The 54,275-nt window shown below is 72.9% G+C and carries 57 protein-coding genes (1 of these 57 running past the window's edge); 34 read left to right on the top strand and 23 right to left on the bottom strand.

Annotation, left to right across the window (positions count from 1 at the left end):
* Together ACFVFQ_RS02290 and ACFVFQ_RS02285 are read right to left on the bottom strand one after the other, a co-directional pair.
* Positions 1 to 1,002: the 5' portion of an anion permease gene (locus ACFVFQ_RS02290; RefSeq protein WP_383407193.1), read on the bottom strand. It extends 261 nt beyond the left edge of the window; 1,002 of the gene's 1,263 nt are visible here — the first part of the coding sequence; its start codon is at positions 1,000 to 1,002; its stop codon lies off the left edge, out of view.
* 138 nt (positions 1,003 to 1,140) lie between these two features.
* Positions 1,141 to 1,884: a GH25 family lysozyme gene (locus ACFVFQ_RS02285; RefSeq protein WP_383407190.1), complete on the bottom strand. Its 744-nt coding sequence runs from the start codon at positions 1,882 to 1,884 to the stop codon at positions 1,141 to 1,143.
* Between the two features lie 232 nt (positions 1,885 to 2,116).
* Between ACFVFQ_RS02285 and ACFVFQ_RS02280 the strand changes: the two genes are divergently transcribed.
* From ACFVFQ_RS02280 to ACFVFQ_RS02270, 3 genes are all read left to right on the top strand, one after another.
* Positions 2,117 to 2,785 (top strand): class II aldolase/adducin family protein, encoded by a 669-nt coding sequence (locus ACFVFQ_RS02280; protein ID WP_383407187.1) that lies wholly within the window; start codon positions 2,117 to 2,119, stop codon positions 2,783 to 2,785.
* Positions 2,786 to 2,894: 109 nt separating this feature from the next.
* A complete protein-coding gene (locus ACFVFQ_RS02275) occupies positions 2,895 to 4,022 on the top strand; it encodes an alpha/beta hydrolase (protein WP_383407182.1) in 1,128 nt (375 codons plus the stop codon).
* 237 nt (positions 4,023 to 4,259) lie between these two features.
* Entirely contained in the window at positions 4,260 to 5,711 is a 1,452-nt protein-coding gene (locus ACFVFQ_RS02270; protein ID WP_383407175.1) for a hypothetical protein, read from the top strand.
* Positions 5,712 to 5,743: 32 nt separating this feature from the next.
* Here the strand turns inward: ACFVFQ_RS02270 and ACFVFQ_RS02265 are convergent, their stop codons facing one another.
* Positions 5,744 to 6,148 (bottom strand): VOC family protein, encoded by a 405-nt coding sequence (locus ACFVFQ_RS02265; RefSeq protein WP_383407172.1) that lies wholly within the window; start codon positions 6,146 to 6,148, stop codon positions 5,744 to 5,746.
* Positions 6,149 to 6,370: 222 nt separating this feature from the next.
* Here ACFVFQ_RS02265 and ACFVFQ_RS02260 point away from each other — a divergent pair, with 222 nt between their 5' ends.
* The 3 genes from ACFVFQ_RS02260 (at position 6,371) to ACFVFQ_RS02250 (ending at position 9,424) form a co-directional block, all read left to right on the top strand.
* Entirely contained in the window at positions 6,371 to 7,969 is a 1,599-nt protein-coding gene (locus tag ACFVFQ_RS02260; protein WP_383407169.1) for an ABC-F family ATP-binding cassette domain-containing protein, read from the top strand.
* Positions 7,970 to 8,319: 350 nt separating this feature from the next.
* Positions 8,320 to 8,541 carry a helix-turn-helix domain-containing protein gene (locus ACFVFQ_RS02255; protein ID WP_383407166.1) on the top strand — a complete coding sequence of 74 codons (222 nt, stop codon included), beginning with the start codon at positions 8,320 to 8,322 and terminating at the stop codon, positions 8,539 to 8,541.
* 103 nt (positions 8,542 to 8,644) lie between these two features.
* Positions 8,645 to 9,424 (top strand): enoyl-CoA hydratase/isomerase family protein, encoded by a 780-nt coding sequence (locus tag ACFVFQ_RS02250; RefSeq protein WP_383407163.1) that lies wholly within the window; start codon positions 8,645 to 8,647, stop codon positions 9,422 to 9,424.
* Between the two features lie 9 nt (positions 9,425 to 9,433).
* Here ACFVFQ_RS02250 and ACFVFQ_RS02245 read toward each other — a convergent pair whose 3' ends face one another.
* Positions 9,434 to 10,189: a hypothetical protein gene (locus tag ACFVFQ_RS02245; RefSeq protein ID WP_383407160.1), complete on the bottom strand. Its 756-nt coding sequence runs from the start codon at positions 10,187 to 10,189 to the stop codon at positions 9,434 to 9,436.
* Between the two features lie 253 nt (positions 10,190 to 10,442).
* On the opposite strand from ACFVFQ_RS02245, the gene ACFVFQ_RS02240 reads away from it, so the two are divergent.
* Genes ACFVFQ_RS02240 through amaP form a run of 5 tightly spaced genes read left to right on the top strand, consistent with a single transcriptional unit; the run spans position 10,443 to position 12,795 of the window.
* Positions 10,443 to 10,904: an Asp23/Gls24 family envelope stress response protein gene (locus tag ACFVFQ_RS02240; RefSeq protein ID WP_383407157.1), complete on the top strand. Its 462-nt coding sequence runs from the start codon at positions 10,443 to 10,445 to the stop codon at positions 10,902 to 10,904.
* Positions 10,905 to 10,940: 36 nt separating this feature from the next.
* Positions 10,941 to 11,138 (top strand): hypothetical protein, encoded by a 198-nt coding sequence (locus ACFVFQ_RS02235; RefSeq protein WP_383407154.1) that lies wholly within the window; start codon positions 10,941 to 10,943, stop codon positions 11,136 to 11,138.
* 7 nt (positions 11,139 to 11,145) lie between these two features.
* Positions 11,146 to 11,538: a hypothetical protein gene (locus ACFVFQ_RS02230; RefSeq protein WP_383407152.1), complete on the top strand. Its 393-nt coding sequence runs from the start codon at positions 11,146 to 11,148 to the stop codon at positions 11,536 to 11,538.
* The gene (locus ACFVFQ_RS02225; protein WP_383407149.1) at positions 11,535 to 12,182 is read left to right on the top strand and encodes a DUF6286 domain-containing protein; all 648 of its coding nucleotides are present in this window, start codon (positions 11,535 to 11,537) and stop codon (positions 12,180 to 12,182) included. The genes ACFVFQ_RS02230 and ACFVFQ_RS02225 overlap by 4 nt, the downstream gene beginning before the upstream one ends.
* Positions 12,183 to 12,189: 7 nt before the next feature.
* Positions 12,190 to 12,795: an alkaline shock response membrane anchor protein AmaP gene (gene amaP / locus ACFVFQ_RS02220; protein ID WP_383407146.1), complete on the top strand. Its 606-nt coding sequence runs from the start codon at positions 12,190 to 12,192 to the stop codon at positions 12,793 to 12,795.
* A gap of 291 nt (positions 12,796 to 13,086) precedes the next feature.
* Here the strand turns inward: amaP and ACFVFQ_RS02215 are convergent, their stop codons facing one another.
* From ACFVFQ_RS02215 to ACFVFQ_RS02195, 5 genes are all read right to left on the bottom strand, one after another.
* Positions 13,087 to 13,842: an SDR family oxidoreductase gene (locus tag ACFVFQ_RS02215; protein WP_383407143.1), complete on the bottom strand. Its 756-nt coding sequence runs from the start codon at positions 13,840 to 13,842 to the stop codon at positions 13,087 to 13,089.
* 4 nt (positions 13,843 to 13,846) lie between these two features.
* On the bottom strand, positions 13,847 to 15,631 hold the full coding sequence (locus tag ACFVFQ_RS02210; RefSeq protein WP_383407140.1) for a glycoside hydrolase family 15 protein: 1,785 nt from the start codon (positions 15,629 to 15,631) through the stop codon (positions 13,847 to 13,849).
* A 29-nt stretch (positions 15,632 to 15,660) separates the two neighbouring features.
* Positions 15,661 to 16,539 carry an SURF1 family protein gene (locus tag ACFVFQ_RS02205; RefSeq protein ID WP_383407137.1) on the bottom strand — a complete coding sequence of 293 codons (879 nt, stop codon included), beginning with the start codon at positions 16,537 to 16,539 and terminating at the stop codon, positions 15,661 to 15,663.
* Between the two features lie 108 nt (positions 16,540 to 16,647).
* A complete protein-coding gene (locus ACFVFQ_RS02200; RefSeq protein ID WP_274916394.1) occupies positions 16,648 to 16,881 on the bottom strand; it encodes a hypothetical protein in 234 nt (77 codons plus the stop codon).
* 64 nt (positions 16,882 to 16,945) lie between these two features.
* Positions 16,946 to 17,974, bottom strand: coding sequence for a DEDDh family exonuclease (locus ACFVFQ_RS02195; protein WP_383407134.1), 1,029 nt, complete (start codon positions 17,972 to 17,974; stop codon positions 16,946 to 16,948).
* Positions 17,975 to 18,280: 306 nt separating this feature from the next.
* On the opposite strand from ACFVFQ_RS02195, the gene ACFVFQ_RS02190 reads away from it, so the two are divergent.
* From ACFVFQ_RS02190 to ACFVFQ_RS02175, 4 genes are all read left to right on the top strand, one after another.
* Positions 18,281 to 18,472, top strand: coding sequence for a hypothetical protein (locus ACFVFQ_RS02190; protein WP_383407131.1), 192 nt, complete (start codon positions 18,281 to 18,283; stop codon positions 18,470 to 18,472).
* Complete coding sequence (locus ACFVFQ_RS02185) at positions 18,472 to 19,182, top strand: SDR family NAD(P)-dependent oxidoreductase (RefSeq protein ID WP_383407128.1); 711 nt, start codon at positions 18,472 to 18,474, stop codon at positions 19,180 to 19,182. Before ACFVFQ_RS02190 ends, ACFVFQ_RS02185 begins: the two co-directional genes overlap by 1 nt.
* 129 nt (positions 19,183 to 19,311) lie before the next feature.
* On the top strand, positions 19,312 to 20,226 hold the full coding sequence (locus ACFVFQ_RS02180) for a sterol desaturase family protein (protein ID WP_383407125.1): 915 nt from the start codon (positions 19,312 to 19,314) through the stop codon (positions 20,224 to 20,226).
* Entirely contained in the window at positions 20,223 to 21,029 is an 807-nt protein-coding gene (locus tag ACFVFQ_RS02175; RefSeq protein ID WP_383407123.1) for a lysoplasmalogenase family protein, read from the top strand. The genes ACFVFQ_RS02180 and ACFVFQ_RS02175 overlap by 4 nt, the downstream gene beginning before the upstream one ends.
* A gap of 120 nt (positions 21,030 to 21,149) precedes the next feature.
* On the opposite strand, the gene ACFVFQ_RS02170 is transcribed toward ACFVFQ_RS02175, so the two are convergent.
* Positions 21,150 to 22,643: a S8 family serine peptidase gene (locus tag ACFVFQ_RS02170; protein ID WP_383407120.1), complete on the bottom strand. Its 1,494-nt coding sequence runs from the start codon at positions 22,641 to 22,643 to the stop codon at positions 21,150 to 21,152.
* Between the two features lie 137 nt (positions 22,644 to 22,780).
* Positions 22,781 to 23,026 (bottom strand): hypothetical protein, encoded by a 246-nt coding sequence (locus ACFVFQ_RS02165; RefSeq protein ID WP_383407117.1) that lies wholly within the window; start codon positions 23,024 to 23,026, stop codon positions 22,781 to 22,783.
* 223 nt (positions 23,027 to 23,249) lie between these two features.
* Here ACFVFQ_RS02165 and ACFVFQ_RS02160 point away from each other — a divergent pair, with 223 nt between their 5' ends.
* The 3 genes from ACFVFQ_RS02160 (at position 23,250) to moaA (ending at position 26,470) form a co-directional block, all read left to right on the top strand.
* Positions 23,250 to 23,681: a DUF485 domain-containing protein gene (locus tag ACFVFQ_RS02160; RefSeq protein ID WP_383407114.1), complete on the top strand. Its 432-nt coding sequence runs from the start codon at positions 23,250 to 23,252 to the stop codon at positions 23,679 to 23,681.
* Positions 23,678 to 25,300, top strand: a complete 1,623-nt coding sequence (locus tag ACFVFQ_RS02155; RefSeq protein ID WP_383407112.1) for a cation acetate symporter — start codon at positions 23,678 to 23,680, stop codon at positions 25,298 to 25,300. Before ACFVFQ_RS02160 ends, ACFVFQ_RS02155 begins: the two co-directional genes overlap by 4 nt.
* Positions 25,301 to 25,480: 180 nt before the next feature.
* Positions 25,481 to 26,470, top strand: a complete 990-nt coding sequence (gene moaA, locus ACFVFQ_RS02150) for a GTP 3',8-cyclase MoaA (protein WP_383407110.1) — start codon at positions 25,481 to 25,483, stop codon at positions 26,468 to 26,470.
* Here moaA and ACFVFQ_RS02145 read toward each other — a convergent pair.
* From ACFVFQ_RS02145 to ACFVFQ_RS02125, 5 genes are all read right to left on the bottom strand, one after another.
* Entirely contained in the window at positions 26,453 to 26,695 is a 243-nt protein-coding gene (locus tag ACFVFQ_RS02145) for a hypothetical protein (protein ID WP_383407107.1), read from the bottom strand. The genes moaA and ACFVFQ_RS02145 overlap by 18 nt on opposite strands.
* 231 nt (positions 26,696 to 26,926) lie before the next feature.
* Positions 26,927 to 27,289 (bottom strand): DUF3099 domain-containing protein, encoded by a 363-nt coding sequence (locus ACFVFQ_RS02140; protein WP_383407104.1) that lies wholly within the window; start codon positions 27,287 to 27,289, stop codon positions 26,927 to 26,929.
* A gap of 172 nt (positions 27,290 to 27,461) precedes the next feature.
* Complete coding sequence (gene tyrS, locus ACFVFQ_RS02135; protein ID WP_383407101.1) at positions 27,462 to 28,865, bottom strand: tyrosine--tRNA ligase; 1,404 nt, start codon at positions 28,863 to 28,865, stop codon at positions 27,462 to 27,464.
* 147 nt (positions 28,866 to 29,012) lie between these two features.
* Positions 29,013 to 30,446 (bottom strand): metallopeptidase TldD-related protein, encoded by a 1,434-nt coding sequence (locus ACFVFQ_RS02130; RefSeq protein ID WP_383407098.1) that lies wholly within the window; start codon positions 30,444 to 30,446, stop codon positions 29,013 to 29,015.
* On the bottom strand, positions 30,443 to 31,948 hold the full coding sequence (locus ACFVFQ_RS02125; RefSeq protein ID WP_383407096.1) for a TldD/PmbA family protein: 1,506 nt from the start codon (positions 31,946 to 31,948) through the stop codon (positions 30,443 to 30,445). The genes ACFVFQ_RS02130 and ACFVFQ_RS02125 overlap by 4 nt, the downstream gene beginning before the upstream one ends.
* A gap of 162 nt (positions 31,949 to 32,110) precedes the next feature.
* Here ACFVFQ_RS02125 and fabG point away from each other — a divergent pair, with 162 nt between their 5' ends.
* Together fabG and fabI are read left to right on the top strand one after the other, a co-directional pair.
* Positions 32,111 to 32,815 (top strand): 3-oxoacyl-[acyl-carrier-protein] reductase, encoded by a 705-nt coding sequence (fabG, locus tag ACFVFQ_RS02120; protein ID WP_383407093.1) that lies wholly within the window; start codon positions 32,111 to 32,113, stop codon positions 32,813 to 32,815.
* A gap of 5 nt (positions 32,816 to 32,820) precedes the next feature.
* A complete protein-coding gene (gene fabI, locus ACFVFQ_RS02115; protein ID WP_383407090.1) occupies positions 32,821 to 33,600 on the top strand; it encodes an enoyl-ACP reductase FabI in 780 nt (259 codons plus the stop codon).
* 307 nt (positions 33,601 to 33,907) lie between these two features.
* Here the strand turns inward: fabI and ACFVFQ_RS02110 are convergent, their stop codons facing one another.
* Complete coding sequence (locus ACFVFQ_RS02110) at positions 33,908 to 34,609, bottom strand: FadR/GntR family transcriptional regulator (protein ID WP_383407087.1); 702 nt, start codon at positions 34,607 to 34,609, stop codon at positions 33,908 to 33,910.
* Positions 34,610 to 34,763: 154 nt separating this feature from the next.
* Between ACFVFQ_RS02110 and ACFVFQ_RS02105 the strand changes: the two genes are divergently transcribed.
* The 4 genes from ACFVFQ_RS02105 (at position 34,764) to ACFVFQ_RS02090 (ending at position 37,427) form a co-directional block, all read left to right on the top strand.
* Positions 34,764 to 36,089 carry a CynX/NimT family MFS transporter gene (locus ACFVFQ_RS02105; protein WP_383407084.1) on the top strand — a complete coding sequence of 442 codons (1,326 nt, stop codon included), beginning with the start codon at positions 34,764 to 34,766 and terminating at the stop codon, positions 36,087 to 36,089.
* A gap of 180 nt (positions 36,090 to 36,269) precedes the next feature.
* Positions 36,270 to 36,386, top strand: a complete 117-nt coding sequence (locus ACFVFQ_RS02100) for an SGM_5486 family transporter-associated protein (protein WP_274916418.1) — start codon at positions 36,270 to 36,272, stop codon at positions 36,384 to 36,386.
* A gap of 192 nt (positions 36,387 to 36,578) precedes the next feature.
* Positions 36,579 to 36,797 (top strand): hypothetical protein, encoded by a 219-nt coding sequence (locus ACFVFQ_RS02095; RefSeq protein WP_383407081.1) that lies wholly within the window; start codon positions 36,579 to 36,581, stop codon positions 36,795 to 36,797.
* 111 nt (positions 36,798 to 36,908) lie between these two features.
* A complete protein-coding gene (locus tag ACFVFQ_RS02090) occupies positions 36,909 to 37,427 on the top strand; it encodes a SixA phosphatase family protein (protein WP_383407078.1) in 519 nt (172 codons plus the stop codon).
* Positions 37,428 to 37,619: 192 nt separating this feature from the next.
* Here ACFVFQ_RS02090 and serB read toward each other — a convergent pair whose 3' ends face one another.
* The gene (gene serB, locus ACFVFQ_RS02085; protein ID WP_383407075.1) at positions 37,620 to 38,867 is read right to left on the bottom strand and encodes a phosphoserine phosphatase SerB; all 1,248 of its coding nucleotides are present in this window, start codon (positions 38,865 to 38,867) and stop codon (positions 37,620 to 37,622) included.
* Positions 38,868 to 39,322: 455 nt separating this feature from the next.
* Between serB and ACFVFQ_RS02080 the strand changes: the two genes are divergently transcribed.
* A complete protein-coding gene (locus ACFVFQ_RS02080; RefSeq protein ID WP_383407071.1) occupies positions 39,323 to 41,875 on the top strand; it encodes an FHA domain-containing protein in 2,553 nt (850 codons plus the stop codon).
* A gap of 98 nt (positions 41,876 to 41,973) precedes the next feature.
* Here the strand turns inward: ACFVFQ_RS02080 and ACFVFQ_RS02075 are convergent, their stop codons facing one another.
* Together ACFVFQ_RS02075 and ACFVFQ_RS02070 are read right to left on the bottom strand one after the other, a co-directional pair.
* A complete protein-coding gene (locus ACFVFQ_RS02075) occupies positions 41,974 to 42,687 on the bottom strand; it encodes a transglycosylase SLT domain-containing protein (RefSeq protein ID WP_383407066.1) in 714 nt (237 codons plus the stop codon).
* A gap of 338 nt (positions 42,688 to 43,025) precedes the next feature.
* Positions 43,026 to 43,757, bottom strand: a complete 732-nt coding sequence (locus ACFVFQ_RS02070; RefSeq protein WP_383407062.1) for a nitroreductase family protein — start codon at positions 43,755 to 43,757, stop codon at positions 43,026 to 43,028.
* 398 nt (positions 43,758 to 44,155) lie between these two features.
* Between ACFVFQ_RS02070 and ACFVFQ_RS02065 the strand changes: the two genes are divergently transcribed.
* The 4 genes from ACFVFQ_RS02065 to ACFVFQ_RS02050 all read left to right on the top strand — a co-directional run bounded on the left by ACFVFQ_RS02065 (position 44,156) and on the right by ACFVFQ_RS02050 (position 46,821).
* Positions 44,156 to 45,301 carry a GAF domain-containing sensor histidine kinase gene (locus ACFVFQ_RS02065; RefSeq protein ID WP_383407059.1) on the top strand — a complete coding sequence of 382 codons (1,146 nt, stop codon included), beginning with the start codon at positions 44,156 to 44,158 and terminating at the stop codon, positions 45,299 to 45,301.
* Positions 45,294 to 45,977 carry a response regulator gene (locus tag ACFVFQ_RS02060; protein WP_383407056.1) on the top strand — a complete coding sequence of 228 codons (684 nt, stop codon included), beginning with the start codon at positions 45,294 to 45,296 and terminating at the stop codon, positions 45,975 to 45,977. Before ACFVFQ_RS02065 ends, ACFVFQ_RS02060 begins: the two co-directional genes overlap by 8 nt.
* Positions 45,978 to 46,162: 185 nt before the next feature.
* Positions 46,163 to 46,408: a chaplin gene (locus ACFVFQ_RS02055; RefSeq protein WP_383407053.1), complete on the top strand. Its 246-nt coding sequence runs from the start codon at positions 46,163 to 46,165 to the stop codon at positions 46,406 to 46,408.
* 167 nt (positions 46,409 to 46,575) lie between these two features.
* Entirely contained in the window at positions 46,576 to 46,821 is a 246-nt protein-coding gene (locus tag ACFVFQ_RS02050; protein WP_383407050.1) for a chaplin, read from the top strand.
* A 106-nt stretch (positions 46,822 to 46,927) separates the two neighbouring features.
* Here ACFVFQ_RS02050 and ACFVFQ_RS02045 read toward each other — a convergent pair whose 3' ends face one another.
* Positions 46,928 to 47,743 carry a hypothetical protein gene (locus ACFVFQ_RS02045; RefSeq protein WP_383407047.1) on the bottom strand — a complete coding sequence of 272 codons (816 nt, stop codon included), beginning with the start codon at positions 47,741 to 47,743 and terminating at the stop codon, positions 46,928 to 46,930.
* 92 nt (positions 47,744 to 47,835) lie between these two features.
* On the opposite strand from ACFVFQ_RS02045, the gene ACFVFQ_RS02040 reads away from it, so the two are divergent.
* From ACFVFQ_RS02040 to ACFVFQ_RS02025, 4 genes are all read left to right on the top strand, one after another.
* Positions 47,836 to 48,648: an ABC transporter ATP-binding protein gene (locus ACFVFQ_RS02040; protein ID WP_383408025.1), complete on the top strand. Its 813-nt coding sequence runs from the start codon at positions 47,836 to 47,838 to the stop codon at positions 48,646 to 48,648.
* A gap of 124 nt (positions 48,649 to 48,772) precedes the next feature.
* Entirely contained in the window at positions 48,773 to 49,186 is a 414-nt protein-coding gene (locus ACFVFQ_RS02035) for an NfeD family protein (RefSeq protein ID WP_383408022.1), read from the top strand.
* 67 nt (positions 49,187 to 49,253) lie between these two features.
* A complete protein-coding gene (locus ACFVFQ_RS02030; protein WP_383407044.1) occupies positions 49,254 to 50,222 on the top strand; it encodes an SPFH domain-containing protein in 969 nt (322 codons plus the stop codon).
* A gap of 85 nt (positions 50,223 to 50,307) precedes the next feature.
* Positions 50,308 to 51,075: a sulfite exporter TauE/SafE family protein gene (locus ACFVFQ_RS02025; protein WP_383407041.1), complete on the top strand. Its 768-nt coding sequence runs from the start codon at positions 50,308 to 50,310 to the stop codon at positions 51,073 to 51,075.
* A gap of 52 nt (positions 51,076 to 51,127) precedes the next feature.
* Here ACFVFQ_RS02025 and ACFVFQ_RS02020 read toward each other — a convergent pair whose 3' ends face one another.
* Complete coding sequence (locus tag ACFVFQ_RS02020) at positions 51,128 to 51,634, bottom strand: HNH endonuclease (protein WP_383407038.1); 507 nt, start codon at positions 51,632 to 51,634, stop codon at positions 51,128 to 51,130.
* A 460-nt stretch (positions 51,635 to 52,094) separates the two neighbouring features.
* On the bottom strand, positions 52,095 to 52,634 hold the full coding sequence (locus ACFVFQ_RS02015; RefSeq protein ID WP_383407034.1) for a YbhB/YbcL family Raf kinase inhibitor-like protein: 540 nt from the start codon (positions 52,632 to 52,634) through the stop codon (positions 52,095 to 52,097).
* A 244-nt stretch (positions 52,635 to 52,878) separates the two neighbouring features.
* Here ACFVFQ_RS02015 and ACFVFQ_RS02010 point away from each other — a divergent pair, with 244 nt between their 5' ends.
* The gene (locus ACFVFQ_RS02010) at positions 52,879 to 53,529 is read left to right on the top strand and encodes a DNA-3-methyladenine glycosylase (RefSeq protein ID WP_383407031.1); all 651 of its coding nucleotides are present in this window, start codon (positions 52,879 to 52,881) and stop codon (positions 53,527 to 53,529) included.
* The last annotated feature ends 746 nt before the right edge of the window (positions 53,530 to 54,275 follow it).

The following is a 54,275-nucleotide window of genomic DNA, read 5'->3' as shown; positions in this document are numbered from 1 at the left end:
CCAGGTGCCCTGGTCGGCGAGGAACGCGGCGCCGGCGGAGACCAGGCCGGCGGCCGGCAGGGTCAGCCCCCAGGCCACGACCATCCGGCCGGCCGTGGACCAGCGCACCACGCCGCCCTTGCGGCCGAGCCCGGAGCCCATCACGGAGCCGGAGCAGACCTGGGTGGTGGAGAGCGCGAAGCCGAGGTGGGAGGAGGCCAGGATGGTGGCCGCGGCGCCGGTCTGGGCGGCGAAGCCCTGCGGCGGCTGGATGTCGGTGATGCCCTTGCCCATGGTGCGGATGATCCGCCAGCCGCCCAGGTAGGTGCCGAGCGCGATGGCCATGCCGGCGGAGGCGATCACCCACATCGGCGGGTCGGAGTGCGGGGCGATGGCTCCGCCGGTGATCAGCGCGAGGGTGATCACGCCCATCGTCTTCTGCGCGTCGTTGGTGCCGTGGGCCAGCGAGACCAGCGCCGCCGAGGCGATCTGCCCGGCGCGGTAGCCCTTGGCGGTGTCGGCCTCGTCGCGGCCGCGGGCCAGCCGGTAGGTGAGCCGGGTCGCCGCCATCGAGGCGAGCCCCGCGACGAACGGCGCGGCCACCGCCGGGATCAGGACCTTCATCACGACGGCCTCGCCGTGCACCCCGCCGGTGCCGACGGACACCAGGGTCGCGCCGATCAGACCACCGAAGAGGGCGTGCGAGGAGCTGGAGGGGAGGCCGGCGAGCCAGGTGACGAGGTTCCAGATGATGGCGCCGACCAGGCCGGCGAAGATCACTTCCGGTCTGATGCCGGCGCTCTCGTCGATGATGCCGCCGGAGATGGTCTTGGCGACCTCAACCGACAGGAACGCGCCGCCGAGGTTGAGTACCGCTGACATCGCCACCGCGGTCTTGGGTCGCAGGGCCCCGGTGGAGATGGTGGTGGCCATTGCGTTGGCCGTGTCGTGGAAGCCGTTCGTAAAGTCGAACACCAAGGCCGTGACGATCACGATCCCGATGAGAAGCGTGATGTGTTCCATTCACCCAGGCAATCCGTTCGATGGTCAGTGTCTTCGAGAACGTACGGACGGTGAGTGAACGGAAAGTGAACTCGGCCGGGCGCCGCGGTGACACCCCCGCAGTGTTCACGCGGAGGCGCCCCTGCCGCCACTTCCGTCTCATCTGTTCGCAAACCTCTTGAGCTGGGCCACGGTCCCGTTCCAGCGGTCCTGATCGCCCGGCAGCCGCCCGTGCGAGGCGTACTGCACGATGCTCGAGAACGACCAGCCGGCGGGCGTCCGCGCCCCGCCCGAATAGTCCGCCAGCCACAGCGGATGGTCACCGCCGAAGGCCCGGCTGCCGCCCGTGCAGCGGTTCCACCAGCGGGCGGTGGTGTAGATCACCGGCCGTCGCCCGGCGTCGCGCCGCACCTCGTCGCTGAACGCCCGTATCCAGCGCACCAACGCCGCACTGCTCAGCCCGAAGCACGGCTGCTTGCCGTCGTAGGGGTTGTGCTCGATGTCGAGGGCCGGCGGCAGCGTCCAGCCGTCCCGTTTCCCGCGGCCGCCGTGGCGCAGGAAGGAGTGGGCCTGCCGGGTGCCCGACGAGGCGCTGGGCACCGCGAAGTGGTAGGCGCCGTGCAGGAGTCCGGCCGCCCGGGAGCCGTTGTACTGCGCCGCGAACCGGGGGTTGCGGTAGCCGTCCGACTCGGTGGCCTTGACGTAGACGAACCGCGCGCCCTTCGCGCGGACCGCCCGCCAGTCGATGTGCTTCTGGTACGAGGAGACGTCGTGCCCCAGCGGCCGGCCGTCCGCGGCGGCCCGCGCGGGGTGTGCGGCGAGTGCGGTGCCGGCCAGTGACGCCACCGCCACGGCTATCGCGGTTGCCACCGTGGTCCGAGAAGTGGAGCGGTCACACGTCATGTGTCCCCCCTGGGTGAGGACATGTGAGGGCTGCAGTTCGCTCGACGCTAGAGGATGATCACCGCAACATGGTCGATCCCCGGCCAATTCCCCTCAGGAGAGCGGGTATCCCCATATGGGGGATACCAGGTGCCTGGCGCGGTGGCCTACCGTGCCCCGTCCTGCTCGTACGGTGTGATGCACTGCCCCCGCGCGTTTTCGCACGTCCCGCAGTGCCGCCCCGGAGGACACCATGAAGGACCGCCCGGACCACCTCGCCACCGCCTGGAGCGAGCTCGTCGCCACCGCCCGCCGGACCGCCGCCGACGGCCTCGTCGTCGGCACCTCCGGCAACGTCTCGGTCCGCGTCAAGGACCTGATCCTCGTCACGCCCAGCGGCGTCCCCTACGACCGGCTCGGGCCCAGCGACGTCACCGGGGTCGACCTCGAAGGCCGCCAGATCGTCGGCAGGCTCCGCCCGACCAGCGAACTCCCGCTCCACCTGGCCGTCTACCGCGACACCACCGCCACCGCCGTCGTGCACACCCACGCCCCGCACGCCACCGCCGTCTCCACCCTCGTCACCGAACTCCCGCCCATCCACTACATGACGGCCGCCCTCGGCGGACCCGTCCGGGTCGCCCCCTACGCCCTCTACGGCAGCGATGAACTCGCCGCCCACATGGCCGCCGCGCTCACCGACCGCAGCGCCGCCCTCCTGCAGAACCACGGCACCATCGCCCACGGCGCCACCCTCGCCGAGGCGCTGGACCGCACCGCCCAACTGGAGTGGATGTGCCGGGTCTGGCTCACCGCGGTCTCCGTGCCCGGGCACACCCCCAGCCTGCTGTCGGCCGACCAGCTCGACGCCGCGGGGGAGCGGTTGCGCGGCTACGGCCAGCCCGGCGACGCCCCCGCCTGACCCGCCGCGACCCCGCGCGCCGGGCCCCGACACGGCACAACGCCGCTGGTCCGGCCGCCGGTCCCGGTGCCCGGTGGCCGGCTCCGGCGGCGCTGCGCACACTGGAGTGATGCGACGGGGAACCATGGCGGCGGTGACCGCCACCACCGTGATCGGCGCCGGGGCGGCCGCCGTGGCCGCCGGGCGGTACGCCGGCGATGTTGCCCTGAAAGCGTCGCCCGGCCGCCCCCTCCCCGGCGACCCCCGGCTCACCGTCCACTCCGCCGCCGGCGACCGCCTCGTCCTCACCCGCAGCCTGGCCTCCCTCAGACCCGGCACCTACGGGCTGACCGGCGCCGGCTGCCACGCGGTGGTCGGCCCCGTCGTCCACGACACCCCGCACCCCGCCGACGCCGTCGTCCGCCGCCTGGAACGCGTCACCCACGGCACGTTGCGCCCCGGCGCCCGGATGCGGCTCACCCCGCAGGTGCACGCCGGCAACCCCTACGACGCCCTCGGCCTGGCCTACGAGGAGGTCGACGTCCCCGGCGAACTCGGGCCGCTGCCCGCGTGGTTGGTGCCCGGCGCCCGCGACACCTGGGTCCTCACCGCCCACGGCCTCGGCACCACCCGCGAACACCCCATGGTGGTACTGCCGTTCCTGCACCGCCACCACTTCCCCGTCCTCAACCTCGCCTACCGCAACGACCCGGGCGCCCCGCACACCACCGACGGGCTGCACCACCTCGGCGACACCGAATGGCGCGACCTGGACGCCGCGATCCGCTACGCCGTCCAACACGGCGCCCGCGCCGTCGTCCTGTACGGCTGGTCCGCCGGCGCCACCATGGCGCTGCGCGCCGCCGCCAACTCCGCACTGCGGGACCGGATCTCCGGCCTCGTCCTGGACTCCCCGATCCTCGACCGGCACGCCACCGTCCGCGCGCTGGCCGCCGCCCGGCGCATCCCGCGGATCCTGCTCCCGCTCGCCGTGCGCGCCGCCGAGGGCCACACCGGACTGCCCGTCGACCGCCCCGCCGACGCCGTGGACCCCGACGAACTCGGCATGCCCGCCCTGCTGTTCCACGGCCCCGAGGACACCCTCGCCCCCTGGGGTGCCTCCCGGAGCTTCGCCGCCCGCCGCCCGGAGCTGATCACCCTCGCGCCCGTGCCGCACGCCCCGCACGCCGCGATGTGGAACGCCGCCCCGGACCGCTACGAGGAGACCCTGCGCCGCTTCCTCACCCCGCTGATGTGACGACGGTGCCGAGGCGCCGAGGCGCCGAGGCGCCGCTGCCGGCGCACCGCCGGCCGACCCCGGGCCGCCGCGGCGCACGGCCCCCCATCGACCCCAGCCGAGGCCCCGCCGGGCCCGAAGGTGTACGGGCGGACAACTCCCGCTCTCGGGGAGGGGAAGCCGGGGTGGCGCCCGCCCGGAAGACCGCAAGTCGGGTTCCGATTGGGCTTTCGGGCCGTCAGAGGCAAGACTGCTCCTGTGACGTCCCGTACACCGCGCGACTCCCGGCTCCGACTCGTCCCCCGACAACCGATTGCGGCCGCCCGCCGGGCGGTGAGCACCCGGGTCACCCGCCCGGCGCCCAGGCCCCCCGAGGGCACCCCGTCGCCCGCGGAACTGGCCCGCCAGGCCCGCGCCGTGCTCGCCGGCGCGGCCCGCCTCGCGCACTGGGCCGACCGCGCGGGCAGCCTGCGCGCGGGCGGCGACGGAGCGCTCCCACAGACCGCCGTCGACGCCGCCGCCGAGGCGCTGGGGCTGACGCCCCACCAGGTCCGTGCCGACTGGGACCGGGCCCGGCTCGCCGGGCTGATCGAGCTCCACGACGGACTGGCCCGCCCCGGCTGGCGGCTGCGGGCCTGGGACCGCGACGACACCGCCGCCCTGCGCGGCTGGGTCGCGCTCTTCGACGCCTGGTCGCTGGCGCTGCCCGCGCCGGCCGGTGCGGGCCTCACGGCCGTCGCCGAGGTGGTGGAGGCCGTGCCGCAACTGCTGTCCCTGCTGCACCTGTCCGCCGGTCCGGTGCGGCTGCCGGTGCTGCTCGACATGCTCACCCAGCGCGTCGAGGAACTGCGCACCGAACGCTGCGAGGTCCCCTACGGGCCCGACCCGGCACCCGACGGCGCCGACGCCGGCGGAGCGACGAACGGCGCCGCGGGGGCGTCGCTCGTCGAGCTGCTGCGCTGGGCGCTGGACGCACTGCTCGCGGTCGGCGCGCTGGTGCCGCCGGCGGGCGCGCCCGAGGGCCCCGGGGAGCGCGCCGGCGAGGGCCGACACCACGGCCAGGAGGCGCAGTTGACGCCGCTGGGCAACTGGTCGGTGTGGGTCAAGCTGGAGCAGATCTGCGTCGCCGCGCAGAGCCCGGCCGGCCACATCGAGCAGTCCGCGGAGGCGATGCTGCGCGGCTGCGCCCGGCTGACCCCGGGCCCGGCCCGCGCCGAGTACCGCGCCTGGCTCGCCGCCCGCTCCGTCGGCGCCGCCGTCGAGGAGCTGCTGGCCGTCGCCCGCGGCGAGGACGCGCTGCTGCGCGGGCTGGCCTTCGAGGCGCTGCGCGCCGTCGGCGCCCCCGCCGAACCGGCCGTGCGCGCCGCCGCCGAGGAGCCGGCGCTGCGGCCCTACGCCCTGCTCTGGCTCGTCGAGCACGAGGGCGGCGACCCGGAGACCGCGCCGGACGTCCTCACCCGCGAGGAGTCGACCTGGCTGTGGGTGGACACCGCGGCGGCCGTCGCCGACCACGGCGAGACCCAACTCCTCGTCCGGCACCTGGACTCGGCGGTCCAGGGCTCGGTGCCGCGGCTGCTGGAGGAGGTCCGTGCGGTCGGCCATCCCCGGACCGTCCAGGTGCTGGTGGCGCTGGCCGCCGCCCACCCGGACCCGGCGCTCGCCAAGGCCGTGCGCCGAGCGGCTTTCCAGGTCCACACCGGCGGCGCCTAACCGGCCGGGCACCGCGGCCGGGCGCCGGCGGGTCATGACCCCGCCCCGCCCGGCCGGTAGGTGCCGAAGCTCCAGAGAGTGCCCTCGGCATCGCGCGCCAGATAGTCCCGGGAGCCGTACTCCTGGTCCGTCGGCGGCACCAGGATCTCCACCCCGGCCCGCCGGGCCCGCTCGCAGTGCGCGTCGGGATCGTCGACGACGACGTACACGCCGCTCGGCCCGGCGTCGCCCATCGCCTCGTCGAACGGGCCGCCGTGCCCCTTCGAACCGAGCATCACCACCCCGTCGCCATGGGCGAGTTCGGCGTGCAGCACGGCGCCGTCCTCGCCGTCGTACCGCGCGGCGACGGTGAAGCCGAAGCCTTCGGTCAACTGCCGGATCGCGCCCGGGGCGTCCCGGTAGAGCAGCGTGGGGAACATCCCCGCAGTGCCTGCCATGTCGATCACCGCACCTCTCGCGTCGCGGGACGGCCCCCTGCCACCCCAACTCCTGTGTCCTGTCTCACAGTCTGGCAGCGGGGTCTGACAACGCAGGAAATCGACTTGCACCGGCCCGTTAGACTGCCTGCATGGCAGTTCTCCTCTGGGTTCATTAGACGGCGTAGACCGCTCTCGGACCGTCCGTCCAACCCGCCGTCTTCCTGCCCTGGAGTTTTTCCCGTGATCACCGCTTCCGGCCTTGAGCTGCGCGCCGGCGCCCGAATCCTCATCGAGTCCGCCTCCTTCCGCATCGCCAAGGGCGACCGCATCGGCCTGGTCGGCCGCAACGGAGCCGGCAAGACCACCCTCACCAAGGTCCTGGCCGGCGAGGGCATGCCCACCAGCGGCTCGGTCACCCGCTCCGGCGAGGTCGGCTACCTCCCGCAGGACCCGCGCACCGGCGACCTCGACGTCCTCGCCCGCGACCGCATCCTCTCCGCCCGCGGCCTGGACACCGTGCTGCGCCGGATGCGGGAGAACGAGGACCGGATGGCGAACGGCAAGGGCGCCACCCGCGAGAAGGCCATGAAGAAGTACGAGCGGCTGGAGACCGAGTTCCTCACCAAGGGCGGTTACGCGGCCGAGTCCGAGGCCGCCACCATCGCCGCCAGCCTGGGCCTGCCCGACCGGATCCTCGCCCAGCCCCTGCACACCCTCTCCGGCGGCCAGCGGCGCCGCGTCGAGCTGGCCCGGATCCTCTTCTCGGACTCCGACATCCTGCTGCTCGACGAGCCCACCAACCACCTCGACGCCGACTCCATCGCGTGGTTGCGCGACTACCTCAAGACCTACCGCGGCGGCTTCATCGTCATCTCCCACGACGTCGACCTGGTCGAGACGGTCGTCAACAAGGTCTTCTACCTGGACGCCAACCGCTCGCAGATCGACGTCTACAACATGGGCTGGAAGCTCTACCAGCAGCAGCGCGAGGCCGACGAGAAGCGCCGCAAGCGCGAGCGGGCCAACGCCGAGAAGAAGGCCGCCGCGCTCAACTCCCAGGCCGACAAGATGCGGGCCAAGGCCACCAAGACCGTCGCCGCGCAGAACATGGCCCGGCGCGCCGACAAGCTGCTGGCCGGCCTGGAGGCGGTGCGGGTCTCCGACAAGGTCGCCAAGCTGCGCTTCCCGGACCCGGCGCCGTGCGGCAAGACCCCGCTGACCGCCGAGGGCCTCTCCAAGTCCTACGGCTCCCTGGAGATCTTCACCGACGTCGACCTCGCCATTGACAAGGGCTCCCGGGTCGTCATCCTCGGCCTCAACGGTGCCGGCAAGACCACCCTGCTGCGGCTGCTGGCCGGCGTCGAGACGCCCGACACTGGCGAGGTCCGCCCCGGCCACGGCCTCAAGCTCGGCTACTACGCCCAGGAGCACGAGACCCTGGACCCGGACCGCACGGTCCTGGAGAACATGCGCTCCGCCGCCCCCGACATGGACCTCGTCGAGGTCCGCAAGGTGCTGGGCTCCTTCCTGTTCTCCGGCGACGACGTCGACAAGCCCGCGGGCGTGCTCTCCGGCGGCGAGAAGACCCGTCTCGCCCTGGCCACCCTGGTCGTCTCGTCCGCCAACGTCCTCCTCCTCGACGAGCCCACCAACAACCTCGACCCGGCCAGCCGCGAGGAGATCCTCGGCGCGCTGCGCACCTTCACCGGCGCCGTGGTGCTGGTGACCCACGACGAGGGCGCGGTGGACGCGCTGGCCCCGGAGCGGATCATCCTGCTCCCGGACGGTGTCGAGGACCTGTGGGGCCAGGACTACGCGGACCTGGTCGCCCTGGCCTGATCTCCGAGGTGCCGGTGCCGCCGGTTGGATCACGCCCACTGGATCATTCGGCCCACGGGTGATCCATCATCTGAGTGAGAACGGCTCATACACCGGCGAGCCTGCACCATCCGGCCGGGCCCCACGGGCCCGGCCGGCATCTTTTCTACGGCACACCACCTGACCTGGCACTTTTCGGGCATCAAGGCGTGCACGCGGGTTCCGGGGTGCGCGGCGGCGGCAATGCGGACCGCGCCGGCCGTCCGCGGCACGGCAAAGGATGTCTCACATACCTTGCGGAATGGGTGGCCAGGAAGCCGGGGAGGGGTGATCATGAGAGTCCAGAGCGCACTTCCCACGAGGAGGCACGGGTGGCCGAGACTCTGAAGAAGGGCAGCCGGGTAACCGGCGCTGCGCGCGAAAAGCTCGCGGCAGACCTGAAGAAGAAATACGACGCCGGAGCGAGCATCCGGGCGCTGGCCGAGGAAACCGGCCGCTCCTATGGATTCGTGCACCGGATGCTCAGCGAATCCGGTGTGATCCTGCGCAGTCGCGGCGGAGCCACGAGGGGCAAGAAGGCCGCCTCGGTCTGAGGGCCGCGGCTCCGGGTACATGCGGTGCCCCCGCAGTCGGCCGGGAGGTTACCGTTCAGTCACTTACGCACGCAGGTGCGGTGGCTGACTCGGAGGCGCCCTCATGACTCTGCTCGACAAGCACGGTGTGCGGCTCACCGTGGACGACGCGATCGCCACGGTGACCCTCGCCAACGCGGCAAAGCGCAATGCACAGAGCCCCGCCATGTGGCGGGCACTGGCCGAGGCGGGCTCGCTGCTGCCGGGGAACGTCCGGATCGTGGTCCTGCGCGCAGAGGGCAAGTCCTTCTCCGCGGGGCTGGACCGGCAGGCGTTCACGCCCGAAGGGTTCGACGGCGAGCCGTCGTTCCTGGATCTGGCGCGCGGTACGGACGAGGCGCTGGACGCCACGATCGCCGAGTACCAGGAGGCGTTCACCTGGTGGCGGCGGACCGACCTGGTGTCCATCGCCGCCGTCCAGGGGCACGCCATCGGCGCGGGCTTCCAACTCGCCCTCGCCTGCGACCTGCGGGTCGCCGCCCAGGACGCGCAGTTCGCCATGCGGGAGACCAGCCTGGGCCTGGTTCCGGACCTGACCGGCACCCATCCTCTGGTGGGGCTGGTCGGCTACGCCCGGGCGCTGGAGATCTGCGCCACCGGGCGCTTCGTGCACGCCGACGAGGCCGGGCGGATCGGCCTGGCCAACGTCGTGGTGCCCGGCGATGAACTCGACGGCGCGGTGGCCGACTTGGCCGCTGCGCTGCTCGCCGCGCCCCGGGACGCCGTCATCGAGACCAAGGCCCTGTTGGCCGGCGTCGCGGGTCGCGGCTACGAGGAGCAGTGCCGCGCCGAGCGGGCCGCCCAGGCGCGTCGGCTGCGGGACCTGGCCGGCGCGGGCGACTGACCGCCGACGTCAGCGGTATGAGACCGCGGTGACCAGTACGGCCGCGGTCTCCGGTGCCGGTGGTGGGCCGGTCACCGCCCGGCGGACGGCGCGGGCGACGTCCAGGGGGCGGTGACCGGCGGCGGTCGCCAGTTGGATCAGTACGTGCGTTCCGTCGTCGGAGCGCGCCACCGGGCGGGAGCGGCCGGCCAGGGCGGGGGCGAGCCGGGCCACCCCGGGGACCGCGAGGACCCGGTCGGCGAGGTCGTCCGGGGCTTCCGGGCCGGGGGATGCGCCGCGGTCCGGGGCCCCGGTTTCCGCTTCGGTTTCCGGAACTGCCGCCTCCGGGGCGCCCGTTGGGGCCTCGTCCGGTGGGGTGCGCGCGGCCGGCTCGTCCAGCAGGTCGGCGATCCGGAGGTCCACGGCGGTCAGGCGGAGCCCCAGGTCGTGCTCCGCCACGGTCAGCAGCGCCGTCCGCAGGCGGGCGGCGAGCAGGGGGAGGGGGCGGTCCGGCGGTGCGGTGACGTCCGCCGTGAGGCGCAGCGGGCCCGGCGGCAGGGCGCTGGGCGGTGGTGGGACGGTCGGCGCGGGGGCGTCGTCCGGGGCGTCCAGGGTGAGCCGTAGCGCGCTCAGGCGGACGCCGGGCGGGGTGCCCAGGGAACGCAACAGAGCGGTGCGGGCGGCGCGTTCGGCGATCCAGGCGCCGTCCGCCGGGCCGCCGAGCGGCAGGACCCGGCCGAGGCCGAGCTGTGCCCGCACGGCGTGTGCCAAGTCGTGCGTGGCCACCGCGTCACCCCCTTTTCCCGGGCCCGTTTCGGGCCACCTTTCCAGCCTGCCGCAGTCCGTCCGCCCCGGCAGGCCGGGCACTCCGCTGCCCCGTCCCCGGGGCGCACCCCGCCCTCCGCCCCTACTGTGGGGAGCGCCAAGAGCGGGATGAACGGGATGAACGAGATGAACGGGGCGAATGGGGTGAGTGGTGTGGATTGGGTGCATGGGGTGGACGGGATGGCTGGTGTGAGGGGGAGAGGGGGTGGGGGCGATGGGTGAGGGCGAGCCGGCTGCGGAGGCGGTGAAGCCGCCGGTGAAGCGGGGCGGGGGCGATCCCGCGACCCGTGGGCGGACCACCATCGCCGACGGTGTCGTGGAGAAGATCGCCGGGCTCGCGGCCCGCGATGTGGTGGGCGTCCACACGATGGGCAGCGGGTTCGCCCGCACGCTCGGCGCGGTGCGCGACCGAGTGCCCGGCGGCGGGCGGGCGGCCACCGCGACGCGCGGGGTGAAGGCCGAGGTCGGCGAGGTGCAGACCGCGCTGGACCTGGAGATCGTGGTCGATTACGGGGTCGCCATCGCGGAGGTGGCGCGGGCCGTCCGGGAGAACGTGATCTCCGCCGTGGAGCGGATGACCGGCCTGGAGGTCGTCGAGGTCAACATCGCGGTGAGCGACGTGAAGTTGCCCGACGAGGACGGCGAGGACGAGGAAGCGGAGCCGCGGCTCCAGTGACCGGGCCGGCCGGAGCGGCAAGCGAAGGAGCGCACGATGAGCATGGCCGTGATCGGGCTGGTGGCCGGGATGGCGCTGGGCTTCGCCGGGTACTTCGGCGGGTTCGGGGCGTTCATCCTGGTGGCGGCGCTGGGCGTGGTGGGGTTTGTGGCCGGCAGGTTCCTCGACGGGGACCTGGAGGTCGGGGAGTTCTTCCGCACCCGGACCGGCGACCGCGACGACCGGCGGCGGTGAGCGGCGGATGGCGACGGTGACCGGGTCCGCCGCTGCCGCCGACGTGCCGGCCGGCGAGCGCGGGGAGACCAGGGTCGCGGACCGGGTGGTCGCCAAGATCGCGGCACGGGCGGCCCGGGAGGCGCTGCGCGCGGCGTCCCCCGGCGCGCCCACCGACGCCCATGCCACGGTGACGGTGGCCCGCCGCGACGTCCACCCACCGTTCGGCGAGGCCCGGCTGCGGATCGCCGTGGAGCTGGACTATCCCGCCCCGATCGGCGCGCGGTGCGGCCAGGTGCGTCGCCAAGTAGCAGAGCGCGTACGGGAGTTGGCGGGGATGACGGTTGCCGAGGTGGCGGTGCGGGTGGAGCGGTTGAACTCGCCGCTGTTGACGGACCGGGGGCGGGAGCGGGTGCGATGAGCGCGGGGCGGGGCGGGGCCGGGGCCCGTCAACCGGGCGGTTCCGAGGGCGGGTTGGCGGTGCGGCCGGACGTCGTGGATCCCGGCCCGGTCCGTGCCGACGGGCGCGCGGGGCGCTTCTGGTCGGCTCGGCGGGTGCCGGCGGCGCTGGTTGCGCTGGTCCTGCTGGGCGCCGCCGGGCTGCTGCTCTACGACGTGGCGGCGGTGCGGGCCGGCCGCACCGCGATGGCCTGGCGCCGGCGGCTGGCGCACGAACTGGCCACCCGGCACCTGGACGACCCCTGGGTGCTGGGCGCCGCGGCGGCCGCGGTGGTCCTCGGGATCTGGCTGCTCGCGCTGGCCGGCACCCCGGGGCTGCGGGCGGTGCTGCCGATGCGGCGGGCCACCCCCGGCATCCGGGCCGGGCTCGACCGGTCGGCCGCCGCGCTGGTGCTGCGCGACCGGGCCATGGAGGTCTCCGGCGTGCAGTCCGTGCGGATGACCGTCGGCCGCCATCGGGCGCGGGCCCGGGCGGTGGTGCACTTCCGGGCGCTGGACGAGGTACGCGGCGACCTCACCACGGCGCTCGGCGACGGACTGCGGCAACTCGGCCTGCCGCACCGGCTGCGGCTGTCCGTCGACGTCCGGCGCCCCAAGAGGAGGTGAGGGCGCGATGCGCACCGTACGCGCCACGGTCAACCGGGTGTTGCTCGGGCTGGTCGGGCTGCTGCTGCTCGGCGGTGGCGCCCTGGCGCTGCTGGGCGGCCTCGACCTGCCCGCCCGTTGGCACCTCGCGCTGCCCGCCGGCTGGCCCTGGGACCGCCCGGACGCGGTGCCGCTCCCGGCGGGCGACCGCACCCGGTTCACCGACCGCGGCTGGTGGTGGCCGTCGGTCATCGCCGCGCTGGCCGTGCTGGTGCTGTTGCTGCTGTGGTGGCTGCTGGCCCAACTCCGGCGGCGCCGGCTCGGTTCGCTGCTGGTCGACACCGGGGACGGCGAGGGCGCGACGGTGCGCGGGCGGGCCCTGGAGGCGGCCCTGGCGGCCGAGGCGGCGGCGGTGGACGGCGTCGACCGGGCGGCCGTCGTGCTGACCGGCCGCCGCATGGCGCCGCGGGCGCACGCCCTGGTGGTCCTCGCCCCGCACGCCGACCCCGGGATCGTGGTGCTCCGGCTCTCCGAGGGGGCGGTGGACCACGCCCGCGCATCGGCCGGCCTGGAACGGCTGCCGACGGAGGTCCGGCTGCGGGCGGTCCGGCACCGGGCGGAACGGGTCAGCTAGCGGCGGGCGGGGGCCGTACGGGCGTGATTTTCGCGCCCGCCCCCTCTGCGTGGCCCTCGTTGCGGCCTCCCGTGGGTCGTGCAGCCTCCCGGTGACGGTCGGGAGGCTGCAACGGCCGGGAAACTCACGGGAGTTGAGCGGTGGCGGATGGTCGCATAGGCCGCGCGAAGGGAGCGTCCACGGGATGCGGGCAAAGGTGGGCTGGCCCGGTCATCGCGCGAACTCGCCCCGGCCGGGCGTCAGTTGCGTCGGCCGGGGCGGTGACGTAGGCGGCGCGCGCCACCGGGTGGTTCAGAAGCCGCGGCGGGCCCCGCCGTCCACCGGAACCATCACGCCCGTCAGGTAGGACGCGGCGGGGGAGAGCAGGAAGGCGGCGGTGCGGCCGAACTCGGCCGGGTCGCCGTAGCGGCGCAGCGGGATGGTGGCGCAGTTGCGGGCGCGCGAGCCCTCGGGGTCGCCGGAGACCGCGTCGAGCTGGGTCATCCGGTCGGTGGCGATCCGGCCGGGGAGGACGCCGACGACGCGGATGCCGCGCGGGCCCAACTCGTCGGCGAGGGACTTGGCGAAGCCGGCGAGGCCCGGGCGCAGGCCGTTGGAGAGGGTGAGCCCGGCGATCGGCTCGTAGACCGAGCCGGAGAGCACGAAGCCGATCGCGCCGCCCTCGCCCAGCTCCGCGGCGACGGCGCGGGCGAGCCGGACCGCGCCGAGGAAGACCGTCTCGAAGGCCGTCTGCCACTGCTCGTCGGTGGTGGTGTCGGTAGTGCCCGGCGCCGGGCCGCCCACGCTGATGAGGACGCCGTCCAGCCGCCCGAAGCGCTCCCGGGCGGCCGCCACCAGGCGGGCCGGCGCCTCGGGGTCGGCGTTGTCGGCGGCGACCCCCAGGGCCCGCTCGCCCAGGGAGGCGGCGGCCTCGGTGGCGGCCTCCTCGGTGCGTCCGGTGAGCACGACGTTGGCGCCGTCGGCGACCAGTTCGCGGGCGGTGGCGAAGCCCAGGCCCCGGGTGGCGCCGGTGAGGAGATACGTCCGGTCGGTGAGTCCAAGATCCATGGCCCTAGTCTGCCCCCGCCCCGTGGTGCAGTGCGAAGGCGGTCCCCAACAGCCCGATGTGGCTGAACGCCTGCGGGAAGTTGCCCAGTTGGCGCCCGCTGGCCGGGTCGTACTCCTCGGCGAGCAGCCCCACGTCGTTGCGCAGCGTCAGCAGCCGCTCGAAGAGCGTTCGGGCCTGGTGCCGGCGCCCGGTCAGCAGCAGCGCGTCCGCCAGCCAGAACGAGCAGACCAGGAACGTGCCCTCGTCACCGGGGAGCCCGTCCACGGGGGTGCCCTCGGTGCTGTAGCGGCGCATCAGGCCGTCGTGCGTCAGCTCGCGGCGCAGGGTGTCGACGGTCGAGATCACCCGGGGGTCGTTCCCGGGGAGGAAGCCGACCCGGGGGATCAGCAGCGTCGCGGCGTCCAGTTCCGTCGAGCCGTAGGACTGGGTGAAGGTGCCCCGCTCGGTGTCGTAGCCGCGCGCGCAGACCTCCCGGTGCACCTCGTCGCGCATCGCCCGCCAGCGGTCCACGTCGCCGCCCGACCTCGGGTGCGCCTTCAGCACCTTGACCGCGCGGTCGGCCGCGACCCAGGCCATGACCTTGGAGTGCACGAAGTGCTGGCGGGGGCCGCGGATCTCCCAGATGCCCTCGTCGGGGTCGCGCCAGGTGGACTCCAGGTACTCCACCAGCGCCCGTTGGATGCTCCAGGCGTGCGGCTTGACCGGCAGCCCCGCGGTGAGCGCGGCGTGGAACGAGTCGATCACCTCGCCGTAGACGTCGAGTTGGCGCTGCCCGACGGCGGCGTTGCCGATCCGCACCGGCAGCGAGCCCTCGTACCCGGACAGCCAGGGCAGTTCGGTCTCCGGCAGCCGCCGCTCGCCGGCCAGTCCGTACATGATCTGGAGGTCGTCGGGGGCGCCGGCCACCGCGCGCAGCAGCCAGTCCCGCCAGGCGTCGGCCTCCTCCAGATAGCCGGCGGTGAGCAGGGAGTTCAGGGTCAAGGTGGCGTCGCGCAGCCAGCAGTAGCGGTAGTCCCAGTTGCGCACCCCGCCCGGCTCCTCGGGCAGCGAGGTGGTGGGGGCCGCGACGATCCCGCCGGTGGGCGCGTAGGTGAGCGCCTTGAGGGTGATCAGGGAGCGGATCACCGCGGCGCGGTACCGGCCGTGGTAGCGGCACCGCGCGGACCAGGCGTGCCAGTCCTCGGTGGTGTCCGCGAGGGCCGCGAACGGGTCGATCTGCTCGGGCCGCGGCTCGTGCGAGGGGTGCCAGCTCAGGACGAACGCGGTGCGCTCGCCCGCCGCGACGGTGAACTCCGAGCGGGTGCTGAAGTCCTTGCCGTAGGTGACGCCGTCGGCGGGGGTGCGCAGCCACACCGAGTCCGGGCCAGCGATCGCGACCCGGCTGCCCTCGGAGGCGCGCACCCAGGGCACCACCCGCCCGTAGTCGAACCGCAGCCGCAGCACCCCGTGCATCTCGACCCGGCCGCGCAGCCCCGTGACGACCCGGACGACGTCGGGCAGCCGCTCGCGCTGCGGCATGAAGTCGGTGACCTTGACGCTGCCCTCGGGGGTTTCCCAGACGGTGTCCAGGATCAGCGAGTCCCCGCGGTAGCCGCGGGTGGAGCGGGACTTGGGCGACCGCGGTGCCAGCGTCCAGTGGCCGTTGTCCCTGCCGCCGACCAGGGCGGCGAAGCAGGCGGCGGAGTCGAAGCGGGGCAGGCACAGCCAGTCGATGGAGCCGTCCCGGCCGACCAGCGCGGCGGTCTGGAGGTCGCCGATGAGTGCGTAGTCCTCGATGCGTGGGTGCACTCCGCGGCCCTTCCCGCGCGGCGCGGGCGTTACTCGGGGGTGGCGGCCGTCCGGGCTACCGGCTCGCCGGCGGCGGCCTGTTCGGCGTCGTCGGCCTTCTCCGGCGCCGCGGTGGCCTGCCCGGACTCCTCGGCCCCCTCGACCCCTTCGGCTTCCTTCGCCGCGGCCGCCGCCCGGTCGCGGCGCTCCCGGCGCACCAGGACGACCCAGCCGACCGGCACCGCCGCCGCGAACAGCCACCACTGGACGGCGTACGCCATGTGCGGGCCGATGGAGTCGTGGTCCGGCTCGGGCACCAACTCGGGGGACTTGGTCTTAGGCGCGGTCTGCTCGATGTAGCCGCCGAGCATCGGGCGGCCCACCCGCTTCGCCTGCTGCTTGCTGTTGATCAGCATGACCTGGCGGGGCGGCAGGCCCTTGGTGTCCTTGATCCCGCTGACCGCGGTGGTCTCGTCGACCATCATCCGGCCGGTGACGGTGACCGTGCCCTTGGGGGCGGCCGGCACGTTCGGGAACTTGGTGAGGTCGTCGCCGGGCGCGATCCAGCCGCGGTTGACGACCACGGCGTCGCCGTCGGGCAGGACGAGCGGGGTCAGCACGTAGTAGCCGATGGTCTGTTCGTCGGCGGCGGTGCGCTGGCGGACCACGACCTCGTGCGCGGTGTCGTACGTTCCGGTGGCGGTGACCCGGCGCCACATCTCGCCGTGCGGCAGGTCGCGGCCGACGGCGGCCAGCTCGGTCACCGGGACCGGGGTGGCGGCCAGGTTGTGCGCGATCTGCGCGTTCTGCGCCACCTTGTGCTGATGGCGGTGGAACTGCCAGAACCCCAACTTGATCATGACGGGGATCAGGACGAGCCCTAGGAGGGTGAGGATCACCCACTGCCGGGTCAACAGGAAGCGGTACACGGCTGCGACGGTACCCCCCGACCCTGGGCGTCCGGCCCGCGGGGTCCCCCGGCGGCGGCCGGGGAGGGGACGAGGGGCGCCGCCGCGTGCCGCGCTCGCGCCGGGTCGCTAGACCCGGTCGACGATGCCCACCTGCCCGGCCGAGCGGGCGCAGTGCGCGCCGCAGTACCACTGCCCGTTCGCCTCCACGCCCTGCCCGATGATCTGCACCCGGCAGTGCTCGCAGATCGGTGCCATGCGGTGGATCGCGCAGGCGAAGCAGTCGAAGACGTGCACCGCGCCCTGGGCGTGCACCTCGAACGTCATTCCGTAGTCGTTTCCGCAGACCTCACAACGTGTCATGCGCCACAGACTGGGGGCGGGGGCCCTGGCGGGCGCGGCGCCAGCGGGGTGTGTTGACCGGGCTTCACCCGGACGTAGGCGCCGCCGGCTGCACGTCCCGCAGCAGCTGCATGAACGCGGCCTCGTCGAGGACGGGCGTGCCGAACGACGCGGCCTTGACCGCCTTGGAGGTGCGGGCGTCGGGGTCGTTGGTCACCAGCAGGCTGGTCAGCCGGGAGACGCTGGTGGCCACGTGCAGCCCGGCCTCGACCGCCCGGTCCTCCAGCAGCTCGCGGTCCACGGAGGTGTCCCCGGAGAAGGCGACCCGCATCCCCTGGACCAGCCGGCCGCCGGGCTCGTAGCGCCCCGGGTTCGGATACGGGCAGGCCGGGCGCTTGCGGGCCGGACGCCAGGAGGTGGGGCGGTAGGAGGAGCCGGTGGGGTGTGCGCGGGGCGCGGGGGCGTCGGACCACTCCGTGAGCGGCTGGCAGCTCAGCAGCGGCAGCCGGACGTTCGCCTGCGCGGCCCGGTGCAGGCTGGGGCGGAACGCCTCGGCCAGCACCCGGGCGTCGTCCAGGGCGTGGTGGGCCTGCTCCTGTATGACGCCGTAGTGCGCGGCGAGGGATTCCAGCTTGTGGTTGGGCAGCGGCAGGTCCAGCTCCTTGGAGAGCGCGATGGTGCACAGCCGCTGGCGCACCGGGGCGACGGCCGCGGCCCGGGCGTACTCCCGGGCCAGCATCGACCAGTCGAACATGGCGTTGTGCGCGACCAGGACGCGGTCCGCCAGCCGGGCCGACAGCTCCGGCACGATCTCCGGGAAGAGGGGGGCGTCCTGAAGCACCGCGCTCGTCAGGCCGTGGATCCAGACCGGTCCGGGATCGCGCTGCGGGTTGACGAGGGTGTACCAGGAGTCCTGGAACTCGCCCTGGGCGTCGAGCTGGTACACGGCGGCGGAGATGATCCGGTCGTCGCGGGCCAGGCCGGTGGTTTCGACGTCGACCACCGCGTATCCCTGCGGATACCCGGCCGGCCAATCGGCCGGCGTCTGCGGTCCCGGCTGCCGGCCGATCTTCGGCGCGATCGAGGGGGCGGCTGCGCTGTGGTCTTCGAGCATGGTCACTGAGGATACGGGCCACCACCGACAGCCACCGCATCGCCGGGGGACGGAACGGGCCGGGACGCGCTGCCCGCCGGGGCCGGCGCGCGGGTCAACGGGGCGGCGCGGGGCCCCTGTCGTCGCCCCGCCCGCCCAGCTCCGGCCGGCAGCACGGTCTTTACCCCTCGTCGGCCACGGTGCGACGGTGTGACGGACGCCTCGCACGACCCGCGCCGCACGGACCACTCCGATCACTTTGACCACACCGATGACCTGGCAGACCTGGCTGACACGGCTGACACGGATGACGAAGGGCGGTACGCCATGGCAGGCGCACACTGGGGAGCCCGCACCGCGGCCGGGGCCGCCGCGGACGCACCGGGGGCCCCGGCCCGGGCGGGCGCGGGCGCCCAACGGGACCGCCCCGGTGCCCCGTTGGGGCCGCGTCCCGCCGGGTGGCGGTGCAGCGGCGCCCCGCCGCCGGTCCGCGACCTCCGGCGGGACGGGGGCGCCTGATGGAGCTGCGGGCCGGGCAGGTCGCGGTGGTCACCGGCGCGACGGGCGACCTCGGCCGGGCCCTGGCCCGGCGCCTCGCCGCGGAGGGCCTGCGGGTCGTCCTCGCCGACACCGAGGAGGAGCCGCTGCGCGCCCTCGCCGACGAACTGATCGCGGGCGGCGCCGAACTGCTGGCGCGCACCGTGGACGTCGGCGAGCGGGCGGAGGTCGAGGCGCTGGCCGGCGCCGCCTACGACACCTTCGGCGCCGTCCATGTGCTGTGCAACAACGCCGGGACCGGGCGCGGGGCCCCGGGGCCGCTGTGGGAGCACGATCCCGCCGACTGGCGGCGGTCGTTCGAGGCGAACGTCCTGGGCGTGCTGCACGGCGTCCGGTGCTTTCTGCCCCGGATGGTGGCCTCCGGGGAGCCCGGCCATGTCGTCAACTCCGCTGCCGCGGACGGCGGGTGCGCGCCCTCGGGCGCCGCCTCCGTGCCCGCCGCCACCGGGGCGGCGGTGGTGGCCCTGACCGAGACCCTGCGCGCCCAACTGGCGGCCGCGGGTGCCCCCGTGGGGGCCTCGGTCCTCGTCCCCGGTCCGTACGCGCTCGACGGGGCCGGGCCGCCGGCGTCGCCCGCCGCGGTCGCGGAGGTCGCCGGGCGGGTCGTCGCCGGCATCCGGGGCGGCCGCTTCTGGATACGGCCACCGGGCGCGGGCGCCGAGGCGGAGTGAGGGAGCGCGGGCGACCGATCCCTGGGGCTACCGGCGGTACGCCCAGACGGGAAGGCGGTGTCAGGTCTTCCATACTTCTGAGTAACTACCCCTAGCGGTAGGCCCGGTGGCGCACTTATGGTGCGGGGCATGCCGCACCTGCCCGATGTCGTGTTGTGGTCCGTACCGGCCTTCGTCGTGCTCACCGTCGTGGAGATGGTGAGCTACCGCCTGCACCCCGACGACGACGCCGAGGGGTACGAGGCGAAGGACGCGGCCACCAGCGTCACCATGGGGCTGGGCAGCCTGGTCTTCGACGCGCTGTGGAAGATACCGATCGTGGCGATCTACGCGGCCGTCTACGAGTTGACCCCGCTGCGCATCCCCGTCGTGTGGTGGACGCTGCTCCTGATGCTGCTGGCGCAGGACTTCTTCTACTACTGGTCGCACCGCGGCCACCACGTCATCCGCGTGCTGTGGGCCTGCCACGTGGTCCACCACTCCAGCCGGCGGTTCAACTTCACCACCGCGCTGCGGCAGCCGTGGACGACCTGGACGGTCTGGCCGTTCTACGTGCCGATGGTCGCGCTCGGCGTGCACCCGGCCGTGATCGCCTTCACCTCCGGCGCCAACCTCGTCTACCAGTTCTGGGTGCACACCGAGCGGATCGGCACTCTGCCCCGGCCGATCGAGTTCGTCTTCAACACGCCCTCGCACCACCGCGTCCACCACGCCTCCCAAGGCGGCTATCTGGACCGCAACTTCGGCGGAATCCTGATCATCTGGGACCGGATGTTCGGCTCGTTCGTCCCCGAGACCGAGCGGCCCGTCTACGGCCTCACCAAGAACATCAACACCTTCAACCCGCTGCGGGTCGCCACCCACGAGTACGCCGCCATCGCCCGCGACATCCGGGCCGCGGACGGCTGGGGCGAGCGCGTCGGGCGGGTGTTCCGCGGGCCGGGCTGGCAGCCGGCCCGGGTCCGCGCCGCGGTGGCGGCCGCCGAGGCCCAGGACGCGGCGGGGCGCGCCGCGGAGCCCGCGGTGGGGGAGCCCGCCGCGTGAGACCGCTCGCGCCCCGGCCGCGCGCCGCCCACGTCCTGCTGGCGGTCTTCGCCGTCCTGGCCGTCGGCCACCTCGTCGCCCTGGTGGCGCGCGCCGCCGCCCCAAGTGGCGGCGGTCCCGCGGGAGTTGCGGACGCCGTCGTCCACCTCACCAAGCCGGCCCTGATGCCGCTGCTGGCCGCGCATGTGCTCGCCCGTGGCGGGCCGCCGCTGCTGGCCGGGGCGCTGCTGTTCGGCTGCGGCGGCGACACCCTGCTCCAACTCGGCGGCGGCACCGCCTTCCTGGTCGGCATGGGCTCGTTCGCGCTCGGCCACGTCTGCTATCTGCTGCTGTTCGCCCGGCACGGCGGCGGAAGGGGGCGCGGCGTCAGCCGCTCCGGTGGAGCCGGTGCCTGCACCGGGACCCGCCGGTCGCGCAGCGCCACGGCCGCCGGGCTGTACGCGGCCGCGCTGGTCGTCACCACGGCGCTGCTGTGGCCTGACCTGCCGGCCGCCCTGCGGCTGCCGGTCGCCGGCTACAGCCTGCTGCTGACCACGATGGCGTTCGGCGCGCTCCGGGCGGGCCGCCGGGCCGCGGCGGGCGGGCTGCTCTTCGTGCTCTCCGACTCCCTGATCGCCGGCGGCCTTGCCCACTGGCCCCACCTGCCCGCCCCACAGTTCTGGATCATGCTCACCTATACGGCCGCCCAAGTTGCCCTGGCCGTCGGGGTGTTGGCGGCGGCGACCGGGCCGTCCGGCCCCGCGCCCGCGGAGCCGCGCGCCCCGGTGGACCGACTCGCCGCCGCCCTGGGGCGCACGGGGTGACGAGCGGTGGCGGGCCGGGCCCGCCACCACCCCGGACGCGCGGCTACCGCGCCACGTCCACCGCGCCCACCGTGTTCGCTCCGTCCACAGTGTTCACTCCGCTCACCGCATTCCTCCGGCTCACTCCGTCACCGCGTTCAACGCATCGACGATCCCGTAGCCGAAGTGGCTGTTGACGTACCGGGTTCCGGTGCAGGTGGCGTCGCCCGTCGGGCAGCCGGGATTGTCGGCCTGCTGCTTGAGCAGCCACTGGATCTCCTGCGGGCTCGCCTTCGGGTGGGTGCTCTTCAGGAGCGCCGCGACGCCGGCGACGTGCGGGGAGGCCATCGAGGTGCCGGCGTAGAACGCCCAGTCGCCGCCGGGGACGGTGGACAGCACATTGCCGTTCTTGGCGGGCAGTTCGGGCACCTGTTGAGAGTCGCCGCCCGGTGCCGCCACGTCGATCTGCCCGAGGCCGTAGTTGGAGTAGCCGGACTTGAGCCGGTGCGAACCGGTCGCCGCGACGGTCACCGTCCCCGGTAGTTGGGTCGGCACGTCCCAGCACCGCGCGGGGTCGAGGGTGCGGTTGACCGGCGTGGAGTCGTTGGGGCTGCCGATGTCGGTGAGCTTGTCGGCCGCGAGGTCGGCGTGGGCGTTGCCCGCCGCGGCCACGTTGACCACGCCCCGGTCCTGCGCGTACTTCGCGGCCCGGCCGACCGCGTCAACGATGGCCGCCTGGTCGGCGTCGTCCTTGCAGTTGAACATCCACGGGTCCACGTAATAGCTGTTGTTGGTGACCTGGACGTGGTGGTCGGCGGCGAAAACGAAGGCGCACACCACGTTCTCCGCGTAGAACAGGCCGGTCCCCGGCTCGCTGACCTTGAGGGCGGAGACCTTGACGCCGGGCGCGACGCCGGTCACCCCCACGCCGTTCCGGGCCGCGGCGATGGTGCCCGCCACGTGCGTGCCGTGGGCGCCGGCGACGGGGTCGTAGGGCCGCCAGGCGCCCGGGGAGGTGTCCGGCACCCCGCCGACGCAGTTGGCGGACTGCCGGGCCGAGAAGTTCGGCTTGAGGTCGGGGTGGGTGTCGTCCACACCGGTGTCGATGACCGCGACGGTCACCTTGCGGCTGCCGGGGTTCACCTTCGCCGCCCGGTCGGCCCGGATCGCGCGGATGTCCCACTGGAGCGGCTCCAGCGGCTCCTGGCCGGTGGCCCGCGCGGTGCGCTCGGCGGCCGCGAGTTGGGCCTTGGTGATCCGCTGTGGCTTTCCGATGTCGTCGGTGCCGGACTGTTTGAGCGGCGCGGTGCGGGTCGCGCCGGCCGACTGCACCCCCGGCACCGTCCGGATGCCGGCGGCGAACCGGGGGTCGGCCGCATGCGCGACGATCACGCCGATCCGCTCGTGGGCGGTGACCACCGTGCCGCCGGCCCGGCCTATCGCCCGCTCGACCTTGGCGACGGTGGCGTGGCCGGGAACGGTGTTGACCACGTACGACAGCAGCGGGCCGCTGGCTTGGGGCGTCGCGCCGGCAGCGCTCGGCAGGAAGCCGAGGGACGCGGTAAGCGCCAACCCGAGCGGTACGGCCAGGGCCCGCAGGCGTCTGTTCCGGGGATGTGCAAGGGGACGTGCCATGGGTACTCCACCTCATCCGTCGGACCGCCCGCACGCGGGGCGCGTACGGGCGGATGCATGACAGGCGAAGCTAGCGGCGCGCGCCGGCGCGTGGCAGGGGAACGCGGAAAAAACCCGCAGAAGCGGCGAATTGACGCCTAGTCAGTTGCCGGTGGCCGGGGCAGGGAGCGGGGGCGGGGGTCGTCGGCCGCGCCGTCGCGGGCGCGCAGCGTGCCCATGCTCAGCGGCGGCAACGGGATCCGCGGGCCGTACCAGCGCCGGGCGTCCGCCCCCGGACGCGACCGCGCGGGCGCGGCGGCGATCGGCGCGGCCAGCCGGACGCTGCCGTACGGGCGCCGGCGGGGGGCGTACGGCGGCGGTTCCTGCTGCGGCGGGGGCGTCATGACCGGCCCAACGAAGCGCCGCCGGCGCGGTGGCGGCCGGTGCGCCCATTCCCCCGATTTCTTCGGGAATTCAACCATCCACCGTCTGTCGCGCCGCGCCCGCCGCCTCTACGATGCGTGATCCACGTCACTTATCCGGGCCGTATTCTCGGCATTCTCCACTTTCTCGGCTTACTCGGCCTTCCCGGCCCCGCACCAGCCCATTGAGCGTCAGGAGACCCACGTGATCACCGCACCCCACGCCGACCGGGGACCACACGACCCGCCCGACTACCCACAGACGCAGTCGAGCCCGGAGTTCGCCGAACTCCGCCGCGCGCACCGCTCGTTCGCCTTCCCGCTCACCGCCGCCTTCGTCCTCTGGTACCTCGCCTACGTGCTGCTGTCGAGCTACGCCGGCGGCTTCATGGCCACCAAGGTCGCCGGCCACCTCAACGTCGCCCTCGTGCTCGGCCTCGCCCAGTTCGCCACCACCTTCCTGATCGCCTGGTGGTACTCCCGGCACGCCGCCGCCCGCCTCGACCCCCGGGCCGCGGCTCTCAAGGCCCGCCTGGAGGCCCCCACCGCGGCGGTCGCCGCCCCACAGGCCGCCGCCGCGGGCGCCGCCCCGGAGGACGGCCCCGGCCCGACCGGCGTACAGGAGGCCGGCGCATGACCCTCACCCACCACCTCGCCGCCGGCGGCGCCGGCGAGCACCGCACCCTGATCGTCACCCTCTTCGCGGTCTTCGTCGCCGCCACCCTCGGCATCACCGTCTGGGCCGGCCGACAGACCAAGGGGGCGGAGGACTTCTACGCCGGCGGGCGGCAGTTCAGCGGTTTCCAGAACGGCCTGGCCATCTCGGGCGACTACATGTCCGCGGCGTCCTTCCTGGGCATCGCCGGCGCCATCGCCCTCTTCGGCTATGACGGCTTCCTGTACTCCATCGGCTTCCTCGTCGCCTGGCTCGTCGCGCTCCTCCTGGTCGCCGAACCGCTGCGCAACTCCGGCCGCTTCACCATGGGCGACGTGCTCGCCTACCGGATGCGCCAACGCCCCGTGCGCACCGCCGCCGGCACCTCCACCATCGTCGTCTCGATCTTCTACCTGCTGGCCCAAATGGCCGGCGCCGGCGCCCTGGTGACCCTGCTCCTGGGCATCACCAGCGAGGCCGGCAAGATCCTCGTCGTCGTCCTGGTCGGCATCGTGATGATCCTCTACGTCACCATCGGCGGCATGAAGGGCACCACCTGGGTCCAGATGGTCAAGGCCGTCCTGCTGATCGCCGGCACCCTGCTGATCACCTTCCTGGTGGCCTGGAAGTTCCACTTCAACCCCTCCGCGCTGCTCGGCGCCGCCGCCGAGAACAGCGGCAAGGGCGCCGCCTTCTTGGAGCCCGGCCTGAAATACGGGGCCACCGCCACCTCGAAGATCGACTTCATCTCCCTCGGCCTCGCCCTCGTCCTGGGCACGGCCGGCCTGCCGCACATCCTCATCCGCTTCTACACCGTGCCCACCGCCAAGGCCGCCCGGACCTCGGTGAATTGGGCGATCGCCATCATCGGCGTCTTCTACCTGATGACGCTGGCGCTCGGCTTCGGCGCCGCGGCCCTGATCAAGCCCGGCACCCTCACCGCCTCCAACAAGGCGGGCAACACCGCGGCCCCGCTGCTCGCCCAGGAGATCGGCGGCGGCGCGGGCTCCACCGGCGGCGCCGTGCTGCTCGCCGTGATCTCCGCGGTCGCCTTCGCCACCATCCTCGCGGTGGTCGCCGGCCTCACCCTCGCCTCGTCCTCCTCCTTCGCCCACGACCTCTACGTCAACGTCCTGCGCAAGGGGGCCGCCACCGAGAAGGAGGAGGTCCGCGCGGCCCGTTGGGCCACCGTCGGCATCGGCGCGGTCGCCATCGTCCTCGGCGTCTTCGCCCGCAGCCTGAACGTCGCCGGCCTGGTGGCGCTCGCCTTCGCCGTCGCCGCCTCCGCCAACCTCCCCACCCTCCTCTACAGCCTCTTCTGGAAGCGCTTCACCACCCAGGGCGCCCTATGGTCCGTCTACGGCGGCCTGCTCTCCTCCGTCCTCCTCGTGCTCTTCTCGCCCGTCGTCTCCGGCAAGGAGACCTCGATGTTCCCCGGCGCCGACTTCGCCTTCTTCCCCCTGGAGAACCCGGGCCTGCTCTCCATCCCGCTCGGCTTCCTCCTGGGCTGGCTCGGCTCCCTGCTCTCCAAGGAGGCACCCGACGCCGCCAAGTACGCCGAACTGGAGGTCCGTTCCCTGACCGGCAGCGGCGCCCATTGAGCCACCCCCGGGCCGCCTGAGCCGTCTCTACAGTCCCTGGGCGGGGTGCTGTCGTAGTTCTCTACGACCGCACCCCGCCCACCTCGTGCTTCTCACGCCTCCTCACTGTCGGACCCATCGCGTAGGCTCGAAGACGCAAGTGATCGACGCACCGATCCACACTCTCGGGGAGGGGGCCAAGTGCTCATCGACACGTACGGCCGCGTGGCCACCGACCTGCGGGTTTCGCTCACGGACCGGTGCAATCTGCGCTGCACCTACTGCATGCCCGAAGAGGGCCTCGCCTGGCTGGCCAAGCCCGATCTGCTGACCGACGACGAGATCGTCCGCCTGATCGAGATCGCCGTCCGCGACCTCGGCATCACCGAGATCCGCTTCACCGGCGGCGAGCCACTGCTCCGCCCCGGCCTGGTCGGCATCGTCGAGCGGGCCGCCGCGCTCACCCCCCGCCCCCAGCTCTCGCTGACCACCAACGGCATCGGCCTGGCCCGCACCGCCCCCGCCCTGCGTGCCGCCGGCCTGGACCGCGTCAACGTCTCCCTCGACACCCTCCGGCCCGACGTCTTCACGGCCCTCACCCGCCGCAAGCGGCACGCCGACGTCCTCACGGGCCTGGAAGCCGCCCGCGCCGCCGGCCTCACCCCCGTCAAGGTCAACACCGTCCTGATGCCCGGCCTCAACGACGACGAGGCCCCCGACCTGTTGGCCTGGGCCATCGAGGAGGGCTACGAGCTGCGCTTCATCGAGCAGATGCCGCTGGACGCCCAGCACGGCTGGAAGCGCGACGGCATGATCACCGCCGGCGACATCCTCGCCTCACTGCGCACCCGCTTCGCCCTCACCGCCGAGGGCCAGGACGAGCGCGGCTCCGCCCCCGCCGAGCGCTGGGTCGTCGACGGCGGCCCGCACCGCGTCGGCGTCATCGCCTCGGTGACCCGCCCGTTCTGCCGCGCCTGCGACCGCACCCGGCTCACCGCCGACGGCCAGATCCGCACCTGCCTGTTCGCCACCGAGGAGACGGACCTGCGGGCCGCCCTGCGCTCCGGCGCCCCCGACGCCGAGATAGCCCGGATCTGGAAGCTGGCCATGTGGGGCAAGAAGGCCGGCTCCGGCCTCGACGACCCCACCTTCCTTCAGCCCGAGCGCCCCATGTCAGCCATCGGAGGCTGACCGCCCGCGCTCCCAATCCGCCAGCGCCACCACGTCCTTGAGGAACCCGCGCACGGCGAGGAACTGCGACAGATGCTCCCGGTGCTCGTCGCACGCCAACCACGTCTTGCGCCGGTCCGGCGTGTGCAGCTTGGGGTTGTTCCAGGCCACCACCCACACCGCGTCGGCGCGGCAGCCCTTGGCCGAACAGATGGTGACATTCTCGGAAGCGTTCGGGGAGTTCACGCCTCAACCCTACGTCCCGCCCCGCGCGGCCCTCACGCACCGGCGCCTGGTGCGGACATGACGACGCCGGGCAGCCACGGGGGGAGCCGCCCGGCGTCGATCGGTCGCTCCGACGGGGGATGCGGAGCGCGTACGCAGTATGTCATGGGGGGCGGTGCCCGGTGCACCGGAACCGCGTGATTGATCTGAGCTTTTCTTGAGCTTTGCGGAGCAAGCGTCCGCTGCAAAGCCTCAGTCGCGCTCGCCGCGCGACTGCGTCGACTCCGCGGTCGGCCGTTCCGCAACGGATTCCGCGTCGCCCGAATTCAGCATCTTCCGCACGGGTTTGACGAACGTGGAGGGCAGTGAAGGGACGTTCTCCCGGCCGGCGTTGGCGATGACGACGGCGATGTACGGCAACCCCATGCCGATCACCAACGTTGCGATGGCAACCGGACGTTCGATGTTCCACAGCACGGCGGTGAGCACCACGGCCACGGTCCGCACCGCCATCGAGATCACATACCGCCGCTGGCGGCCCCGCACGTCCTCGGTGAGCCCCCGCCGGGCCCCCGTGATCCGGAAGGTTTCGCCGCCGCCGCTCTGCTTCCGCATCACGTTCCACCACCTGCTCGGTCCTGCCGGATTCTCCCCGCATTCCGGTCAGTTCCCACGGTACGCCGGCCCCTTCCGCCCTACGAGGCCGGGTCGTGCCGATGGCGTACGGGGTGTCCGACAGATGCGGTAGGTCGGACACCCCGCGCCGGTGGCCGTGCGCGGCCGGCGACTAACGGCCGGTGATCTGGGCCAGTTTGCGGCCGGCCTTGAGGTACGCGACGCCCGCCGGGTCGGTCACCTTCTCCGCCAGCACCTCGGCCAGCGGCCGCACCGCGTCGGCCTCCGCCAGCACCACCGTCGACTGGCCGTCGGCGCCCTCGACCACCAGCCGCAGCGCGTTCTGCTTCGCCAGCCGCCGCGCCGCCGAGGCGCTCGGGGTGAACTCCAGCACCGTCGTCAGCACCGCCGCGACGGTCTGCGCCCCGTGCTCACCGGCGTCCACCGACGGCAGCGACTCCACGTCCGCGAACGACTTCTTGGAGAACTGCGCCACGAAGCCGGCCCGGGCGGCCATCGCCGCGTCCAGCCCGTACAGCGCCGTGACGACCTCGCCCGCGAGGATCTTCTTGAGGTCCATCGGATGCACCGACCGCTCGGCGACCCGGCCCAGGACGAGCGTGATCTCCTCGTCGGTCCACTCGGTCCACGCCTTGAGGTACGGCTCCATCAGCCGGTCCGGCACCGACATGATCTTGCCGAAGACGTCGTCGGCGGGCGAGCTCAGCCCGACGTAATTCCCCTTGGACTTGGACATCTTGGCGCCGGTGCCGTCCGTGCCCTCGATCAGCGGCATGGTCACCACCAGCTGCGGCCGCTGCCCGCGCAGCTCCATCAGCTTGCGGCCCATCTGGAGGTTGAGCAGCTGGTCGGAGCCGCCCAGCTCCACGTCGCAGGCGAGCGCCACCGAGTCCAGGCCCTGCGCGATCGGGTAGAGCAGCTCGGTCATGGTCAGACCGGAGCCGGCCGCGAGCCGGTTGCGGAAGTCCTCGCGCTGGAGCAGCTGCGCGGCCGGCACCTGCGCGAGCAGCCCCAGCAGCTCCGGGAAGGTGTACGGCGCCAGCCACTCGCTGTTCTGCCGGAAGCTGACCTTCTCGAAGTCGAAGAACGGGCGGACCTGCTGGCGGTAGGTGGCGAGGTTGTGCGCGATGTCCTCGTCGGTCAGCGGCGGCCGCTCGGCGGTGCGGCCCGACGGGTCGCCGATCTTGGCCGTGAAGTCGCCGATGATCAGGGTGACGTCGTGGCCCAGCCGCTGGAACCGGCTGAGGATGATCAGCGGCACCGCGTGCCCGAGGTGCACATCGGTGGCCGTCGGGTCGATGCCCAGCTTGACGTGCAGCCCCTTGCCGGCCGCCCGACGCTCCTCGATCCGCTCGGCCAGCTTCGCGACGCCCGGCAGCACCTCGACCGTGCGGGAGGCGATCAGCTCGGCCTGCTCCTTCGGCGACAGGTCCGTCAGGTCCAGATAGCGCCGCTCACCGGTCTCCTGGAGCAGCTCCCGGACGGTGTCGTCCGAGGAGAGGTCGGTGGAGAGCAGCGTGCTGGCGCGGGCGACGGATTCGCCGAGGCGTGTCATGGCGTCCCTGATCAATCGTGGTTCCCAAACGGGAGGACAGGGCGACAGTCTATTAGGCCGGTCCCGGGAGGTCGTCGGGATATCCGCCGGCCCAAGGGCCCGGGCCGCCGCTCCGCCCCCGCCGCCGGGGGCCGCAGCGGCGCCCGTTCACACGCCCCGGCTGACCGAGCTCATGTTGAAGTCCGGCACCCGCAGCGGTGGCATCGCGGTCCGCGGGAAGGAGTCCCCCCACTCCCGCGACAGCGTCCGCTCGGTCCGGCCCGCCGCCACCGCCCGGCCCAGCAGGTCCACCGGCGACTCGTTGAACCGGAAGTTGTTGACCGCGCCGACGACCTCGCCGCCCTCCACCAGATAGACGCCGTCCCGGGTCAGCCCGGTCAGCAGCAGCGTCGCCGGATCGACCTCGCGGATGTACCACAGGCAGGTCAGCAGCAGCGTCGGCCCGTCGTGACCGGCGGCGGCCACCATCGCGTCGAGGGAGTCCGAACTCCCGCCCTCCAACAGGAGGTTGTCGACCGCCGGCGCCACCGGCAGGCCGGTGAGCGCGGCGCCGTGCCGGGTGGCCACCAGGCGGTCCAGCACGCCCCCGCGCACCCAGTCGGTGGCGGTCAGCGGCAGCCCGTTGTCGAAGACCGAGGCGTCCGTGCCGGAGGCGTGGGCCAGCACGAACGGCGCGCACTGAAGCCCGGGGGCCGCGGGGTCGCTGCGCAGCGTCAGCGGCAGGTCGCTGAGCCGCTCGCCGACCCGGGTCTGCGCCGCGCCCGCCGGGCCGCCCGCCCTGGAGAAGACCGTGCGGCCCTCGGCGGCGTCCCGGGCGGTGGCCGACCACTGCTGGTAGATCAGCAGGTCCGCGACGGCGGCGGGCGGCAGCAGGGTGTCGTAGCGGCCGGCCGGCAGCTCGATCCGGCGCTCCGCCCAGCCCAGCCGGCCGGCCAGCTCGGCGTCCAGCTGCCGCGGGTCGGTGTCGGCGAAGTCCCGGGTGGACCGGCCGGCCCAGGCCGAGCGGGCGCCGTCCGCGGACCGGGCGTTGAGCTCCAGCGTCCCGGTGGGCTGGTCGTGCCGCAGCCGCAGCCCGGTGGAGGTGCCCAAGTACGAGGAGACGACGGTGTGTTGGGCGAAGCCGTACAGGGCGCGGCCGTCGGCCCGGGCCTGCCGGAAGGACTCCTCAAGAGCCGGGGCGAACGCGGCGAAGACCTCCGGAGAGGTCTCGGCGGGGGCGTCGGTGAAGCCCGTGCCGGCGCCCGCCGGGCCCTCGGTGACCAGCGGCGCGGCGTCCTCGGCCGGCCCGGCGTCCGCGGCCGCCGCCTCCGCCGCCCGCACCAGCGGCTCCAGTTCCCCGGCGGTCACCGCCGACCGCGAGACCACCCCGGACGCGGTCCCCTGGGCGCCGTCCACCGTCGCCACCACCGTGACCGACCGGCCGCGGGTGGTGCCGTTGGTGGTGAGCGCGCTGCCCGCCCAGCGCAGATGGGCGTCGGAGCGCTCCTTGACGATGACCACGAGGCCGTCGGCGCGGGACAGCTCCAGGGCCCGCTCGACGATCTCGTGCGGCCGGTTGCCGCGCCTGGCACGCTGACTCATCGCCCTGCCTCCTGTGTGGTGTTGAGGACCTGCACGCCTTCGAAGACCGCCGCCGGGCAGCCGTGGGAGACCGCCGCGAGCTGGCCCGGCTGGGCCTTGCCGCAGTTGAAGGCGCCGCCCAGGACGTAGGTCTGCGGGCCGCCGAGCGCGGTCAACGACCCCCAGAAGTCGGTGGTGGTGGCCTGGTAGGCGACGTCGCGCAGCTGGCCGGCCAGGCGCCCGTTGCGGATCAGGAACGCCCGCTGCTGGGTGAACTGGAAGTTGTAGCGCTGCATGTCGATGGACCACGAGCGGTCGCCGACGAGGTAGATGCCGCGCTCCACCCCGGAGATCAGCCCCTCCGTCGACGGGCCGTCCGGCGCCGGCCGGAGCGAGACGTTGGCCATCCGCTGGACCGGCACATGGCCGGGGGAGTCCGCGAACGCGCAGCCGTTGGAGCGCGACAGACCGGCCAACTTCGCGGTCCGGCGGTCGAGTTGGTAGCCGCTCAGGATGCCGTCCGTGACCAGGTCCCAGGACTGGGCGGCCACCCCCTCGTCGTCGTAGCCGACGGTGGCCAGGCCGTGCTCGACGGTCCGGTCGCCGGTCACGTTCATCAGCGGTGAGCCGTAGACCAGCGAGCCGAGCCGGTCGGGGGTGGCGAACGAGGTGCCGGCGTAGGCCGCCTCGTAGCCCAGCGCACGGTCCAGTTCGGTGGCGTGCCCGACCGACTCGTGGATCGTCAGCCAGAGGTTGGACGGGTCGATGACCAGGTCGTAGGCGCCGGGCTCGACGCTCGGGGCGCGCAGCTTGCCGGCCAAGTGCTCGGGGAGCGCGGCGAGTTCGCCGTCCCAGTCGTGGCCGCCGGTCAGATACTCCCAGCCCCGGCCGACCGGCGGCGCGAGGGTCCGCATCGACTCGAAGTCGCCGGTGGCCGGGTCCACCGCGACCGCGGTCAGCTCCGGGTGGAGCCGGATCCGCTGCTGGGTGGTGCTGGTGCCCGCGGTGTCGGCGTAGAACTTGTTCTCCTGGGCGACCAGGAGGTGCGCGTCGACGTGCGCCACCCCGGGGGCGGCCAGCAGCCCGGTCTTCTCGGCATCCGGGACGTCGAACGGGTTGACCTCGTAGGAGGACACCCAGGTGCGGTCCCGGTGGACGGGCTCGTCGGCCAGCTCCACCCGCTCCCCGGCGCCCGCGGCCTTGGCCACCTTGGCGGACAGCCGCGCCATCGCCACCGCCTGGCCGGCGACCCGGGCCGCCGCGTCCATGGTCAGGTCCACGCCGGAGGCGAAGCCCCAGGCGCCGTTGTGCACCACCCGCACCGCGTAGCCGAGGTCGGTGGTGTCGGCGGTGGCCGACGTGCGGGCGTCGCGCAGCTGCCACAGCGCGCTGCGGACCCGTTCCAGGCGGAAGTCGGCGTGCTCCGCGCCGAGCGCGCGGGCCCGCGCCAGGGCGGCATCGGCCAGCGCGTGCAACGGCAGCGCGCGGAAGGTCTCGTCGAGTTCATGGGGTGCGGCGGGCACGGCATCCTCCCGTAGTTCGGCGGGAGCATCATCCCCCGCTTCTGTGGAGACCCGACAGTGACCGGGGCGCGCCCCTGTCCGGGCTCGATTCTCCGGAAGGGGCCCCCGACCGATAGTTTCGTACCGAACGCAAGACGGACGGGACACGGAAAGGGTGATCTCTTGAGCCGCTCGGTTCTGGTCACCGGAGGCAACCGCGGCATTGGCCTGGCCATCGCCCGCGCCTTCGCCGAGGCAGGCGACAAGGTCGCCATCACCTACCGCTCGGGGGAGCCCCCGGCGGGATTTTTGGCCGTGAAGTGCGACATCACGGACGCCGAGCAGGTCGAGCAGGCGTACAAGGAGATCGAGGAGAAGCAGGGTCCGGTCGAGGTGCTGGTGGCCAACGCCGGCATCACCCGCGACCAGTTGCTGATGCGGATGTCCGAGGAGGACTTCAGCGCCGTCCTCGACACCAACCTGACCGGCACGTTCCGGGTGGTCAAGCGCGCCAACCGCGCGATGCTGCGGGCCCGCAAGGGGCGGATCGTGCTGATCTCGTCCGTGGTCGGCCTGATGGGCGCGGCGGGGCAGTCCAACTACGCCGCCTCCAAGGCCGCGCTGGTCGGCTTCTCCCGTTCGCTCGCGCGTGAGCTGGGCAGCCGCAACATCACGGTCAACGTCGTCGCGCCCGGTTTCGTCGACACCGACATGACCCGGGTGCTCAGCGACGAGCAGCGGGAGGGCATCGTGAAGCAGGTGCCGCTGGCGCGCTACGCGCAGCCCGAGGAGGTCGCCGCCTCCGTCCGCTTCCTGGCCTCCGACGAGGCCGCGTACATCACCGGAGCCGTCATTCCCGTCGACGGCGGATTGGGCATGGGGCACTGAGCACGATGACGAACACCAGCGGAATCCTTGCCGGCAAGCGCATCCTGATCACGGGTGTGCTGATGGAGTCCTCGATCGCCTTCCACGCGGCCAAGGTCGCGCAGGAGCAGGGCGCCGAGGTCATCCTGACCGCCTTCCCGCGGCCGACGCTCACCGAGCGCATCGCCAAGAAGCTGCCGAAGCCGGCCAAGGTCGTCGAGCTCGACGTGACCAACCAGGAGCACCTGGACCGCCTGGAGGGCGTGGTCCGTGAGGAGCTCGGTGGCCTGGACGGCATCGTCCACTCCATCGGCTTCGCCCCGCAGGACGCGCTCGGCGGCAACTTCCTCAACACGCCCTTCGAGTCGGTCGCCACGGCCATGCACGTCTCGGCGTTCTCCCTGAAGTCGCTGACCATGGCCTGCCTGCCGCTGATGCCGGACGAGGGCGGCTCGGTGGTCGGCCTGACCTTCGACGCCCAGTTCGCCTGGCCGCAGTACGACTGGATGGGCCCGGCCAAGGCCGCCCTGGAGGCCACCAACCGCTACATGGCGCGGGACCTCGGCAAGCGGAACGTGCGCTGCAACCTCATCTCGGCCGGCCCGATCGGCTCGATGGCCGCCAAGTCCATCCCGGGCTTCTCGGACCTGGCCGACGTGTGGAACACCCGCTCCCCGCTGGAGTGGGACATGGCCGACCCGGAGCCCGCGGGCCGCGGCGTCGTCGCCCTGCTGTCGGACTTCTTCCCGAAGACCACCGGCGAGATCATCCACGTCGACGGCGGCGTGCACATGATGGGCGCCTGACGCCCGCCGCGACACCCGTCGCACCTCCCAACTGCCCGTCCCGGTACGCCCGGGGCGGGCAGTGGCGCGTTCCGGGCAGCGGCACTGCGTTCCGGTCAGCGGCGGTGCGTTTCGGCCTGTGGCGGTGCGCTTCGACTGCCCGTTGCGACTCGTTGTGGCGACTCTCGCTGCCGCTCGGTGGCCTTGGGCCGCCGGTCTGCGTCGCCGGCCGAGCATGCCCCTCCCTCCCCTGCCCCTCGCTCCGCCGCACCGGGAATATCCCCCCGCCCACGGCCCGTTGTGGCCCCGCAGGGGGCCTTCGCGTCCCCTACGGGACCTGTTCGACCGCCCCTACGGGCCCCGCCCCGGGGCGGCACCCGAAGGAATGGGCGCCCGCCTCGGCCGCGGCCGTCTCACCGTCTCCCGCGCGGATCGCCGCCACCAGGCGCGCGTGGTCCATCCGCGCCTCGGGCCGCAGCTCCTCGCCGACGTCGGCGCGCAGGAACTCCCGCAGCACACCGCCGAGATCGGCGTAGATCTCGGCCAGCACGTCGTTGTGGGAAGCCGCCACCACCGCCATGTGCAGGGTCGCGTCGGCCTCCACGAACGCCGCGGCCGCGCCCGACTCCCAGGCCCGCTCGCGGCGTTCCAGCAGCGCGTCGAGCTGGCGCAGGTCCTGCTCGGTGCGGCGGTGCGCGGCGAGCCGGGCGGCCTCGGCCTCCAGGGCGGAGCGCAGCTCGGCGACGTGTCGGGGGTCGGCGTCGGCGAACCTGCGGTGCATCACCCCGGCCAGCTCGCTGGTCGCGACCACGTAGGTGCCCGAGCCCTGCCGGATGTCGAGCAGGCCGTTGTGCGCCAGTGCCCGGACGGCCTCGCGGACGGTGTTGCGGGCCACCCCGAGCTGCACGACCAGTTCCGGCTCGGTCGGGATGCGGGACCCCACGGGCCAGTCACCGGACGTGATCTGGGCGCGCAGCTGCGCGATCACCTGGTCCGCCAGCGCGGACCGACGGGGCGAGGTCAGGGGCATGGCTGGGCTCCGGGGGGCTGGGGGCGGTCGGCCGGGCGGACGGCGGCGGCGCGGACGCGGGCCGGCCGGCGGGGTCCGTGGCGCCGTGGAGGTGAGCCGAGGCTACCGACAATGACTGGACAACTATTCATCCCATGATTCTATGATGGCCGCTATGTCAGACGACGACCTCGCGATCCTCGGCCCGGCCGCCGGACCCACGACCTCCCCCGCCCCGCCCGCCGACGGGCCCACCACGGGCGCCGCTCCCGAGCGCGCGCCGGAGCCGGGGCCGGCCGCCCGTTGGCTTCCCCGGATCGTGGTCGCCGGACTGGTACTCGCCGCGCTCAACCTCCGCCCTGCCATCACCAGCCTCGGCGCACTGATGAAGGAGGTCCGCGAGGGGCTCGGCATGAGCGGCACGGTCGCCGGTCTGCTGACGTCCGTACCGGCGCTGTGCTTCGCCGTCTTCGGCATCGCCGCGCCCCGGTTGGCCCGGCGCTTCGGGCCGGGCGCGGTGGTCTGCGCCGGCATGGCCGCGATCGCGGTGGGCGTCGTGGTGCGCCCGTACGCCGGCGGTACGCCCGGATTCCTGGCCGGCAGCGCGCTGGCGTTGGCCGGCATCGCGGTCAGCAACGTCCTGCTGCCGGTGGTCATCAAGACCTGGTTCCCCGACCGGGTCGGCCCGATGACCGGGGTGTACTCCATGGCGCTGGCCCTGGGGACCTCGCTCGCCGCGGCGCTCACCGTCCCCATGACGGGCGCGCTGGGCGGCAGTTGGCGCTCCGGCCTGACGGTGTGGGCGCTGCTCGCCGTGCTCGCGGTGCTGCCGTGGCTGGTGGTGCTCCAGCGGCAGATCTCCACGCAGGCCGCCGCGGCGACCGCACCGGGAGGCGGTGCGCCGGCGGCTGCGGAAACCCCCATACGGATCACCTCGTCGCCGACCGCCTGGGCGCTGGCCGTCTTCTTCGGCCTCCAGGCGACGGCCGCCTACATCACCATGGGGTGGATGCCGCAGATCTTCCGCGACGCCGGGGTCTCGGCGGGCACCGCCGGGGTGTTGTTGGCCGTCACCATGGCGGTCGGCGTCCCGCTCTCCTTCGTCCTGCCGCGACTGGCGTCCCGGATGCGGCACCAGGGGCCGTTGGTGGTCGTCCTCGGGGTCTGCGGACTGGCCGGGTACACGGGTCTGTGGTTGGCGCCGGCCGCCGGTGCCTGGGGGTGGGCGTTGCTGATGGGCGTCTCCAACTGCGCCTTCCCGCTGGCCCTGACGATGATCGGGATGCGCTCCGCCAGCCCGGCCGGGGTGGTCAAGCTGTCGGCCTTCGCGCAGAGCGTGGGGTATCTGATCTCCATCCCCGGGCCGTTGCTGGTCGGCACGCTCTACCAGCACAGCGGTGGTTGGGGGTTGCCGATCGCGCTGATGGTCGGGCTGATGGTGCCGCAGATCGCGGTGGGTGTACTGGCGGGGCGCAACCGCTGCATCGAGGACGAGCGCTGACGAGCGGCTGACAAGCGGCCGGCGAGCGCTGACGGGGGCGGGCGCGCGGGGTGGATGCACGGGGCGGATGCGCGAGGCCGGTGGCCACCGGCCGTCGCCCGCGCCGTCGTTACGCGCCCCGCGCACCCCGACGCGAGCCCTGGGCACAGGGGTGCCTGGGGCGGGTGCGACACTGGGCGCATGCCAGTCCTCGAACCGAATCCGCAGGGCAGCCAGAAGAAGCTGCTGCAAGTCCTGGGCCTGATGCTCGGGGTGACCGCCGTCGTCGCCATCATCGCCAGCATCGCCGCGCGATGACCGGTGACCCGGTCCCGGGGTGGGGCTGTCCCCCCATCCCCTAGGGGGCCGGTCTCAGGGTTGAATGGGTGGCTTCCCGGATAGGAACGGCCGCCGGAGATCCGTAGCGTCACCGTTACACCGCGAAACGGCGGTGGGTGCCCCGCGGCCCCGCGGGCGCACGAGCCCTTGAGTGACCTTCCGGAGCCCGCCATGTCCACCGCGTTCAGCCGTCCGTCCGCAGCGCACGGCACCCGCCTGCGGAAGGCGCTGCCGTGGTGGGGAGTGGCGCTGCCGGTGCTCTCGTTCATAGCCCTGCTGCTGCTCGTCGCGAATCCCGGTGCGGCGAGCGCGGCCGGCGCGGAGCGGGCCTCGCAGACGCTCGGACCGCTGCTGGAATTCGTCGCCAGGGTGCTGCGGCTCGGGGGGTGAGCGCCGGCTCTCGTCGGGGGGCTGTGACGTTGCCCGGGGCACATCACCCGCCCGAGCGGAGCGCCCCAACACCCCGCGCCGGGCGGCGGGTTTCATGCGAAGCTGGGACGCATGAGCGTCGATACACCCCGCCGGATTGTCCTGCTCCGACACGCCAAGGCCGAATGGTCAAACGACAGTGACCACGAGCGTCCGCTCGCCGATCGCGGCCGCAAGGACGCCCCGGTCGCCGGCCGCTGGCTGGCCGGTGCCGGAGTGACCCCCGCCCTGACTCTCTGCTCGACGGCCGCCCGCACCCGGGAGACCTGGAAGCTGGTCGTCTCCGAGCTTCCGCACCGCCCCAAGACCGTCTACGACGAGCGGCTGTACGAGGCGTCCCTGGGCGAGCTCATCGCGCTGCTGAACGAGACCTCCGACGAGGTGGACGACCTGATGCTCGTCGGGCACAACCCCGGGGTGCACGACCTCGCCGACGCCCTGGCCGGCGAGGCCGAGGGCGATCTGCTGGCCCGGATGAACCGCAGCGGCTTCCCGACGTCGGCGATGGCGGTGCTGACCTTCAACGGCAGTTGGAAGGCGGTCGAGCACGGCATCGGCCGGCTGGTCGCGTTCTGGTCGCCGCACGCCTGAGGCCACCCCGCGGCCACGGGGCGACGCCCCGTCCGGCAACGCCACCGCCCGGCGCGACGGCCGTTCCCGGACGACGAGCGGCCCACGGCGGCCCAGTTGAGCGTCGAGACGTCACGGCCCCGAAGCGCACGAGGCGCTTCGGGGCCTTCTCCCTGTCCGGAGCGGAAGCGGGGCCGGGCCCGGCCCCACCCCTCACTCCGCGTGGGTGTTCGCCGCCTCCACCTCTTCGCGGGTGATCCCCAACAGATAGAGCACGGTGTCCAGGAACGGCACGTTCACCGCGGTGTGTGCGGCCTCGCGGACCACCGGCTTGGCGTTGAAGGCGACCCCCAGCCCCGCCGCGTTGAGCATGTCGAGGTCGTTGGCGCCGTCGCCGATCGCGACGGTCTGCACCAGCGGCACCCCGGCCTCGTGCGCGAACCGCCGCAGCAGCCGCGCCTTGCCGGCCCGGTCCACGATGTCGCCGACGACCCGCCCGGTCAGCTTGCCGTCGACGATCTCCAGGGTGTTGGCGGCGGCGAAGTCCAGCCCCAGCTCCTCCTGGAGCGCGTCGGTGACCTGGGTGAAACCGCCCGAGACCACGCCGACTTGGTAGCCGAGCCGCTTCAGCGTGCGGACCAGGGTGCGCGCGCCCGGCGTCAGCCGCACCTCCTTGCGGACGAGGTCCACCACGGACGCGTCCAGCCCGCCCAGCAGCTCGACCCGGGCGTGCAGCGACTGCTCGAAGTCCAGCTCCCCGCGCATCGCGGCGGCGGTCACCTCGGTGACCTCGGCCTCGCACCCGGCGTGTGCCGCGAAGAGCTCGATCACCTCGTCCTGGATGAGGGTGGAGTCGACGTCCATGACCACCAGCCGCTGCGCCCGCCGCTGGAGCCCGGCCGCGACCACCGCGACGTCCACCCCCAGCTGCGCCGCCTCCGGCGCCAGCACGCTGCGCAGCGCCTCGGTCTTAGCGCCGGAGACCGCGAACTCGACTGCCGTCACCGGGTACTTGGCGAGCCGGAAGATGCGGTCGATGTTGCCCCCGGTGGCCGTTATGGCGGCGGCGATGGCGGCCGTCGACTCCGCGGTGAGCGGGTGTCCCAGCACGGTGACGTGGGACCGGCCCAGACCGCGCGGGCGGTTGTCGCCGCGGCCGGAGATGATCTCGGCCTGGAGGGTCAGGGACTCGGCCCAGCTGTGCACGGTGGCCCGGAGGTCGCCCTCGGAGGCGCCGCTGCCGCCCCGGTCGGGGGAGGGGGCGGTGACCAGCGCGCACAGGGTGATGCGCCCTCGGGTCACCACCTGCTCGATGTCCACGACATCGACGGAGTAGGCGGCCAGGGTGTCGAAGAGGCCCGCGGTGATGCCGGGCCGGTCCTTCCCGAAGATCTTGACGAGGAGTGTCGGTACGTCTTCGCCTGGTCCGGCGGCGGCAGGCGGGGTCTGCGATGCGCTCATGGTGCCCTTACGGTAACCGGAGGCCGGCCGGGGCCGTACGGGTGTCCGGGGTTCGGACCCGCGGCGTCACAGGGTCACCGGACCGCCACCGAAGCGGCCGGGCGCCCGGTCCGCGGGGGTCGGGGCGATCGTTATGGACTCGTGTCCGCGCCCGCCCGGTTGCACCGGTCCGAGGGACCGCGCTGGCACTCCAACTCCCCTTTTGGTATGGCGTTTTCGCGGCCCGGGGCGTCGTCCGGGGGCATCCCGGTGCGTCGAATGCCCCGAATTCCCGGCAATGTGGGCTCCAGCGGGCTATTCCGGCTCTCCGGGAGGGTTCGCCGGATGCCGGCGGAAGTGCTCCGCCCCCGGCGCCGTCCCGGTTTCCCGTCCGCCGGCCGAGCCTGAAATAGTTCCTCACGATGTTTCGCCATCCCTAGACTTCCCGCACTGGGCGTCTCTCGGGGGACTATGTAATGGGGCATGGAGTGCCTGAACTCGTACTGGAATTGAACGGAAGGACCTGGACCCTCGACCCGTCCAGGTCCTACAGCGTGGGCCGTGATCCGCAGGGCGACATGGTGCTCGACGACGCCAGGGTCTCCTGGCGGCACGCCAGCCTCCGATGGTCCGGCCGCAGCTGGCTGATCGAGGACCACGGCAGTACCAACGGCACCTACGTCCGGGGCCAGCGCATCCAGCAGTTGGAGATCGGCCCGGGCGCCGCCGTCCACTTGGGCAACGCCACCGACGGCCCCCGGATGACCCTGTCCGCCGCCGGGGTGTCGACCGACGCCCTCCAGACGCAGGCCATGGCGACCCCGCACCAGGGCTGGCCGGTCCCGCCCGCGCAGCAGCAGCCGCCCGCCCAACGGGACTGGCAGGCACCGCCGCAGGGCCATCAGCCGCCGTACGTCCCGCCGCAGCAGGCCCAGCAGCCGCAGCAGGGCGCGCCCCAACAGGCCGCGTCCGCCGGGGCGTCCGCGCCGCAGCAGCAGGCCCCGCAGGCCCAGGGCGGCGACCGCAGCCCGACCACCTTCCACCGCCTGGACACCGGCCGGGTGATGCGGATCGGTCGTGCCCTCGACAACGAGCTGGTCGTCTCCGACCTCCAGGTCTCCCGCCACCACGCGGAGTTCCGGGCCACGCCCGAGGGCCGGTTCGAGCTCCGTGACCTCGGCAGCCACAACGGCACCTACGTCAACGGCCAGCCGGTCCCCAAGTCCGGTACCGCGCTGATCGGCCCGAACGACACCGTTGGCGTCGGCCACTCCACCTTCCGGCTGGTCGGCGACCGGCTGGAGGAGTTCGTCGACACCGGTGAGGTCTCCTTCTCGGCCCGCCACCTCACCGTCACCGTCGACGGCGGCAAGCAGATCCTCAAGGACGTCTCCTTCGGCGTCCCCGAGAAGTCCCTGGTCGCCGTCATCGGCCCGTCCGGCTCCGGCAAGTCGACGCTGCTCAAGGCGCTGACCGGCTACCGCCCCGCCAACGAGGGCGAGGTCCTCTACGACCACCGGAACCTCTACACGCACTTCGCCGAGCTGCGCCAGCGCATCGGCCTGGTCCCGCAGGACGACATCCTCCACAAGGAGTTGACCGTCCAGAAGGCCCTGCGCTACGCCGCCAAGCTGCGCTTCCCCGGCGACACCGCGGAGTCCGAGCGCGAGGCCCGGATCGACGAGGTGCTGCGTGAGCTCAAGCTGGACATCCACAAGGACAAGAAGGTCACCTCGCTCTCCGGTGGCCAGCGCAAGCGCGTCTCGGTCGCCCTGGAGCTGCTGACCAAGCCGTCGCTGATCTTCCTCGACGAGCCGACCTCCGGCCTCGACCCGGGCATGGACCGCGACGTCATGCAGCTGCTGCGCGGCCTGGCCGACGACGGCCGCACCGTCCTGGTCGTCACCCACTCGGTGGCCGAACTCGCCCTGTGCGACCGGCTGTTGGTGATGGCGCCGGGCGGTTCGGTGGCCTACTTCGGCCCGCCCCAGGAGGCGCTGAACTTCTTCCAGTACGAGTCCTGGGCCGACGTCTTCTCGGCGTTCGAGAACTACCGCGACTACGACTGGGCCGGCCGCTGGCGCGGCTCCCCGCACTACCAGATGTACGCCGCCGACCTCGACGCCGCCCCGCCGCAGGCGGTCAGCGTCCAGGCCCCGCCGGCCCGCATACAGAAGTCCCAGAGCTGGGGCTCCCAACTGTGGACCCTGATGCGGCGCTACGTCTCCGTGCTCGCCTCCGACCGCGGCTTCCTCGCCCTGATGGTGCTGCTGCCGGCCGTCCTCGGCGTGGTCTCCCTGCTGATCCCCAGCGACTACGGCCTCGGCTACGGTCCCGAGAAGCAGCTCGGCATGCGGCCCAACCGCGACGCCAGCACCATCATGCTGATCCTCGCGGTCGGCATGTGCTTCTCCGGCGCCGCCAACTCGGTCCGCGAACTGATCAAGGAGCGGGTCATCTACGAGCGTGAACGGGCCACCGGCCTGTCGCGGTCGGCGTACCTGATGTCCAAGGTCATCGTGCTCGGCGTGGTCACCGCCATCCAGGGCGTGATCCTCGCGGCCATCGGCTTCTCCATGCGGACCATGCCGTCCCAGGGTCTGATCGTGCCGAAGCTGCCGGCGATCGAGATGACCGTCGCGATCATCGCCCTCGGCTTCACCTCGATGATGGTCGGCCTGATCATCTCCGCGCTGGTCAAGACCGCCGAGAAGACCATGCCGCTGCTGGTCATGTTCGCCATCATCCAGGTCGTCTTCACCGGCGTGCTCTTCCAGCTCTTCGACACCGTCGGCGTCTCCCAGTTCTCCTGGCTGATGCCCTCGCGCTGGGGCGTCTCCGCGATGGGCGCGACGGCCGACATGAACACGCTGCTGCCCTGGGAGGTCGGCCACCCCGACCCGCTGTGGAAGCACCAGACCGGCGTCTACGTGATGGACGTCGTCATCCTGCTCGCCCTGGGCGTCGGGCTCGCCTTCGTCGTCGCCCGACTGCTGCGCCGCCACGAGCCGGAGGTCATGCGCAAGTAGCGCCGGCACCGGTCAACGCGAAGGGGCGGCACCCGAGTTCGGGTGCCGCCCCTTCGCGTGCCGTAGCGCGCCGGTGCGGTGCGTGGTGAACGTCCGGCTCAGTAGGCCGAGTTGACGTTGTCCATCGAGCCGTAGCGGTTGGCCGCGTACTTGCAGGCGGCGGTGATGTTGGCAACCGGGTCGTAGATGTTCCAGGACGTGCCGGGGACGTGGAACTCGCGGAACGTCGGGTCGATGACCTGGAGCAGACCCTTGGACGGGATGCCCATCTGGGCGTTGGAGTCCCAGAGGTTGATCGCGTTGGGGTTGCCGGAGGACTCGCGCATCAGGTTGCGGTAGATCCCGTCGTAGCTGCCCGGGATGTTGTGCTTCGCCATGATGTCCAGCGACTCGCGGATCCAGCCGTCCAGGGTGTTCGGGTATATCTTCGCCGGCTTCGGGGCGGCGGCCGGGACGGCCTCGCGGACGGCGGAGCGGCTCGCGGCCGCCTTGCCCTGGCGCTCCTGCTCGGCCTTCGCCTTGGCGGCCTGCTCGGCCTTCTGCTTGGCGAGGGCGGCCTCGGCCTTGCCCTGAGCGGCGGAGGCGTCGGCCTGCTGGGTGATGGTGGCCTGCTGGGCGCGGGCGGCGGTGTCGACGGCGCTGAAGGCCACCGGCTTGATGTTCAGGCTGGCGGAGGGCGCCTCGGCCGTGCCCTGGCTGGCGTCGGCCCCCGGGACGACGGTGAAGACCAGTGCGGCGGCACCGGCCGCGGCGACACCGGCGGCGGTGAGCTTGTGGGCCCGGGTCAGGTTCAGACTGGCGTGCTTCGGCATGGGAGACGACCTCTTCCAATGGGGGACATCGCACGGGCCAAGAGCGGCGGCAGAACGCCGAGTTCTGACTGCGGCGCCGAGCGACGGGAGCCATTCTTAGCGGCCGAAAATTCGCCGAGCAACGATGTGACGTACGATCCCGGTTAGTGGAACCGGGCCCGCCCAGATTGCGTCCGAGCGGGAATATTCCCAGTTCAGAGCGGGTTTCTCGGTCCACTAACCAGGCTCGTAAGTGACCTGCGCCCTATGCGCGGGGTCACAGCGGGAGGAGGTTTATCTCGCCGGTAGTAGTTGCAATCGCACAGACCGTGTGCGCATTGCGGGCGAGGTGGGCCGGGTCAGACCTCGACCAAGACTTGGTCAAGGGACTTTCGTACCAAATCCGGTACCCGACAGTCCGGAGCCGGGTAGCCGACGGGGATCACCGCGAACGCCTTCTCGTTGGCCGGCCGGCCCAGCACCTCCTGGAGGAACCGCATCGGGCTCGGGGTGTGCACCAGCGCCGCCAGCCCCGACAGATGCAGCGCCGACAGCAGCATCCCGACCGCGATGCCCACCGACTCGTCCACGTAGTAGTGCTTGTGCTTGGCGCCGTCCGGACCCAGCCAGTGCCGCTGCTGGAAGACCACGATCAGCTGCGGGGCGTCGGTCAGATGCGGCTTGACCTCGTCCGTGCCCAGCGGCCTAAGTGCCGCCAGCCACTCCTCGCCCAGCCGCCCCGCGTAGGAGCGCTGCTCCTCGGCCTCCGCCGCCGCCCGGATCCGGCGGCGCACCTCGGGGTCCTTGACCAGGACGAACGTCCACGGTTGCTGGTGCGCCCCGGAAGGCGCGGTGGCGGCGCAGGCGATCGCGTCCCGAACGACCTGCTCCGGCACCGGGTCGGCGGCGAACTGCCGCACCGTCCGCCGCCGGTCCATCCGCTCCCGCAGCTCGGCGGCGCGGGCCAGCGACTCGTCCGCGGGCATCCGCTCGGGCCGGTACGGCACCGACCGGTAGGGCTCGCCGTGGGTGGGCGTCCAACGCTTCGTCGGGGGTGTGGGCGCGCTGTGCGCCTGTGATGAAGAGGACATGCCCACGAGTCTGGGTCCGGGCCGGCGGCCCGCGCCGCGGATCACCGAATTCGTGCCGATTCCCTCCGCGTCCGCGGCGCGATCGCCGCGCCACCGCACCCCCGGCCCGCACCGCTCGCGCCACTTGTCCCTATATAAGGGGGCAAGGATTGACTTACGGGCGAACACGACTCTTCCCGGCATCTCGCCATCAGACCCCCTTTATGGTGCTCCCCTATATAAGGGGACTTGCACGACCCATATGCGGACGAATCGGATCGGGGTATTTCGGTCGCACCTCGATCGGGCCCCGACCGGCTCCGCGCCCCCCACGGGGCGTTCGGCCTAGGTCAGCGGGCGTAGGCACCCAGCGTCGGCGGACCGATACGGGGTGATCGACGCGCCGGTACGGTGAGGCCATGAGCACCGGAGCGGGTGCCGGGATCCCCGCGGTGAGCACCGCGATCCTGGCCATGAGCAGGCATTTGGAGGTGCGCGACGTCCTCAAGACGATCGTCGCCTCGGCCCGTGAACTGCTGGACGCCGAGTACGCCGCGCTCGGCGTGCCGGACGACCACGGGGGTTTCGCCCAGTTCGTCGTGGACGGCGTCAGCGCCGAGCAGTGGAAGGCCATCGGCCCGCTGCCCCGCCAGCACGGCATCCTCGCCGCGATGCTGCACAACGCCACCCCCGAGCGCCTCGCCGACGTCCGCGAGGACCCCCGCTTCGGCGGCTGGCCCGCCGCCCACCCGGACATGTCCGACTTCCTCGGCCTCCCGGTCGCCGACGGCGACGAGATCCTCGGCGCGCTCTTCCTGGCCAACAAGCGCTGCCCCAAGCCCGCCGGCGGGTGCGGATTCACCGAGGAGGACGAGCGGCTGCTCGGGATACTCGCCCAGCACGCCGCCATCGCCCTCACCAACGCCCGCCTCTACGAGCGCAGCCGCGAGCTGACCATCGCCGGCGAGCGCGCCCGGCTCGCCCACGAGCTGCACGACGCGGTCTCCCAGAAGCTGTTCTCGCTCCGGCTCACCGCCCAGGCCGCGACCGCCCTGGTCGACCGCGATCCGGCCCGCGCCAAGGACGAGCTCCACCAGGTCGCCGCCCTGGCCGCGGAGGCCGCCGACGAGCTGCGCGCCGCCGTCGTCGAGCTGCGCCCGGCGGCCCTCGACGAGGACGGGCTGGTCGCCACCCTCCGCTCCCAGGTCCAGGTCCTGGACCGGGCGCACACCGCCCGGGTCAGCTTCGCCGCCCAGGGTGTACGGGCGCTGCCCTCCGCCCAGGAGGAGGCGATGCTCCGGGTCGCCCAGGAGGCGCTGCACAACGCGCTGCGCCACTCCGGCGCCGCGCACGTCGAGGTGAGCCTCACCCGGTCCGGCCAGGGCGCCCTGCTGCGGGTCGCCGACGACGGGCGGGGCTTCGACACCGGCGTCGTCCGCCGGGCCGGACGGCACCTGGGCCTGGTGTCGATGCACGACCGCGCCGGCGGCGTCGGCGGCACGCTCACCGTGGAATCGGAGCCCGGCAAGGGCACCACTGTCGAGATGGAGGTGCCCGGTGGCTGAACAACCGCAGGGCGGTACCGAACGGGCCACCGGCGAGGGCCACGCGATCCGCGTGCTGCTCGTCGACGACCACCAGGTCGTCCGCCGCGGCCTGCGCACGTTCCTGGAGGTCCAGGACGACATCGAGGTGGTGGGGGAGGCGTCCGACGGCACCGAGGGCGTCGCCGCCACCGAGCAACTGCGCCCGGACGTCGTCCTCATGGACATCAAGATGCCCGGCATGGACGGCATCGAGGCGCTCCGGCAGCTCCGCGCGCTCGACAACCCGGCCAAGGTACTGGTCGTCACCAGCTTCACCGAGCAGCGCACCGTCGTCCCGGCGCTGCGCGCGGGCGCGGCCGGCTACGTCTACAAGGACATCGACCCGGACGCGCTGGCCGGCGCCATCCGTTCGGTGCACGCCGGCCATGTGCTGCTCCAGCCCGAGGTGGCCGGCGCGCTGCTGTCGCAGGAGGACAACAACGGCGGCCAGGGGCGCGGCGGTTCGCTCACCGAGCGGGAGCGGGAGGTGCTGGGACTGATCGCGGACGGCCGCTCCAACCGCGAGATCGCCCGGGCGCTGGTGCTGTCGGAGAAGACCGTCAAGACCCATGTCTCCAACATCCTGATGAAGTTGGACCTGGCCGACCGCACCCAGGCCGCGCTGTGGGCCGTGCGGCACGGCATCGGGGCCTGAAACCCCAGGTGGGCGGGGCACGTTGCGGCCCTATCAAAACTATTAGCCGAACGTCGCCCCGTGAGTCGGAGATTCATACTGTCGTGTATACGTAGCCCGTTTGGCGTATCCCAGCTCCCTGCCGGGCCGTTTCCCAGTGCAGTCGTGGCGGCTGGCCACGGCATCGGCAACGAGGAGCAAGAGAAGTGAAGAACATCAAGCGAGTTGCGGCCGTCACGATCGCGGGGGTCGGTCTCGCCCTGGCGGGTGCGGGCGTCGCCTCGGCCCACGACGGCACGCAGGCCCAGGGTGCCGCGGTGCAGTCGCCCGGCGTCGTCGCGGGCAACGCCGTCCAGGCCCCGGTGCACGTCCCCGTGAACGTCTGCGGCAACACCATCTCCGTGGTCGGCCTGCTCAACCCGGCCTTCGGCAACGCCTGCGTCAACAAGTGATCGTGGGAGCTCTCGCTCCGACCACCTGACCCGCGCGCCGGGCCGAACTCCGGCCCCGCGCAGGTCACTTCGGACCGGCCCCGCCCAGCCCTGGCCGTGCGGCCGGTCCGCCCTCCACATCCACCGTCGTTTTCGGCCCTGTGCCACCACGTGAGGAACACGCCACCATGAACACCGTCAAAAAGGCCGCCCTTGTCCTTGCCACCACCGGTCTCGCCGTCGGCGCCGCCGCCGGTTCGGCGTTCGCCCAGGACGGCGGGCACGCCGACGGCAAGGCCCTGAACTCCCCGGGCGTCGGCTCCGGCAACCTCGTCCAGGCCCCGGTGGACGTGCCGGTGAACGTCTCCGGCAACAGCGTGAACGTCGTCGGCGTGCTGAACTCCGTCTTCGGCAACCACGCCGCCAACGACTGACGCCACCGGCCCGGGCCCTCAACGCCCGGGCCGAAGGAGGGCGTTGGTCCTCGAACTCTCCTCGAAGGTCCCGCCGGCCGCGCCATGGCCGGCGGGACCTTCCCGTTCACCCCCGGCGCCGCTCCCGCTCCTCCACCGCGGAGTTGTACGCCGCCACCTGCGCCCGCCGGGCCGTGCGCTCCACCGGGCGCAACGCCTCGGCGCGGGCCGCGATTTGCGACGAGCTGACCGCCGCGCCGTGCTCCCGACCGTCCCCGCCCGCTCCCCGGGCGATGTCGATCAGCGCGCCGACCCGCTGCGCTAGCTCCAACACCCGTACGGCGCGCGGCGGATAGCCCGGCGCCAGCACCTGCCGGCCGGCCTCCGCCCGCGCCCGGTAGGCCGCCAGCGCCGCGTCCGCCACCGGGCCGGAACCGGCCACGTCCAGCCGCGCGAGCAGCTCCGTCGCCTCCCGCAGCGCCTCCGCCAGCTCCCGCTCGGCCTCGCCCAGCGACGGCACGTCGGCCGGCGGCGCCTCGCGGGCCGGCAGGCAGTGCCAGACCACCTCGACGTGCACATCGGGGCCGGCCGCGCCCTCCGGGCCCGCCTCGTACACCTCCGGGACGAGCCCCAGCGCGACGCCGTGCGCCAGCACCGCCTCGCCGGCCTCCAGCGCCCGCGCGTTGAACTCCGGCGGGCCGCTGAGCCCCAGCGGATGCCCCGGCACCGGCAGCGCCACCCGCAGGCCGACCGCCCCCAGCGCCCGCAGCCGCCCCAGCGCGAGCGTCAGACCGACCGGGGCGTCCTCCCCGGGCAGCCCCAGGACGCGGTGCACCGCATCGTCGTCCGCGATCTGGTGCGCGGCGTCATCGAGTGAGACAAGTCCGGCCAAAAGGGCATTTCCCCACGCCGCCAGCCGTCCTGAGCGAGGTTCATCGAGCATGGTCCCCAGCCTAGGGAACGGCACTGACAACGAGTGGCGTAGGTTTGCAGGGGGGCTGCGCCTACCGGCGCACACGACGACGCGAGATGGCAATGGGAGACAGTGCGCTCATGAGCGATGTACTGGAGCTGGTGGACGTATCCGTGGTCCGCGAAGGACGGGCTCTGGTGGACCAGGTCTCCTGGTCGGTGAAGGAGGGGGAGCGCTGGGTGATCCTCGGCCCCAACGGAGCCGGCAAGACCACCCTGCTGAACGTCGCCTCCAGTTACCTCTTCCCGAGCACCGGCACCGCCCGGATCCTCGGCGAGCAGCTCGGCCGCGTCGACGTCTTCGAGCTGCGCCCGCGCATCGGCGTCGCCGGCATCGCGCTCGCCGACAAGCTGCCGCGCCGTCAGACGGTCCTGCAGACCGTCCTCACCGCCGCCTACGGCATGACCGCCACCTGGCGCGAGGACTACGACGAGATCGACGAGCAGCGCGCCCGCGCCTTCCTCGACCGCCTGGGCATGAACGCCCACCTCGACCGGAAGTTCGGCACCCTCTCCGAGGGCGAGCGCAAGCGCACCCTGATCGCCCGCGCGATGATGACCGACCCCGAGCTGCTCCTCCTGGACGAGCCCGCTGCCGGCCTCGACCTCGGCGGCCGCGAGGACCTGGTGCGCCGCCTCGGCCGGCTCGCCCGCGACCCCTACGCGCCCTCGATGATCATGGTCACCCACCACGTCGAGGAGATCCCGCCGGGCTTCACCCACGTCCTGATGATCAATCAGGGCAAGGTGCTGGCCGCCGGCCCGCTCGACCTGGAGCTCACCTCCAGCAACCTCTCCCACTGCTTCGGCCTCCCGCTCATCGTCGAGCGCAACGGCGCCGACCGCTGGACCGCCCAGGGCCTGCCCCTGAAGTAACCCCGGGATCCCAAGTGGCCGGCCGCCCTTGACCGTTGCCCGGTCGACGGCGACCGGCCACTGACCGATCGCGCCCTGTCCGCGAGCCGCCCGACCGATCTACCATGACTCCGTGGATCCATGGGTGTGGTGGCTGCTCGCCGCCGTGGGACTGGGCATACCGCTCGTCGTGACCGCGCTGCCCGAATTCGGGATGTTCGCGGTCGGTGCCGTCGCCGGTGCCGTCACCGCAGCGCTCGGTGGCGGCACCGTCGTGCAATTCCTGGTGTTCGTCGTGGTGTCCGTGGCGCTGGTCGCCGTCGTGCGACCGATCGCCAACCGCCACCGAGGCCAGGGCCCGCACGTCGCCTCCGGCATCGACGCGCTGAAGGGCCGGACCGCCACGGTCCTGGAGCGGGTCGACGGCGGGGCCGACGGCCGCATCAAACTCGCCGGCGAGATCTGGTCGGCCCGCGCCCTCGACGGCGACCGAGTCTACGAACCGGGGCAACAGGTGGACGTGGTGGACATCGAGGGCGCCACCGCCCTCGTCATCTGAACCGAACCCGGTGTGCGACGCCCCGCACCTCTGGAAGACTGATCAACAACAAGCCGGCCGCGGCCGGATGGGCCAGCAACGAAGGGCAACGGGAGCCGCTTTGGATATCATCATCGTCCTGATCATCCTGGTGGTGCTCGTCTTCATCGCACTCCTCAAGACGATCCAGGTCATCCCCCAGGCCAGCGCGGCCATCGTGGAACGCTTCGGCCGCTACACCCGCACACTCAACGCCGGCCTGAACATCGTCGTCCCGTTCATCGACACGGTCCGCAACCGCGTCGACCTCCGCGAGCAGGTCGTGCCGTTCCCGCCGCAGCCGGTGATCACCCAGGACAACCTCGTCGTCAACATCGACACCGTCATCTACTACCAGGTCACCGACGCCCGCGCCGCCACCTACGAAGTCGCCAGCTACATCCAGGCGATCGAGCAGCTCACCGTCACCACCCTCCGCAACATCATCGGCGGCATGGACCTGGAGCGGACCCTGACCTCCCGCGAGGAGATCAACGCGGCGCTCCGCGGCGTCCTCGACGAGGCCACCGGCAAGTGGGGCATCCGCGTCAACCGCGTCGAGCTCAAGGCGATCGAGCCGCCCACCTCCATCCAGGACTCGATGGAGAAGCAGATGCGCGCCGACCGTGACAAGCGCGCCGCGATCCTCCAGGCCGAGGGTGTCCGGCAGTCCGAAATCCTCACCGCCGAGGGCCAGAAGCAGTCCGCGATCCTCCGCGCCGAGGGTGAGGCCAAGGCCGCGGCCCTGCGCGCCGAGGGCGAGGCCCAGGCGATCCGGGTGGTCTTCGAGTCCATCCACGCCGGCGACCCGGACCAGAAGCTGCTGTCGTACCAGTACCTCCAGATGCTCCCGAAGATCGCCGAGGGCGACGCCAACAAGCTCTGGATCGTCCCCAGCGAGATCGGCGACGCGCTCAAGGGCCTCGGCGGCGCCATCGGCAACTTCAACCCCGCCGGCGGCGGCGCCACGATCCCCCGGCCCGCCAGCCCCGAGCGACAGGCGCCCCCGATCGACTGACGCGGCCGCATCCCTCGTGCATGATCAGGGTTGCCCCCCGACCTTCGCGGCGGGGAGGCAACCCTGATCGCGTGAGGAGCCGTCGGTGTCCCCCTGGGAAGCAGTCGCAGTCTTCGCCGCCGGACTGGGCGCCGGCACCATCAACACCATCGTCGGCTCCGGCACCCTGATCACCTTCCCCGTCCTGCTCGCCGTCGGCCTCCCACCGGTGACCGCCAACGTCTCCAACTCCCTTGGCCTGGTGCCCGGTTCGATCAGCGGCGCCATAGAGTACCGGCGCGAACTGCGCGGCCAGCGCGGCCGGGTGCTGCGCTTCGGCGCCGGCGCCGTCATCGGCAGCCTGGGCGGCGCGGTCCTGCTGCTCGCCCTGCCCTCCAGCGCCTTCGACGCGGTCGTCCCCGCCCTGATCGCGCTCGCCCTGGTGCTCGTCGTCGCCCAGCCCCGGCTGGCCGCCGCGGTCCGCGCCCGCCGCGCCCGCAACGGCACCACCACCCACCGGGACGGCGGCCCCGCCCTGTTCACCGGCCTCCTGCTGGCCAGCGTCTACGGCGGCTACTTCGGCGCCGCGCAGGGCATCATCTACCTCTCCCTGATGGGCGTCCTGCTCAGCGACGACCTCCAGCGCAGCAACGCCCTCAAGAACGTCCTCACCGCGCTCGTCAACGCCGTCGCCGCGGTCTTCTTCCTCTTCGTCGCCCACTTCGACTGGGCCGCGGTGCTCCTCATCGCGGCCGGCTCCGCGCTCGGCGGCCAACTGGGCGCCAGGGTCGGCCGCCGACTACCGCCCACCGCGATGCGCGCCGTGATCGTCGCGGTGGGCCTGGTGGCCATCGTCCAACTCCTCACGAAATAGCGGGAGTTACGCCTACGGGCAGGTGAACGACAGCCACCGGTCACCCGCGCCACTACGCCGGCAGCGCCCGCAGCCAGTCCGGCAACTCGTCCCGTACGGACACCCCCAGGGCCGCCACCAGCGCATCCGCCGGCGTCGGCTCGAAGGGCCGCCGCAGCAGCCGCATCCCCGCCTGCTCCGGCGTCCGGTCCGCCTTGCGGTGATTGTCCTCCCGGCACGAGGCGACGGTATTCAGCCAGGTGTCCCCACCGCCGTGCGACCGCGGCACCACATGGTCCACGGTCGTCGCCCGCCGCCCGCAGTACGCACAACGGTGCTGGTCCCGCGCCAACACACCCCGCCGGGACCAGGGCGCCCGTCTTCGAAACGGCACCCGTACGTATCTGCTGAGCCTGATCACCTGCGGCACCGGCACGTCCACCGAGGCCGCCCGGACCCGCAACCCCGGGTGGGCGTGCTCGACGACCGCCTTGTCCTGCATCACCAGCACCACCGCACGCCGCAGCGACACCGTCGCCAGCGGCTCGAAGCTCGCATTCAGCACCAGCGTCTCGCGCATCCCGTCCACCTCCCGGACCCTGATCGCCGCCCTGGCGAAGTGGCTCCACTCTGCAAGGGCAGGTATTCCCCGGACAACGCAATTTCCGTATGCCACAAGGGAAATGAGGGGTTGCGGGAGCATGAAGAAGAGGTGCTCCGCGACGGGGGCGGCGCCCGCGCGACGGCCCGCGCGGGACACCGGGAAGAAGAGTGCACTCCGGGTTCCGACCCCCGTACGAGGAACCCGGAGCGAACGGCGGCCGGCGCGGACGCCCCTGAGCGTACGGACGTCCGGACGGGGCGCCTCCCGGGCCCTGGGGCCACGGGGGAGGGGCGCACACACACTGGCGCCCCGGCGCTCCGCCACTGCGGTACCAGCCGCCCGCCGCCTCGTGGAGGCGGCGGCACGCGTACCACTGTGGGTGGCGGAAGCGCCGGGGCGCAACGCATTTCCCACGGGCCGGAGAGCCGGCCGCGGGTCAGCCGGCGGCGGGCACCTCGTACTCGCCGATCAACTGGGCCCGCCCGAGCGTGTGGAACCGCAGGTTGAAGCCGACCACCGCGGGCGAGGCGTCCGCGTCCGGCCCCAACTCCTCCTGGTCGACCGCGTACACGGTGAACACATAGCGGTGCGGCCCGTCCCCGGGCGGCGGCGCGGCGCCACCGAAGTCCCGCGTCCCGTAGTCGTTGCGGGCGTGCACGGCCCCCTTGGGAAGCCCCACCAGATCACCGCTACCGGCCCCGGTCGGCAGCTCCGTCACCGACGCCGGGATGTCGAAGAGCACCCAGTGCCAGAACCCGCTGCCGGTCGGCGCGTCCGGGTCGTAGCAGGTGACGGCGTAGCTCTTGGTCCCCTCGGGCGCGCCCTCCCACCGCAGCTGCGGCGAACGGTTCCCCTCGGCATAGACCTGCTCCGGTCGCAGCGTCCCGCCCGGCTCCACCTCCTCGCTCACCACCGTGAACTCCGCCACCGGCGGATGGAAATCGTGCGGGAGCGGCCGCCGCTTCAGCTCGGACACCTCGGACCTCCTGGTCGCTTGCTGACACTCTGTCCGGCCAGGTTAGAGCCCCTTCCACCCCCGCCACCCCCACCCAGCCAACGACCGCACCCCCGCGCCCAGCCGACCGGCACCCCCGCCACCTCCAACTCCCGCCGCAACAGCCACCGTTACCGCGCCCCGCACCACGCCCTCCCCCCACCCCCGATCATGGCCAGATCCACCCACCCCGCGCCCCCGCCCGGCTCCACTACGCTCGGAACCCATGACCGACGTACCAGACCGCACCCCCCTCCCGCGCGACTTCTTCGACCGTCCCGTCGTGGACGTCGCCCCGGACCTCCTGGGCCGCACCCTGGTACGCCACAGCCCCGACGGCCCCATCGAGCTCCGCCTCACCGAGGTCGAGGCGTACGACGGCGAGTGCGACCCGGGCTCCCACGCCTACCGCGGCCGCACCGCCCGCAACGCCACCATGTTCGGCCCACCCGGCCACGCGTACGTCTACTTCATCTACGGCATGTGGTTCAGCATCAACCTGGTCTGTGGCCCCGAGGGCAAGGCCAGCGCGGTCCTGCTGCGCGCCGGCGAGATCCTGACCGGCGAACCCCTGGCCGCCGCCCGCCGCCCCAAGGCCCGCAACGCCAACGAACTGGCCAAGGGCCCGGCCCGCCTGGCCACCGCCCTCGACATCGACCGCTCCCTGGACGGCATCGACGTCTGCGCGCCCACCGCCACCCCGCTCACGATCCTCCACGGCACCCCGGCCCCTCGTGACGCGGTGCGCAACGGCCCCCGCACCGGCGTCGGCGGCGACGGCGCGGACCACCCCTGGCGCTACTGGATCGACGGCGACCCGACCGTCAGCCCCTACCGCCCCCACAGCCCCCGCCGCCGCACCGCCACAGCTACTTGACTCTGTCCCGCCAAACGCCTAACGTGGCCCGAGCCGCTGGACACGGGCAGCGCTTTCTGCGCCCCGATGCGGCACCAACCACTACTTCGCACGACTCCCTGATGGGTCTGTTTCGGCATGGCCGAAATTCGATTCCAGTGACTCGATTATGGGTCGTCAGGAAAGGCCGCTAAAGTAGTGGTTACGCCGAAAGGCAAGCTCCTCCGACGAGCAATTCAGAACGGAATTCGAACCAGCCGCTCAGTGGCCGGAAGCGAACGAAGATCTGATAAAGTCGGAAAGGCCGAAAAGCGAAAGCGAAGCGGCCGAACCCCACTCCAACAGGGGGCCGGATGCGGAAACGGATCTGGTACGGTTGGAACCGCGAAGAAGCCGAAAGGCCGAATCGCACCGGCGAAAATCAGGGCCGAAAGGATCTGATAGAGTCGGAGACGCAAGACCGAAGGGAAGCGCCCGGAGGAAGCCCGCGAGGGCAGGCCGAAGGAAGCGTCCGTTCCTTGAGAACTCAACAGCGTGCCAAAAGTCAACGCCAGATATGTTGATACCCCGTCTCCAGCATCACGCTGGGACGAGGTTCCTTTGAAAGTCCTTCCGACGTGTTCGGGAGGCACACACAGCGAGGACGCTGTGAACCACAGGGACTATTCCTCTTTGTGGTTCCGCTCAACGCGAGTGTATGACCGGATTACCGGTAAGCATTCACGGAGAGTTTGATCCTGGCTCAGGACGAACGCTGGCGGCGTGCT

The sequence above is a fragment of the Streptomyces sp. NPDC057743 genome, assembly GCF_042798755.1.
Taxonomy (GTDB): Bacteria; Actinomycetota; Actinomycetes; order Streptomycetales; family Streptomycetaceae; genus Streptomyces.
The sequence above is the reverse complement of the archived record's forward strand: the minus strand, read 5'-3'. Positions and strand labels throughout refer to the sequence as shown.

Bases quoted from the DNA above. Each gene is read 5' to 3' on its own strand.
- ACFVFQ_RS02285 (WP_383407190.1), bottom strand. From the start codon at position 1,884: ATGACGTGTGACCGCTCCACTTCTCGGACCACGGTGGCAACCGCGATA.
- ACFVFQ_RS02280 (WP_383407187.1), top strand. From the start codon at position 2,117: ATGAAGGACCGCCCGGACCACCTCGCCACCGCCTGGAGCGAGCTCGTC.
- ACFVFQ_RS02275 (WP_383407182.1), top strand. From the start codon at position 2,895: ATGCGACGGGGAACCATGGCGGCGGTGACCGCCACCACCGTGATCGGC.
- ACFVFQ_RS02265 (WP_383407172.1), bottom strand. From the start codon at position 6,148: ATGGCAGGCACTGCGGGGATGTTCCCCACGCTGCTCTACCGGGACGCC.
- ACFVFQ_RS02250 (WP_383407163.1), top strand. From the start codon at position 8,645: ATGACTCTGCTCGACAAGCACGGTGTGCGGCTCACCGTGGACGACGCG.
- ACFVFQ_RS02240 (WP_383407157.1), top strand. From the start codon at position 10,443: ATGGGTGAGGGCGAGCCGGCTGCGGAGGCGGTGAAGCCGCCGGTGAAG.
- ACFVFQ_RS02235 (WP_383407154.1), top strand. From the start codon at position 10,941: ATGAGCATGGCCGTGATCGGGCTGGTGGCCGGGATGGCGCTGGGCTTC.
- ACFVFQ_RS02230 (WP_383407152.1), top strand. From the start codon at position 11,146: ATGGCGACGGTGACCGGGTCCGCCGCTGCCGCCGACGTGCCGGCCGGC.
- ACFVFQ_RS02225 (WP_383407149.1), top strand. From the start codon at position 11,535: ATGAGCGCGGGGCGGGGCGGGGCCGGGGCCCGTCAACCGGGCGGTTCC.
- amaP (WP_383407146.1), top strand. From the start codon at position 12,190: ATGCGCACCGTACGCGCCACGGTCAACCGGGTGTTGCTCGGGCTGGTC.
- ACFVFQ_RS02215 (WP_383407143.1), bottom strand. From the start codon at position 13,842: ATGGATCTTGGACTCACCGACCGGACGTATCTCCTCACCGGCGCCACC.
- ACFVFQ_RS02200 (WP_274916394.1), bottom strand. From the start codon at position 16,881: ATGACACGTTGTGAGGTCTGCGGAAACGACTACGGAATGACGTTCGAG.
- ACFVFQ_RS02195 (WP_383407134.1), bottom strand. From the start codon at position 17,974: ATGCTCGAAGACCACAGCGCAGCCGCCCCCTCGATCGCGCCGAAGATC.
- ACFVFQ_RS02190 (WP_383407131.1), top strand. From the start codon at position 18,281: ATGGCAGGCGCACACTGGGGAGCCCGCACCGCGGCCGGGGCCGCCGCG.
- ACFVFQ_RS02185 (WP_383407128.1), top strand. From the start codon at position 18,472: ATGGAGCTGCGGGCCGGGCAGGTCGCGGTGGTCACCGGCGCGACGGGC.
- ACFVFQ_RS02180 (WP_383407125.1), top strand. From the start codon at position 19,312: ATGCCGCACCTGCCCGATGTCGTGTTGTGGTCCGTACCGGCCTTCGTC.
- ACFVFQ_RS02170 (WP_383407120.1), bottom strand. From the start codon at position 22,643: ATGGCACGTCCCCTTGCACATCCCCGGAACAGACGCCTGCGGGCCCTG.
- ACFVFQ_RS02165 (WP_383407117.1), bottom strand. From the start codon at position 23,026: ATGACGCCCCCGCCGCAGCAGGAACCGCCGCCGTACGCCCCCCGCCGG.
- ACFVFQ_RS02155 (WP_383407112.1), top strand. From the start codon at position 23,678: ATGACCCTCACCCACCACCTCGCCGCCGGCGGCGCCGGCGAGCACCGC.
- ACFVFQ_RS02140 (WP_383407104.1), bottom strand. From the start codon at position 27,289: ATGCGGAAGCAGAGCGGCGGCGGCGAAACCTTCCGGATCACGGGGGCC.
- tyrS (WP_383407101.1), bottom strand. From the start codon at position 28,865: ATGACACGCCTCGGCGAATCCGTCGCCCGCGCCAGCACGCTGCTCTCC.
- ACFVFQ_RS02130 (WP_383407098.1), bottom strand. From the start codon at position 30,446: ATGAGTCAGCGTGCCAGGCGCGGCAACCGGCCGCACGAGATCGTCGAG.
- fabI (WP_383407090.1), top strand. From the start codon at position 32,821: ATGACGAACACCAGCGGAATCCTTGCCGGCAAGCGCATCCTGATCACG.
- ACFVFQ_RS02110 (WP_383407087.1), bottom strand. From the start codon at position 34,609: ATGCCCCTGACCTCGCCCCGTCGGTCCGCGCTGGCGGACCAGGTGATC.
- ACFVFQ_RS02105 (WP_383407084.1), top strand. From the start codon at position 34,764: ATGTCAGACGACGACCTCGCGATCCTCGGCCCGGCCGCCGGACCCACG.
- ACFVFQ_RS02100 (WP_274916418.1), top strand. From the start codon at position 36,270: ATGCCAGTCCTCGAACCGAATCCGCAGGGCAGCCAGAAGAAGCTGCTG.
- ACFVFQ_RS02095 (WP_383407081.1), top strand. From the start codon at position 36,579: ATGTCCACCGCGTTCAGCCGTCCGTCCGCAGCGCACGGCACCCGCCTG.
- ACFVFQ_RS02090 (WP_383407078.1), top strand. From the start codon at position 36,909: ATGAGCGTCGATACACCCCGCCGGATTGTCCTGCTCCGACACGCCAAG.
- serB (WP_383407075.1), bottom strand. From the start codon at position 38,867: ATGAGCGCATCGCAGACCCCGCCTGCCGCCGCCGGACCAGGCGAAGAC.
- ACFVFQ_RS02080 (WP_383407071.1), top strand. From the start codon at position 39,323: ATGGGGCATGGAGTGCCTGAACTCGTACTGGAATTGAACGGAAGGACC.
- ACFVFQ_RS02075 (WP_383407066.1), bottom strand. From the start codon at position 42,687: ATGCCGAAGCACGCCAGTCTGAACCTGACCCGGGCCCACAAGCTCACC.
- ACFVFQ_RS02070 (WP_383407062.1), bottom strand. From the start codon at position 43,757: ATGTCCTCTTCATCACAGGCGCACAGCGCGCCCACACCCCCGACGAAG.
- ACFVFQ_RS02065 (WP_383407059.1), top strand. From the start codon at position 44,156: ATGAGCACCGGAGCGGGTGCCGGGATCCCCGCGGTGAGCACCGCGATC.
- ACFVFQ_RS02050 (WP_383407050.1), top strand. From the start codon at position 46,576: ATGAACACCGTCAAAAAGGCCGCCCTTGTCCTTGCCACCACCGGTCTC.
- ACFVFQ_RS02045 (WP_383407047.1), bottom strand. From the start codon at position 47,743: ATGCTCGATGAACCTCGCTCAGGACGGCTGGCGGCGTGGGGAAATGCC.
- ACFVFQ_RS02040 (WP_383408025.1), top strand. From the start codon at position 47,836: ATGGGAGACAGTGCGCTCATGAGCGATGTACTGGAGCTGGTGGACGTA.
- ACFVFQ_RS02030 (WP_383407044.1), top strand. From the start codon at position 49,254: ATGGGCCAGCAACGAAGGGCAACGGGAGCCGCTTTGGATATCATCATC.
- ACFVFQ_RS02020 (WP_383407038.1), bottom strand. From the start codon at position 51,634: ATGCGCGAGACGCTGGTGCTGAATGCGAGCTTCGAGCCGCTGGCGACG.
- ACFVFQ_RS02010 (WP_383407031.1), top strand. From the start codon at position 52,879: ATGACCGACGTACCAGACCGCACCCCCCTCCCGCGCGACTTCTTCGAC.